We start from the raw sequence: 55,969 nt of genomic DNA, 5'->3' as shown, positions 1-55,969 counted from the left end.
ACGCCACGGAAGCACTGCCCTGCTCCGCGACGCGAACGGCAAAGGCGCCGGCGTCGAAGGCCTCGCGCGCATCCACCGGATTCACGGTCATGATGCTACCGCGCGGCAGGTAACCGAAAGTGTCCACCCGCGCTCGTTTGCCGGGAAGATCCTCGGCCAGCATCTGCTCGATGGCGCGGCCGAGGTCGGTGCCCGAGAGCTTGACGTTCCCATGCTGGTCGCGCTCCAACCTGTCCGGCGGAACGATCGTCTCGACGAGCGACCGACCGTCTTCGCCCGACACGCCCTCGGACATTGCGATCACGCAGCGCCCGTGGCGGGCGAGGCAGGCCTTGACGTCATCGATGAAGCGGGCGCGGCTGAAGGCGCGTTCGGGCACATAAAACAGGTGCGGAGCACTTTCCGGATCCATGCGCCAGGCCACCGAAGACGCCGTCAGGAAACCCGCGTGGCGGCCCATGACGATGCCGACATAGATGCCGGGCAGGGCATGGAAATCGAGGTCCACACTCAGGAATGCGCCAGCCACGAATTCGGCCGCCGAGATGAAGCCCGGCGTGTGATCGTTCTCGACCAGGTCGTTGTCGATGGTCTTCGGAGCGTGAATGCAGGCGATGCGACCACCGGAAGCTGCACTCAGGATGCCCTGTGTTCCGGCGGTGTCGTTTCCGCCAACGTAGATGAAGGCATCGGCGCCGATGTTCTGAAGGCTCTTCAGGACCGCGGCACAGTAGGCCTCATCGGGCTTGTCGCGAGTGCTGCCGAGGGAGGCGCTCGGAGTGGCGGCAATGGCTCGCAGCTCTTCCTCGGTCAGCTCCGAAAGGGGAATGAGATGGCCGTCCCGCACGCCCCGGATGCCATGAAGCGCTCCGAGCACGCGGGCGTTCGGATAGAGTTTTCGCGCTTCGAGGACGGCGCCGACAACGGTCTGGTTGATTACGGCGGTGGGACCACCACCCTGGGCTATCACAAAGGTCTCGGCCATGGCTTTCTCTCTCGTGTGCTAGCGATGATGTATAGCACCGGAGAGCCGTTCGCCAGTCATGCGAAGAAGTGCAATGCTGTTTGCGCGCACGGTTCACCGGACACCGCCCATCCCGAGTGGAAACAGCAAAGTCGCCCTGGGGCGCCTTCGCAAGTTCGGGAAACCTAAGCCGGGTGGCCCGCCATTCAACAGCGCGGAGAACCGTCAGCCCACGAACGCGCGCTCGACCACGAAGTCGGCCGGTTCGGAGTTGGAACCTTCCTTCAGTCCAGCCTTCTCGACCAAAGCCTTGACGTCCTTGATCATCGCCATGGAACCGCAGATCATGACGCGGTCGACCTCACGGTTGAAGGGCTCGGTGCCCAGAACCTTGAACAGGTATCCGTTCTCGATCAGCGTCGTGATGCGGCCCATGTGCTGCGACGGCTCGCGGGTCGTGGAAGCGAAATACTTGAGACGGCCTTCCGTCAGCTCACCGATCAACGGGTCGTTGCGGGTCGCCTCGATCAGCTCCTCGCCGTACTTGAGCTCGGCCACCTCACGGCAGGTATGGGTGAGGATGACTTCCTCGAACTTTTCATAAGTCTCGGGATCGCGCACAAGGCTCGCGAACGGGGCGATGCCGGTGCCGGTGGAGATCATGTAGAGTCGCTTGCCGGGAAGCAGGGCGTCATGCACCAGCGTTCCGGTCGCCTTCTGGCGCATCAGGACGATGTCGCCCGGCTGGATCTTCTGCAGATGCTGCGTCAGCGGACCGTCCGGCACCTTGATGGAGAAGAACTCAAGTTCTTCATCCCAGGCGGGGCTGGCGATTGAATAGGCGCGGAAGATGGGTTTTTCCGCATTCGAAAGCCCGATCATCACAAACTCGCCGGAACGGAAGCGGAAGCTCCTCGGCCGGGTGATGCGGAACGAAAAGAGCCTGTCCGTGTAGTGCTTCACGGAGATGACGCGCTCGGCATAGACGCCCGCGGGGATCGGGAACTCGAGCTTCTGCTCCGTGCTGCTTCCGGGCACTGCGATGTTCATGTGCTGCCTTCCGTTGCTCTTGCCGATGCCTGAAGCCCTGTCCGATGCCCTGGCGCTTCACGCATGAACATGAAGGGGTAACGCATCGCCGTCTCAGGCGTAAGGATTCTCATTCCCAAATGAAGGGACGCAAGGAATATCCTACACCCATATGGGTCGCGAAATAGGATAGATCAAATTCTGGCAGAAAACGCCTGTCCTGAAGACAGACAGGCGGCAGATCGCTCCGCCGCCTGCCCTCTTTTCTCCAGCGAAAGCGCTGATTACTCGCTCGCCTCGTCAGCAGCTGCGGCAGCGGCTTCAGCGGCGGCCTTGGCGGCAGCCATGCGCTCCTGGGCCTTCTTGCCCGGCTCACCCTTCTTGGGGTTGTTGCGGGCCGGACGCTTGGCAAGGCCGGCCTCGTCCAGGAAGCGCAGGACGCGATCGGTCGGCTGGGCGCCCTGGGAGAGCCAGTGCTTGATGCGCTCCTCGTTCAGGACGACGCGCTTGCCGTCCTTGGGGAGCATCGGGTTCCAGGAGCCAAGCTCCTCCAGGAAGCGGCCATCGCGCGGGGCGCGGGCATCGGCCACGACGATGTGGTAGTAGGGACGCTTCTTGGAGCCTGCACGAGCAAGCCGGATTTTCAGAGCCATCGTTTTTTTCCTTTCGTTTCAATGCCGAGACAGGCGTACCTGCCGATTTGAAGCGCGATTTCCCGCGCCGTGTTTCGTGGAGGAACCGTCGAAGGGAACTCCTTCAACGAGCCCGTCCGTGTCATCCTCCGTTGTTCGCCGAGTGCTGGTCCGCAATCGCCTCATGGTGGCGAATGACCTCACGCGTGATGAACGTGAGGAGCTTTTCAGCGAAATCAGGATCGAGGCGGGATTCGTCAGCCAGACGCCGCAGCCGGGCGATCTGCTGCTTTTCCCGTTCCGGATCTGCAGCTGGCATCTTGTAGGCTGCCTTCAGCGCACCCACAGCCTTGGTGCACCGGAAGCGCTCAGCCAGAATGTGGATCAGGGCAGCGTCGAGATTGTCGATCGAGGCCCTGTACTCAAGAAGCTTCGCTCTCGCTTCGTCCATGCCAGTGCTCATGTTCCCCCTCACTTCTTACGGGGCAGACCAGGGAAGCCGGCGCCCGGAAGGCCCGGCAATCCGGACACGCCTCCACCAGGCAGACCGGAAAGTCCCGAAGGCAATCCGCCCGGCAGGCCACCCGGGCCTCCCAACTGCTTCTGCAGCGCTTCAAGCTGCTTGGGATCCAGCTGCGAAAGATCCGGCATGCCGCCGCCTGCCAGTCCCCCCAGCCCCATCTTCTGGGCCATGCCGCCGACGAGCCCGCGGATCATGCCGCCCTTCTTGCCCTTGCCGCCCATGGCCTTCATCACGTCGGCCATGCCGCGATGCATCTTGAGCAGCTTGTTGATCTGGGCCGCATCGGTGCCGGAGCCCCTGGCGATGCGCTGCTTGCGGCTGTGCTTGAGGATGTCCGGATTGGCGCGCTCTTCCGGCGTCATCGACTGGATGATGGCGATCTGGCGCGCGATGATCTTGTCGTTGAGGCCGGCGGCCGCAAGCTGGTCCTTCATCTTGCCCATGCCGGGCATGAGACCCATGATGCCGCCCAGGCCGCCCATGCGCTGCATCTGGCGAAGCTGCTCGGCGAGGTCGTTCAGGTCGAACTTCCCCTCCTGCATCTTCTTCGCCATGGCGGCGGCCTTTTCCTGGTCGAGGGTCGCAGCAGCCTTCTCGACGAGGCTGACAATGTCGCCCATACCCAGGATACGGTCGGCAACGCGGCGGGGATGGAACTCCTCGAGGGCGTCCATCTTCTCGCCGGTACCGATCAGCTTGATCGGCTTGCCGGTGACCGCGCGCATGGAGAGGGCCGCACCGCCGCGGCCGTCACCGTCCATGCGGGTCAGCACGATACCGGTGATGCCGACGCGATCGTCGAAATTACGGGCGAGGTTGACCGCGTCCTGGCCGGTGAGGGAGTCGGCCACCAGAAGGATCTCGTGCGGCGACGAGACCTTCTTGATGTCGGCCATCTCGACCATCAGCGGCTCGTCAATGTGCGTGCGGCCGGCCGTGTCAAGGATGACGACGTCGTAGCCGCCAAGCTTCGCCGCCTGCACGGCACGGCGGGCAATGTCGGTTGGAAGCTGTTCAGGAATGATCGGCAGGGTCGCAATACCGGTCTGCTCGCCGAGCTGCTTCAGCTGTTCCTGGGCGGCCGGGCGGCGCGTGTCGAGCGAAGCCATTAGGACCTTCTTGCCCTGACGATCTGTCAGACGCTTGGCGATCTTGGCGGTGGTGGTGGTCTTACCGGAACCCTGGAGACCAACCATCATGATGACAACGGGGGCTGGAGCATTAAGGCTGATCGTCTCGCCCTCGGAGCCGAGCATCTCGACCAGCTCGTCATGGACAATCTTGACCACCATCTGGCCCGGCTTGACGGACTTCAGAACCGTCGCGCCGACAGCCTTCTCGCGGACCCGGTCAGTGAAGGAGCGGACCACGTCGAGGGCGACGTCGGCTTCGATCAGCGCCCTGCGCACTTCGCGCAATGCCGCGGACACATCGGCCTCCGACAGGGCACCTCGCCCGGTCAGGCCGTTCAGGATGGCGCCAAGGCGTTCCTGCAGGTTCTCGAACATCAACGCTCCTTCATTCTCGTGAGACGGACTTCCGAAGCACGAGAGTTAATGTATTCGCGGCGAATATCAAACAACAGCGCAAAGCCGAAACGCACCCGGGGGCGCATCGCGCTGCCGGGTGTTGACCTCCGGGATCTCGTCCCGGTCGGCTGCTCGGAGTCTGAACTCGTCGCGAAAAAGTCGAGCCTGTAAACAGGAAAAGGTCGGGAGTGTCAAGCCTCCAGCACTCGCGCGGACGGATTCAGTCAGGGCTACAGGGCAGCCCGCAGTTCGCGGACGGAAGACCCCGCGACAATGCCTCCCACGCATGCTGCCATTATATTTCCATTGTCCTACGGCTTAGTCCCGCCGCAAGCTAAGGCGTCGTTAATTCGTCCCCGGCTATGAATTATTGACTCCTGACTCAAATTCGGGCGGACTGCCCTTAACCACGCGTATTACGGAGTGCGGCATGAAGATGGGCGGCAAGGCACGCTTTCTCCTGGCTTTTCTTTTCTCGGGCCTGACATTGGCCGGGGCGGCGCACGCAGCGACATGCGGAAATGACACGAGCGGCTTCGAGCGGTGGAAGGTCGCCTTTGCCCAGGAGGCTCAAGCCCGCGGCGTCGGTCCCCGCGCTCTCAACGCCCTTGCAGGCACGACCTACGCGCACAAGACCATTGCCGCCGACCGGGGCCAGAAAAGTTTCAAGCTGTCGCTGAAGGAGTTCATGCAGAAGCGCGGCTCGGCAGCCATCGTCTCCCAGGGCAAGAAGCACAAGGCGCAGCGCGCGGCGCTGTTCGACAGGATCGAACGCAAGTATGGCGTGCCGGCAGGCCCGCTGATCGCCATCTGGGGCATGGAAACCGGCTTCGGCAGGTTCATGGGCGACCAGAACATCATCTCGGCGGTTGCCACGCTGGCCTATGACTGCCGCCGGTCGGAATTCTTCACCGGCCATCTCTACGCCGCCCTGGAGCTGATCGACCGCGGCATTCTCTCCCCGCAGGACCGGGGTGCCGCCCACGGCGAGATTGGCCAGACGCAGTTCCTACCGGGCAGCGTGCTGAAGTATGGCGTCGACGAAGACGGTGACGGCAAGATCGACCTGATTCATTCCGTGGCAGACGCCCTCGCCTCGACGGCGAATTTCCTGCGCGCCCACGGCTGGCGGCCGGGTGCCGGGTACCAGATGGGCGAGCCGAATTTCGCAGCCATCCAGGGCTGGAACGCCGCCAGCGTCTACCAGCAGGCCATCGCGCTGATGGGACGCGACATCGACGGCGGGCGCTGAACCCATCTCTCACGGTTCCGGGCCGGAAACCATTCCTCCTCCCGGAACCGCGCTTTTCGTTCTCCCCTCGGCGATCAGACTCCTGTCTTTGCGGAGACGCCAAACGCCTTCTGAGGGGCTAACCGGTCTTCAGGGGAGCCGCGTCACCGCGACCTGCCGGAAACCCGGCGGACCCTGATCTCATCCCGCCGCGGGTAACTCTCGGGGCGGCCAACGAATGAACCGGCAACCAGCGCCGGGCGGCTTTCCTTGCCAAATCCGTTGCCTTCCCGCTTTTCCATGGATCGGTAGAAGTCCGAAAGCTGCTTGCCGCGTTCGGGGCGGAAGGTCCTGCCCGTCTCGCGCAGCTCGGCGATCCGGTCGAGCCGGAAGGTACGGAAGTCATCGCGAAGCTCGCACCACGCCACCAGCGTCCAGACCTTGCCCCAGAACCAGAGCCCGAGCGGACGCACCTCGCGGCGGGTGCGGCTGTCTTCCTCGTCACGGTAGTGGAGCTCGAGCACGCGCCGGTCATCCACCGCGCGCTCGATGACGTCGATCATCTGCCGCTCGCCGTCGCTGATCACCCAGTGCGGGGTGTGGATCTGGGTACGGGAGATGCGATCGCGTTCGCTCTCCGGCACCACGGCGCGGATCTTCACCAGCGCCTCCTCCGCCGCGCGCGCCATGGCGGCGCCGCCAAAGGCGCGGACCATGCGCGCTCCGGCGACCAGGGCCACGATCTCGTCCCGGGTGAACATGAGCGGCGGGAGCTCGAAGCCATCCCGCATCAGGTATCCGACGCCGGCCTCGCCATCGATGGGGACACCGGTCTTCTGCAGATCCGCGATGTCCCGGTAAATGGTCCGGTTGGAAACCTCCAGCCGTTCCGACAGCATGCGTGCCGTCACCAGACGTCCACCTCGCAAGTGCTGCACAATCTGAAACAGTCGATCCGCTCGCCTCATTGCACGATTCCCTGCAATCCTTCGCACGAGCCGCCAGAACGAGTGCCCTCCCCCCGTTCCGACTGCATTGTCATCAAGACGCCGATACCTCACCGAATCCGACATCGATCAGACGGAAAGATGAGAATCGCCGGTTTTGGGGCGCCACAATCTGCACAAAGGCTCCTGACAGCGTTGTGTCAGCAGACCTGTACCTCAACAATAAACCCGCACCGGTCCGGTTTCATGGAACAAGAACCGAAATGGACGGCCTTTTCCAACCTGAGGCGCGTCAAACTATTGCAGAAACGCTTCCCGCTCCAGCGGGTTTTCTCTAACGGTTCGATTTTCGACGGCGTCGCGGGTCAACTTGCACGTTCCCCGCAATAAATCAGGCGGGGATCTCTGTTCCCCGCCTGCATGGCATGTCCATCTTGCGTGGCAGGGGCGGAAAAAGCGCCCCCGGTCGCGGCTTCAGTGCTTGCGGAGCGCCTCCTCGATCTCCGACAGGATGGCCGGGTCGTCGATGGTGGACGGCATGGTCCACTCCAGGCCATCGGCAATCTTCTGCATGGTCGAGCGGAGGATCTTGCCGGAACGGGTCTTCGGCAGGCGCTTCACGGGCACCACCTTCTTGAAGGCGGCGACCGGACCGATACGCTCGCGGACCATCTTCACAAGCTCCTGCTCGAGCTCCGAAACGTCGCGCTCGATGCCGGAGCGCAGGACCACGAAGCCGCAGGGGATCTGGCCCTTCAGCTCGTCGGCGATGCCAACGACGGCGCATTCGGCGACGTCGGGATGCTCGGCAACCACTTCCTCCATGCCGCCGGTGGACAGGCGATGGCCAGCGACGTTGATGATGTCATCCGTGCGGGCCATGATGAAGAGAAAACCGTCCTCGTCGATGTAGCCGGCGTCGGCCGTCTTGTAGTAGCCCTTGAACTCGCTGAGGTAGGAGTCCCGGAAACGCTGCTCCGCATTCCAGAGGGTCGGCAGAGCGCCGGGCGGCATGGGCAGCCGGATGACGACATTGCCCAGGGTGCCGGGCGCGGCCTGGTGGCCCTCGTCGTCCAGAATCTGCACGTCATAGCCGGGCATTGGAACTCCGGGCGAGCCATACTTGACCGGCAGCATACCAAGACCAACCGGATTGTGGCTGATGGGGGCGCCCGTCTCCGTCTGCCACCAGTGGTCTATGACCGGAACCTTCAACTGGCGCTCGGCCCACCGGACTGTCTCGGGGTCAGCGCGCTCGCCCGCGAGGAACAGTGTACGCAGGCTGGAAAGGTCGCGCTCGCTGATGAACTTGCCGTCCGGATCCGCGGTGCGGATGGCGCGGAAGGCGGTCGGAGCGGTGAAGAGGGCCGCCACCTTGTGCTGTTCGATCACGCGCCAGAACACGCCGGCATCTGGCGTTCCGACCGGCTTGCCCTCGAAGAGAATGGTGGTGCAGCCGTGCAGAAGCGGGGCATAGACGATGTAGGAATGGCCGACAACCCAGCCCACGTCGGAAGCCGCCCAGAAGACCTCGCCCGGCTTGATGCCGTACTCGTTCTCCATGGTCCACTTGAGCATGACCATGTGGCCGCCGTTGTCGCGCACGACCCCCTTGGGTTTTCCGGTCGTGCCGGAGGTGTAGAGGATGTAGAGCGGGTCGGTCGCGGCGACCGGCACGCAGGGCACCGACGAGCCGCGGGCCTTTTGCATGGCCTCACGCATGTCGATGTCGCGGCCAGGCGTAAGCTCGCAGGGCTGCTGGTCACGCTGGAGAATTATGCAGCTCGAGGGCTTGTGGTCCGACAGTTCGATGGCCTTGTCGAGCAGAGACTTGTAGTCGACAACACGGCCCGGCTCGACACCGCAGGAGGCTGACACGATCACCTTGGCCTTGGCATCGTTGATGCGTACCGCCAGCTCCGGCGCCGCGAAACCGCCGAACACGACGGAGTGTACCGCGCCCAGGCGGGCGCAGGCCAGCATGGCAAAGACCGCCTCCGGCACCATCGGCATGTAGATGACAACGCGGTCACCCTTCTCCACGCCCTGCTGGCGCAGCACAGCGGCCAGCGCCTCAACTTCCGACTTCATCTCGGCGTAGGTGAAGGACTTCTGCCTGCCGGTGATAGGGCTGTCATAGATGAGCGCAAGCTGGTCGGCCCGCCCGCTTTCGACATGGCGGTCAACGGCGTTGTAGCACGTGTTGCATTCGCCACCGACAAACCAGCGACCGTAAACGCCCTGCTCCGGATCAAATACCTTCGTGAACGGAGTGAACCAGTGGAGATCCTGCGCCGCGCGCGCCCAGAAGCCCTCCGGGTCGTTTTTCCAGTCGCGATATGTGTCGTGATAGCGTGATGCCATAAAACAACCTCCCGACAAACCGCCTCTTCAGGGGGCGGCGTTTTTTTACCAGAGGCGGGGCCATTACTGACATTGTACTTCCCGCAAGGACATGAGAGCAAATTAGCCCAAAGAGAATCAAGTCAGAACTGGCAGAGAAACCCGCATGGCGACAAAGTTGCTCTCCTACCTGATCATCGCCCTGATGATCCTGCACATCATCTGCCCGCTGGGTCTGCCTGGTCTTAAGAGACGCAGCGACTTCTGGAAGCTGGCGGTCGTGGCGCTCGCAGCCATTGGCCTTACTGTCATGCTCAGCCACGGCTGAGCTTGCCCGGCTGCATTCCAGAACCTTGTCCATCCTCCATGACGGTTCTGGCCGACGGGGTGCTGCCCCCATTCCTGCAGGCACCACCCCGGTTGTTCCAGCGGTTCCTTGAACCGCTTGTGCAAGCGCATCGAAATGCGCCGATCAGGTTCTCCAACAAAAAGGGGCGCGCGATGACTCGCACGCCCCTCAAAAGTCAGGCGTGCAAGCCGGTTACGCGGCAGCCTTCTCCAGCTCCGGCTTCCACTGGCCGAGGGCGGCCAGGCCGTTCATGCGGGCGCGATGCGCGAAGGCAGCCTGACCGGCGGCGACGTTCTCCGCCTTGCCGCCCCAGGCCTTGAGCGCAGCAGCCTGCAGCGCGCGGCCATAGGAGAAGGTGAGCGGCCACACCGGCTTGTGCAGCTCGTTCATCAGCGACAGGTGCGCGGTCGCCTCCTCGTCGGACTGGCCGCCGGACAGGAAGGCGATGCCGGCGACAGCCGCCGGGACGGTGGCCTTGAGGCAGCGGACGGTCTTCTCGGCCACTTCCTCGCGGGAAGCCTTGCGGGCGTTCTTGCCGTCGATGACCATGTTCGGCTTCAGCACCATGCCCTCGAGACGGACACGCGCTTCATAGAGCTCGTTGAACACGGTCTTGAGCACGAACTCGGTCACCTCGTAGCAACGGTCGATGGAGTGATCGCCCGGCTGGCCGTCCATCAGCACTTCCGGCTCGACGATCGGCACGATGCCGGCTTCCTGGCAGAGGGCCGCATAGCGGGCGAGCGCCTGGGCGTTCTGGCGGACGGCGGTTGTCGTCGGCAGAACGTCCGAAACGGCGATCACGGCGCGCCACTTCGCGAAGCGGGCGCCGAGCTGGTAGTACTCGGCAAGACGCTCGCGCAGGCCGTCGAGACCCTCGGTGATGGTCTCTCCCGGGAAGCCGGCGAGCGGCTTGGCGCCCGTGTCCACCTTGATGCCGGGGACGGCGCCCGCGTCCGCGATCAGCTTGACCAGCGGCGTGCCGTCCTTGGCGTTCTGACGGATGGTCTCGTCATAGAGAATGACGCCCGACACGTAGTCCTTCATGGCGTCGGAGCGGAACAGCATCTCGCGGTAGTCGCGGCGGGTATCCGCCGTGGACTCCACGCCGATGCTGTCGAAGCGCTTCTTGATGGTGCCGCTGCTTTCGTCCGCAGCCAGGATGCCTTTGCCTGCGGCCACCATCCGGGCTGCAATGTCCTCAAGACGTTCGCTCATCTTCTCGCGTCTCCTATCTCTCTCTCTCGTTCCTGCCCAGAGTGCCCCGGGCCGGCAGGGACCGGGGTCCTGGGTCTTGTTTTCTTTTCTCTCGCAGTTCCGGACGGAAACCGGTTTCGACTTGTTGTTCCGGACCTGCTCTAACAGACGTCAAAGACAAACGGAATGAAGGGTTTCCTTCTTAAATCGATATAGCTGGGTTTACTTTGATAGTGCCGCAACGCCGGGCAGGATCTTGCCCTCCATCCACTCGAGGAAAGCACCTCCTGCGGTCGAGACATAGGTGAACTTTTCGGCGACGCCGGCATGGTTGAGTGCCGCCACCGTGTCGCCGCCGCCGGCCACGGACACGAGCTTGCCCGCAGAGGTAAGCTCCGCCGCGTGCTTCGCCGCAGCGACCGTCGCGCGGTCGAACGGGGTGAGCTCGAAGGCGCCGAGCGGGCCGTTCCAGACGAGGGTCCTGGCCTTGTCGAGCCAGGCCTTTACATTCTCCACACTGGCGGGGCCGGCGTCGAGGATCATCGTGTCGGCCGGGACGGACTTCACGTCCACCACCTCATTCTCGGCATCGGCCTTGAACTCCTTCGCCACGACCGCATCGACCGGCAGAACGACCGAGCAACCGGCCTCCGCGGCGGCCTTCAGGATCTCGCGGGCGGTGTCGGCAAGGTCGTGCTCACACAGAGACTTGCCAACCTCGATGCCCTGGGCGGCCAGGAAGGTGTTGGCCATGCCACCGCCGATCACCAGTGCATCCACCTTGCGGACGAGATTCTGCAGAAGGTCGATCTTGGTGGATACCTTGGCGCCGCCGACAATGGCCACGACCGGACGATCCGGGTTGCCGAGGCCCTTCTCGAGCGCCTCGAGCTCGGCCTGCATGGTACGGCCGGCATAGGCGGGAAGGAGATGGGCAAGGCCCTCGGTCGAGGCATGGGCGCGGTGCGCCGCCGAGAAGGCGTCGTTCACATAGACGTCGCCGGTGGCGGCGAGCGCCTTGGTGAACTCGGGATCGTTCTTCTCCTCGCCCGCATGGAAACGGGTGTTCTCCAGAAGCAGCACATCGCCGTTCTTCATGGCAGCGACAGCACCTGCCGCCACATCGCCGATGCAGTCTTCCGCGAAGGCCACCGGACGGCCCAGGACGGTTTCGACGGCGCCGGCCACCGGCTTCAGGGAATCCTCGGGGACAACCTTGCCCTTCGGGCGGCCGAAATGGGCCAGCAGAATGACCTTCGCCCCCTTGTCCGCCAGCTCACGAATGGTCGGCACCACGCGTTCGATACGCGTCGTGTCGGACACTGCACCATCCTTCACGGGGACGTTGAGGTCCACGCGAAGAAGTACGCGCTTGCCTGCGATATCCTTGAGATCGTCCAGAGTCTGAAAACCGGCCATCGCTCACTGCCTCACTGAATTTTGCTGCTGAACGCGAAAACATACAGAGGGAAGCAGAGTTCACAAGGCGGCGAAACGCCCCTGTCCGCATACAAATCGATTTATTTTTCAAATATTTGGGAAGACCTTATCAATAATACCAAAAAAGCGCCCGGCCATGGGCCGGACGCTTTCCGAATTGGTGGTAGTCCTACGACTTTCAGAGGGTCTTGCCGATGGCGACCGCGACGTCAGACATACGGTTGGAGAACCCCCACTCGTTGTCGTACCAGGACATGACGCGGACCAGCTCGCCCTCGATGATCTTGGTCTGATCCAGAGCGAATGTCGAGGAAGCCGGGTTGTGGTTCATGTCGATGGAAACGAGCGGCTCCTTGATGTAGCCGAGAATGCCCTTCAGCGGGCCTTCAGCCGCGGCGATGATCGCGTTGTTGACCTCTTCGGCCGTGACCTTGCGCGCCGGCACGAACTTGAAGTCGACGACAGAGACGTTCGGGGTCGGCACGCGGATGGCAACGCCGTCCAGCTTGCCCTTCAGCTCCGGCAGCACGAGCCCGACGGCACGGGCGGCACCGGTCGAGGTCGGGATCATCGACATCGCGGCAGCGCGGGCGCGATACAGGTCCTTGTGCATCGTGTCCAGCGTCGGCTGGTCACCGGTATAGGAGTGGATCGTGGTCATGAAGCCGCGGACGATGCCGAAGGCCTCGTGCAGGACCTTGGCGACCGGCGCAAGGCAGTTGGTGGTGCAGGACGCGTTGGAGAGGACGATGTGGTCCTTCGTGATCTTGTCATGGTTCACGCCGTAGACCACCGTCAGGTCGGCGTTGTCGGCCGGAGCGGACACGAGAACGCGCTTGGCGCCCCCCTGCAGATGCGCGGAGGCCTTCTCCTTGGAGGTGAAGATGCCCGTGCACTCCATCACGACATCCACACCGAGGTCGCCCCAAGGCAGCTTGGACGGATCACGCTCGGCGAAGACCTTGAAGGCGTTGGAGCCGATGCGGATGGTGTCGCCCTCGACGGCCACCTCGCCCGGGAAACGGCCATGGACGCTGTCGTAGCGCAGCAGATGCGCGTTGGTCTCGACCGGACCAAGATCGTTGATGGCGACGACTTCAATGTCCTTGCGGCCCGACTCATGGATCGCGCGGACCACGTTGCGGCCAATGCGGCCAAATCCGTTGATGGCTACTTTGACGGTCATGAACTACCTCCGGCGAGCTTCAGCCCCGCTGACCGGCGGGGCATCTTGAATCCTGCAATGAAAATCCCCGGGCGCCGGAAGCGTCCGGGGACAGAACTCACTTTGCGGCGAGACGGCCTTCCACGGCGGACACCACAGCTTCGGCCGTGATGCCGAAGTGCTTGTAGAGCTCCGGCGCCGGCGCACTGGCGCCAAAGCCCTTCATGCCGATGAAGATACCGTCGGTACCGATGAAGCTGTCCCAGCCCTGGCGGATGCCGGCCTCGATGGCGACGCGCACGGGCGCATTGCCCAGGATGGCCTTGCGATACTCCTCAGGCTGCTCCTCGAACAGCTCGAAGCAGGGGACGGACACGACACGGGTCGGGATCCCGCGCTCCTCCAGCATGTCCCGGGCCTTGACGGCGATCTCGACCTCGGAACCCGTGGCGAAGATCGTGACCTTCGCCTCGTCGCTTGCCGGGCGCAGCTCGTAAGCGCCACGGGCAGACAGGTTGTCCTCCTCGAACTCGAGACGGACGGGCGCCAGCTTCTGGCGTGTGAGCGCCAGCGTGGAGGGCGTCGTCCGCGATTCGACGGCGATCTGCCAACACTCGGCCGTTTCGACGGCGTCGGCAGGACGGAAGACGTAGTGGTTCGGGATGGCGCGCAGCGAAGCCAGATGCTCCACGGGCTGATGCGTCGGGCCGTCCTCGCCGAGACCGATGGAGTCATGGGTCATGACGAAGATCGAGCGGATGCCCATGAGCGAGGCGAGGCGCATGGACGGACGGGCATAATCCGAGAAGCACAGGAAGGTGCCGCCGTAGGGGATGATGCCACCGTGCAAGGCCATGCCGTTCATCGCCGCAGCCATCGCGTGTTCGCGAATGCCGTAGTGGATGTAGCGGCCCGAGAAATCGTCAGGCGTGACGGGCTTGGTCTGGCTGGTTTTCGTGTTGTTCGAGCCGGTGAGGTCGGCGGAGCCGCCAACCATTTCCGGAACGATGTCGTTGATGACCTCCAGCGCCATCTCCGACGCATTGCGGGTGGCAACGGCGGGCGGGTTCTCTGCCAACTTGCGCTTGTAGTCCACGATGGCGGAGTCGAAAGCCTCCGGCAGGTCGCCCCGCATGCGGCGCTCGAACTCGGCGCGGGTCTCGGCGTCGGCGGCGGCAAGGCGCTTTTCCCAGGCGGTGCGCTCTTTGGCCGAACGAAGGCCGGCAAGACGCCACTCGTCCAGGATGTCAGACGGAACCTCGAACGGCTCGGCCGTCCAGCCTAGGGCCTGGCGGGCCGCCTTGATCTCCTCGGCGCCGAGCGGCGAACCGTGGACCTTGTTGGTGCCGGCCTTGTTCGGTGCGCCGAAACCGATGGTCGTGCGGAAGGCGATGAGCGTCGGGCGGTCGGAGTTGCGGGCAGCCTCGATCGCCGCGGCAATCGCCTCGGGATCGTGGCCGTCGGCGCGCATAGTGTTCCAGCCGGACGCGGCAAAGCGGGCGCACTGGTCCGTGGAGTCAGCCAGCGAGACCGGGCCGTCGATGGAAATGTTGTTGTCGTCGAAGAGAACGATGAGCTTGTTCAGCTTCAGGTGACCGGCAAGGGAGATGGCTTCCTGGCTGATACCCTCCATCAGGCAGCCGTCGCCGGCCAGCACATAGGTGTAATGGTTGACGAGATCTTCGCCGAAGCGGGAACGAAGGAGGCGCTCCGCCATCGCCATGCCCACGCCATTGGCAATGCCCTGGCCGAGCGGTCCCGTGGTCGTCTCGATGCCGGCGGCATGACCGTATTCCGGGTGACCCGCCGTGCGGGCGCCGAGCTGGCGGAAGTTCTTGATCTCGTCGACCGTGATGTCCTCGTACCCGAGCAGATAGAGCAGCGAGTAGAGGAGCATGGAGCCGTGACCAGCCGACAGGATGAAGCGGTCACGATCCGGCCACTTCGGGTTCTGCGGGTCATGCTTCATGAAGCGGGTGAAAAGCACAGTGGCAATGTCCGCCGCTCCCATCGGAAGGCCGGGATGGCCGGAATTGGCCTTCTCCACTGCATCCATTGATAAGAAGCGAATTGCATTCGCCATCCGGTCGTGTTTTTCGCGTGACGTCATATCTGCTCGCTGATCGCTGCCGGGAGTATTCAGGCACTACCCATGCACCAGAGCACATGGGCACAAAACTTGCGGACACATAGCAGGTGCGCGGCGTGAGTCAATAAACGGGGTGTCGCGCCTAACAGCCTCAAACGCCTGCAAAAAGTCGATTTCGGCCTGCTCGCGACACGCACTGTTCCCGGCGACACAGTCTTCAAGCCGGCAGGACGGCAATTGTTCCGATCATCTTTTGGCGATTTTCAGCGTATCTAATCGTTCTAATCAATTACACGGCGATGCGCGGACAGAAGGCCGCATCTACTCAAACAAACAAGATGTGGAGAAGTGGAAGAAAGATTTCAGCCCGCCGCATGGCTCCGATCATTTAACAACCATTCACAAAAATTCATGTTATGAGTGTAAGCGGTGATGCTAGCCCAATGTCCGGCACACAAGAACGACGGCGTGCCGGAATTGACGCCGTCTTCACTCACCGCTTAGTGTTTAGCGCGTAAAGCTTTATGATTCCGGCGTGATTCTCCTGCGGCGGGCTTGGATTGGACGACGATGGCCAGCGATACCACTCTCAGAGAAGCGCTCGAACGCCTGAGCAAGAGCATCGAACGGCTGGAAGCGACGGTCGACAGCAGGCTCGAGAAGGAACACGACTACGCTGAAGCGGACGCCGAAATCCAGCGGCTGAACGCGGACCGCTCGCGCCTCGCGCAGGAAATAGACAAGGCCGAAGCCAGGGCCGAGCGACTGGCTGAAGTGAACCGGGAAGTCTCCCGCCGGCTGGTGACAGCCATGGAGACGATCCGCGCCGTTCTCGACCGTTGAGGGGAGCCAGACAACCATGGCGCAAGTGTCGGTCACCATTGACGGCAAGGTCTATCGCATGGCCTGCAACGAGGGTCAGGAAGAGCACCTGATCGACCTCGCGCAGCGCTTCGACCGATACGTCACTCACCTCAAGGAGTCCTTCGGCGAAATCGGCGACCAGCGCATCACGGTGATGGCCGGCATCATGGTGCTGGACGAACTCGTGGAACTTCAGAAGCGGGTGCGCGGCATGGAGGCGGAAATTGCCAGCCTGCGCAAGACGCGCGACGAGGCCCTGCTGCGTGCCGACAAGATGGACGCCGCCGTCAGCTCCTCCCTGGAGGAACTTGCCACCCGCATCGACGCAGTCGTCGCCAAGCTCTCGACCTGATCCACGTCGACAACGTGAGAGCTGGGAACGAACGGGCTCCGGCCGCAGTCCGGTCGCGCCCGGAGCTTCGTAACAGCCATAGGGGCGGTCCCTCTGCTGCGTGTCCGTCGTGAATCCGGTTTCCTCCGCCTCCCAAATTGCATAAAGAGGGCCGCATCACCGGCTCAATCTGCAACAGCGATCATTCGGCATGGCAGCACTCAAGCAACCCGTACAGCTCGGCACCGTCGGCGCCCCACACGGCATCCGGGGCGAAGTCCGCGTGAAGACCTTCACGGAAGACCCGCTGGCGCTCGGCGACTACGGCCCCCTCACGACAGAAGACGGCCTGACGCTTACGGTGCGCACCATCCGGCCCGCCAAGTCCGTCGTCATCGTGCAGTTCGAGGAAATCACGGACCGCACGGCCGCCGAACGGCTCAACGGCAAGGGCCTGTTCGTCGAACGGTCGGCGCTGCCGGACGACCTCGAAGAAGAGGAGTTCTACCACGCCGATCTCATCGGCCTGCGGGCCGTCGACGAGACGGGCGAAGAGATCGGGCGCATCACTGCGGTGCACAATTTCGGCGCCGGCGACATGCTCGAGATCCGGCCACGCGGCGGCAAGTCCGTGATGGTTCCCTTCACGAAGCCGGCCGTGCCGACGGTGAGCATCACCAACGGTATGGTTACGGTAAACCGCGAGATGGCCGGATTGCTGGACAAGGACGAGGATGCTCCTGCTGGCCAGGACCAGGACATTTTGCAGGGCGAGGCAGAATGAGCTTCCGCGCGACAATCCTCACGCTCTACCCGGACATGTTTCCGGGACCGCTCGGGCACTCGCTTTCGGGCCGCGCTCTCAACGAAGGAACCTGGGCGCTGGAGACGGTGCAGATCCGCGACTTCGCACTCGACAAGCACCGCAGCGTGGACGACACGCCGGCCGGCGGCGGAGCCGGCATGGTGATGCGGCCGGACGTACTTGCGCGCGCCCTCGACAGCACCGCGCCCGCGGACGACCCTAGACCCAGGCTGCTGATGAGCCCTCGCGGCAGGCCGCTCACGCAAGCCCGGGTGCGGGAGCTTGCCGAAGGACCGGGGGCGATCATCCTGTGCGGACGCTTCGAGGGCGTCGACCAGCGGGTGATCGACACGCGCGGGCTCGAGGAAGTCTCAATCGGGGATTACATCCTCTCCGGTGGCGAGATCGCGGCAATGGTGCTACTGGATGCGGTGGTGCGTCTCCTGCCGGGCGTGATGGGAAACGAGCATTCCGGCACGGAAGAGAGTTTCGAGAACGGCCTGCTCGAGCATCCGCATTACACGCGGCCCGCCGTGTTCGAGGGCATTCCCATTCCCGAGGTGCTTGTTTCCGGCAATCACAAGAAGATCGCCGAGTGGCGGCGCGAGAAATCCGAGGCGCTCACGCGGGACCGGCGTCCGGATCTCTGGGAAGCCTATGTCCGGTCGCGGGGCTAGGCCATGCCGCGAGCGACAGGCATCTAGGCGCCCGGGCTGACAGCGCGCGCACAGCCGAATTTATTTGCGCATCATCCGAAGAGATGATGGGATTCGTAAGCTGGCTAATCGCTTCATTGCGGCACGGAAACCGGATTGCAGCGACAGTCATACCCAGGGAGGTTCAGGAATGAACGCTGCAGTTTTCCGGCGCAAGGCGCTTCTCGCACTCGCGCTGCTCGATCCCGCAGGTCCGGGCTTTTTTCTGACGGGGACCATGCTTGCCGCTCCGGCGCAAGCCGAGCCGGTCGATTGGGCAACGCCCTTCGCAGGCGAATGGACGCTGTCGGGCGTGTCGGAGGGTGATCCCTACTGCCTCATCACGCTGGGGGATGAAGGTACGATCGGAGGCGCCGCGCTGGAGATTTCCGCCACCTGCCTGCGCCAGTTTCCGCTGCAGGAGGCGTTCGCCTGGACCGTTCGCGACGATAACGCACTCGTCCTGGCTGACGCCGGGCGGCAGGCCGTTCTCACGCTTGCGCCGCAGACGGCGGAAAGCTACTCGGGCGAATTTGAGGACGGGCGGATGATCTCGTTCGATCGCGGCGGGTTCCCGGAGCCGGAGCTTGACGAACTGATGGACGGCACTTTCGCCCTTAGCGGGTACAACAACGCCGAGGCTTGCGGTTTCTACATCGAGGCGGGCGGAGCGGACTCCGGGCCGCTGGATCAGGTGGGTAACTGCGCCGATCCATGGAAGGGCAAGGACTGGAGCAGCTGGCGGCGGGAGGACGGCAAGCTGGAGCTTCTGGACAGCACGGGGGAAACCATTCTGAGCCTCACCCGCGCCGACGCGTTCACCTTCACCGTCGACGGGCATGACGGACTGTTCTTCGGCACAGGGTCCATCGAGGTCAGCGAATAGGTTCTGCCCGCGTCGGTCATTCCGGCCAGAGCGCCGGCGGCATCCCCTGCCATCGCGTTCAGCCTCGGGCAGAAGGCGGAAGGCCCGCGTATGGAGCCAGATGGCTTGATCCAGTTCGTTGACCAGCGGGCCGACTGCGGCTACGTGATGCCAGACTTCCGCCCTGGCACGAAATGCCGGCAAACACTCCTCTCACTCCGGCAGGACCATGAAGCTTTTCCTTAAACTTGAAAACGCGGCGCTGCTGATCCTGGCGCTCGTTGCCTATCATCAGCTGTCCGGGAACTGGTGGCTGTTTGCCGTGCTGATCCTGGCGCCGGATCTTGCAATGCTCGGCTACCTTGCCGGGCCGCGCCCGGGTGCATGGTGCTACAACGCCGCCCATACATGGATCACCGCGGTGGCGGTATTGCTGGCCGGCTGGTGGCTGGAGAGCGAGCTTGCCGTGTCGGTCGGACTGATTCTCGCCGCACACATCGCAGCCGACCGCGTCATGGGCTACGGGCTCAAGCACGAAACTAGCTTTGCCGACACGCATCTCGGCCGCATCGGGCGCAATTCCTGACGTTTCGGAGCGGAAGATCGGTTGATTCCGTCGGGCGAGTGGTGTATGTGGCTCGCCCAAGGCTGCCATGGGTTCATGGCTCCTCATTAAACCACGAACGTGAATTCGCCCCTGTGGCTCCTAACGGACACACTCCCGAGGCGGTCCCGAACTGCCGGTGAGATGGGCGCTCTGACGTTCCCAAGAACGAAAGAGGATTGTACGATGGACCTTATCCGTCAGCTGGAGGCCGAGCAGGCCGCCAAGATCGCCGCCAAGCGCACCCTTCCCGAATTCTCGCCGGGTGACACCGTCCGCGTTCTCGTTCGCGTCGTCGAAGGTTCGCGTACCCGCGTTCAGGCGTTCGAGGGCGTCTGCATCGCCCGTTCCGGCGGTGGACTGAACGAGAGCTTCACGGTCCGCAAGATCTCCTACGGCGAGGGCGTCGAGCGCGTTTTCCCGGTCTACTCCCCGCTGATCGAAGGTGTCGAGGTTGTCCGCCGCGGTAAGGTCCGCCGCGCCAAGCTCTACTACCTGCGCGACCGTCGCGGCAAATCCGCGCGCATCGTCGAGAACACCAATGCGCGTTCGCGTAAGCTGAACGAGGCCGTGCGCCTCGCTGCAGCCGAAGAGAAGGCCCGCGTCGAAGCCGAAAAGATCGCCGCCGCCCAGGCGCTCGCCGCCGAGAAGGCTGCTGCCGAGGCCAACGGCGAATAAGAACAAACAAAGGGATGTTTCTCGGAAAGGGAGCTTCGGCTCCCTTTTTCTTTGCGCCTTGTCGTGCGCAATAATATTTCGGGACGACTCGCCCGATCGAAACGTTCGTTCGGATTGCAGCGCTGAGAAAACGCTGTTAATACACATCCCATGCTGAACCCAGTGAAACCGGCACCGAAGGATTTTGTCCTGCAGGACGTGAAGCGCCTGCCGGGCCGGTTTTTTGCACGCCTCGCAGGCACGCTGCTGAGCCGACTTACCTGAGCGGTCTCCATTCCGCATTCGGGCCCCAGCTTTCGGCTTTTTTCCAGGATTCTACCCATGAGCAAACCGCGCACGCTGTACGACAAAGTCTTCGACGATCATCTGGTTGACGAGCAGCCGGATGGAACCTGCCTGCTCTACATCGACCGCCACCTTGTGCACGAGGTGACCAGCCCGCAGGCATTCGAGGGGCTTCGCGCGGCCGGCCGCCGGGTGCGCCATCCCGAGAAGACGCTGGCGGTCGTGGACCACAACGTGCCGACCTCGCCTGACCGCAAGTTCGGCATCAAGAACGAAGAGAGCCGCATCCAGGTGGAGGCGCTGGCCGCCAACGCTGCCGAGTTTGGCATCGAGTATTACAACGAAGCCGATACCCGTCAGGGCATCGTTCACATCGTCGGCCCCGAGCAGGGCTTCACGCTGCCGGGCATGACGATCGTGTGCGGCGACAGCCACACCTCGACACATGGCGCGTTCGGCGCGCTGGCGCACGGCATCGGCACCTCGGAGGTGGAGCACGTGCTGGCCACCCAGACGCTGATCCAGCGCCGCGCCAAGAACATGCTGGTGCAGGTGGACGGCAAGCTGCCGGAAGGCGTGACCGCCAAGGACATCATCCTGGCCATCATCGGCGAGATCGGCACGGCCGGCGGCACCGGCCACGTAATCGAGTATGCGGGCGAAGCCATCCGCTCGCTGTCGATGGAAGGCCGCATGACGATCTGCAACATGTCGATCGAAGGCGGCGCCCGCGCGGGCATGATCGCGCCGGACGAGACCACCTTCGCGTACATCAAGGACCGTCCGCGCGCGCCGAAGGGCAAGGCCTGGGACATGGCCCGCGCCTACTGGGAGACGCTGCACAGCGACGAGGGCGCGCACTTCGACCGCATCGTGAAGCTGGACGCCGGCAACCTGCCGCCGCTGGTCACCTGGGGCTCGTCGCCCGAGGACGTGGTCTCGATCACCGGCGTCGTGCCGGATCCCGACATGATCGAGGACGAGACGAAGCGCCTGTCGAAGAAGCGCGCGCTTGAGTACATGGGCCTGACGCCCGGAACGAAGATCACGGACATCGAGATCGACCGCGTGTTCATCGGCTCCTGCACCAACGGCCGCATCGAAGACCTGCGCGCAGCTGCCAAGGTCATCCAGGGCAAGAAGGTGCACGACCGCGTCAACGCGATGGTCGTGCCGGGCTCGGGCGTCGTGAAGGCGCAGGCCGAGGCAGAGGGCCTGGACAAGATCTTCATCGAGGCCGGTTTCGAGTGGCGGGAGCCGGGCTGCTCCATGTGCCTGGCCATGAACGACGACCGTCTGAAGCCGGGCGAGCGCTGCGCCTCCACCTCGAACCGCAACTTCGAAGGCCGACAGGGCTTCAAGGGCCGCACGCACCTCGTGTCGCCCGCAATGGCCGCTGCCGCCGCGATCGCCGGCCATTTCGTGGACGTGCGCGAGTTCCGCTGATCACTCCTGCCGGACGGGAGCCCAACTCCCGTTCACACTGTGTGACTTGAGGGCAGTTCCGGGCAGCCGGAACTGCCCTTCTTCATTGTGGCAGGGCTCCCCTAACGCCAGCGCGACGGAAAGCGTACGCGAGACGGAACCCGTCCTGCGGCACATTCGCTGGAGTGTGGGGAGAATAGACGCGCACCCTTGATCCCGTCCGGCTGAACGGCTGTAGTAACGCAGTGGTCTCACGGGCCGCTTCGCCGGCAGTCACCACCCAGGCTTCAAAGGGGCAAGTTCGTCAGACACATGTTCAGGTTCATTCATTCGAGCGACCTTCATCTGGGCAAGCGGTTCGGCAACATGCCCGAGGATCTGCGCGGGCGGCTGCGGGAGGCCCGGCACATGGCGCTGTGCAGGCTGGCGGAAGCAGCGCGGGCGCATGAAGCCGGGGTGATCCTGCTCGCGGGGGACACGTTCGACACGGAGACGCCCTCGCCCGAGATCCGTCGCCAGACATTGGCGGAAATGGCCTCGCACGCGCCGCTGCAATGGATCATCCTGCCGGGCAACCACGATTCGCTGCAGGCCACCGAGCTCTGGAACGCGCTAAGGGCGGAGGCGCCGGACAACGTGATCCTGGCAACTGAGGCGGCACCGATCGCCCTCTCCTCGGACGCAACCCTGCTGCCGTCACCCTGCACGACGCGGCGGCCGGGCCGTGACCTCACCGAATGGGTGGACCAGGCCGCCACGCCTGAGCGCAGCATCCGCATCTGTCTTGCCCACGGCGGCATTCTCGACTTCTCCGAGGATGGCGACGCCTCCGGCATCATCGCGCCTGACCGGGCGCGGCGCGCGGGACTCGACTATCTGGCGCTCGGCGACTGGCACGGGACAATGTCCGTTGACCCCCGCACCTGGTACAGCGGAACGCCGGAACCGGACCAGTTCAAGCACAATGCGCCGGGGCGGGCGCTGGCGGTGACAATACCTGCCGCGGGCGCGGAACCCGTCGTGACGCCGGTCGAAACCGGAACCTTCTCGTGGAGCATCTGCGACCTGCACCTGCTCGCCGAGGACGATCCGGTGGCCCTGCTGCAAAGTCTGCTGCCGGAAGGCGTGCAGCGGCGGCAGACGTTGATGAAGCTGTTCGCCCGGGGCCGCTGCCATCCGGAAGAACGGGCGGCGCTGGCGGCGGCCATCGAACATGCCGCGCCCGAGTTCGCCTTTCTCGAACTGGAGGACGAGGCGCTGGAAACGGAGTGCGAGGCCACCGACCTCGACCTGATCGACCGTAACGGAGCGCTGCGCATCGCAGCGGACGCGCTGCTTGCCGAAAGCGAGAACGAGACACTGTCCGCGGACGACCGCAGGGTCGCCAAGGACGCGCTGCTTCGCCTGTTCGCCTATGCCCAGAAGATAAGCTCATGAAGATCTCGGCCATCAGACTGCACAATGTCCGGAAGTTTGCCGGCAAGGGCGTGGCCCTCGAGAACATCCGCGAGGGCGTGAACGTCTTCTGCGCGGCCAACGAGCACGGCAAGTCAACGAGCTTCGAGGCGTTGCGGGCGCTGTTCTTCCAGCCGCACACGAGCGCCTCGAAAGACATCAAGAGCCTGCAGCCCTACAGCGGCGGCAGCCCGCTGGTGCAGGCGGACATCGACACCGGCAAGGGCCGCTACCGGCTCACGAAGCGATTTCTGAGCGGCCGCACGGCCAGGGTGATCGACCTCGACCGAGGACGGCTGGTGGCGCAAGCGGATGAGGCCGAGAATTTCATCGCCGATCTCGTGAAGAGTGGAAATGCAGCACCTGCCGGGCTGCTCTGGGTGCGCCAGGGCGTGACAGGGCTCGAGCCGCGCGACAAGAAGTCGGAAGATGACGAGAAGCGCATCCGCGAGACGCTGCTCACCTCTGTGCAGGGCGAGGTCGAGGCGATCACCGGCGGGCGACGCATGGCGGCCATCATTGCCGAGTGCTCGAAGGAGCTAGACGAGCTGATATCTGAGGCTCAGAAGCGTCCGAGAGGCCCGTATGACGAGGCGCTAAAGGAACGCGACCGCCTCGCGGCGTTGGAGGCGGATCTGCGCGCCAAGGTAATCCAGCTGCGGCAGGAGCTCGACCAGCGGGTCCAGGTGCAGAAGCGGCTCACGGTGCTGGACGATCCCGAGGAAGAGGCCGCGCGCCGCTCGGCGGTGGAGAAAGCCACGACGGCATTCCAGGCCGCGCGGGCTCATGAGCAGACGCTGAAGGCGGCCGAGTCCGACGCCAAGCTGACGCAGGCGCAGCTTGAAGCGGCCGAAGGCGCGTTCACGGCCTTTCGCGAGGCGAAGAAGCGGGCGGGCGAACTCGCAGCAGCTCTCGCGGCGGTCGAAAAGGAACGGCAGGCCGCGCAGGACCGGCGTAACCAGGCAGCGGAGGCGATGAACCAGGCGCTCGCCGAAGCGCAGGCAACAGAGGCGGAAGAGCGTGAAGCGCGCGAGCTGCTGGAGCGGCTCGATGCTGCGCTGAAGGCGCGTGAAGCCGCGCGGGAGCTGGCCGCGCTCAAGGAGCGCCTGCAGCAGGCGGAAGCCATCCGGGCGCAGCATGAGGCGCTTGCAGCCGAGCTGGATACCATCACCCTGCCGGAAGGGCTGGTCGACGAGCTTCGGACCCTCGAAGTGGAACTCGCCGGCCTGCGGGCGGCCAAGGAGGCGAGCCTGCCCACCGTTCGGATGCAGTACCGCGACGGGGCGATCATTTCCGTCGCCGTCGGCGGCAAGCGGCTCGAACACGGAGAGGAACGCAGTTTCGAGGACACTCTCGAGGTGGACATCGAGGGCGCGGGCACGCTGGTGCTTCGCTCCAACCGTTCGGCGGATGCAGACACCAAGCTCAACCGCAAGGAAGAGGAGCGGCGGAAACTGCTGCAGTCGGCGAATGTGGCCGATCTGGCCGAGGCGCAAGCCCGGGAGGCCCGCTCGCAGTCGATCCGCTCCGACCTCCGCCAGCTCGAACTGCAGCTCAAGCATCTTGCGCCGGAGGGACTCGCGAAGCTGCGCGCGGAGATCGCGCAGCGGGAGGCGCTGGGCGCCAGCGTGCCGGAGGTCGAGGGCGATCCTGACGCCGCGCGCGCACGGGCCACGGAAGCGGCGAAGAAGCTTGCTGAGGCCTATGCCCGCTATCGGCAGCTGCAGCCGCAGCAGGACGGCGCCAGCCAGACGGTGGTGGAGATCGAAAGGCGCCGCACGGCAATCCTGACAGAACTTGCGCAGGTGGAGAGCCTGCTTGGCCCCGTGGAGCAGCGCGAAGAGCGGGAACGGGCGCTGGAGGCCAGCTTTGTCGAGCGCAGGGAGGCTTTTGAAAGGGCATCGGCCAATGTGGAGCGCCTGCGGCTCAGCGCGCCGGATTTCGCTTCTGCCGAAGCCGCTCTGAAGCGCGCCCAGTCGGCGCTGGAGGCCGCAAACGGCGAACGCACGACGCTCAGGGAAAAACTCGCGGCACTCAACTCGCGCATCAGCAGCCTCGCCGACGAGGCAGTGGAGGAAGCCTGGCGGGAGACGCAGGAGGCGCTTGCCCTCGCCAATGCGCGCGCCGAGCGGTTCGAGCGGGAGATCAAGGTGCTGGTACGGTTGCGCAACGCGCTCATGCAATCGCGCTCCACCGCACGCGACCTCTATCTGCAGCCGGTGATCCGGGAGCTGAAGCCGTTGCTCGGCCTGTTGCTCCAGGACTTTTCAATCGAATTCGACGAGAACACGCTGCTGCCGCAGGCGCTGCGCCGGAACGGCCAGGAAGAACAGGTGGAGGCGCTGAGCGGCGGCATGAAGGAGCAGCTTTCGATCCTCACCCGGCTTGCCTTCGCGCGGATGCTGGCGGCCAACGGCAGACCCGTGCCAGTCATCCTCGACGACGCGCTGGTCTATTCCGACGACGACCGGATCGAGAAGATGTTCGACGCGCTCCACCGGCATGCCCCGGAACAGCAGATCATCGTGTTCTCCTGCCGGCAGCGGGCCTTCTCGCAGCTTGGGGGCAACGTGCTCACGATGACCGACTGGCAGCCGGAGGTGTGAGCCGCGTCCGGCAAGCCGGCGCCATCATTTCACGTCGGCGGGAGCCTGTTCCTGCCCGGCCTCGGAGAGGTCCTCCGCCAGCTCGCCCGGCACGTTGAGGATGGGCTGGGCGGCAGCGGCCACCAGATAGGAATTGATGAGGCGGAGGTCGCGGATCACGTCCAGGTGCAGGGACGTGGTGGCCGAAGTGTCCATGTCGCCCTGCTGGAGACGGCGGAAGTGCGACTGCATGGCGGCAAACTCCGCCCTGCGGAACTCGGCCTTTTCCTTCACCAGCATCAGGGCCGTACGCTCATCCTGCGTGACCAGCAGAGAACCTGCCATCTGCAGGTTCGCCAGAAGCCGGTCGAACAGGTCTTCGAGCTCCTTCTGGCCTTCCTTGGAGAAGTTGAGCCCGCGGCGAAGCCGCTTGTTCAGGTGGGGGATCAGGCCGCGATCCACGATGTCGCCCGCATGCTCGAGGTTGGTCGAGAAGAGCAGGATCTCGTTGAGCCGCTTCTTGTCGGCTAGGCTCAGCTCCTCCGGGTCGATGGAGGTGAGATAGGACTTGATCGCCGCGTTGAGGCTGTCGATCACGTTGTCCTTGCGGCGCAGGTCGGACAGGGCCTTGCGATCGGTGCCGGCGATGCCAACCTTGGCGCCCTCGATCATCTCGCCCAGAACGTCGACCAGCCGAAGGGCCTCGCGCGTTGCGGCGCCGAGGGCGACGACCGGCGTCTCGCGCGCCGCCGGGTCGAGATAGCGCGGGCGGGTCGGGTCGCTCTCGTCAATCCGCTGTGGCAGCAGACGCTCCAGCAGCCGCGCAAAGGGGCCGAGCACCGGCAGGAAGACGATCGCCAGCACCAGATTGAACGCCGTATGGAAGTCGGCGACCGCCCTCGCCTCCTCGATGCCATAGTCGGAGAAGAGGCGGGCAATCTCGGCCAGAAATGGGGTAACCGCCAAAACGCCCACCAGGCGCGTGAGCAGGTTTCCGACGGGCAGGCGCTTGCCGGCAAGGTCGTCGCCCACGTCGCTCTCCAGCACCGGATTGAGGGCCGTGCCAAGATTGGCTCCCACCACCATGGCGAAGGCCTGCTGCGGATCGACCATACCCTTCGTGGCAAGCGACATGATCAACAGCACGACCGCAACGCTGGAATGAGCCGCCCAGGTGAGGACGCCCGCGAGAAGAATGTTGAACAGGGTGGCGTCCGCGAGGCCCGAGAGCAGCCAGGAAAAGCCCGGCGAGTTCTCATAGCGCTCCAGCAGCTCGAGCAGCTGATGCAGGGCCATGATCATGAAGCCGAGACCGATCATGACGCGCCCGAGGTCGTGAATCCGCTGGCTGGATATCTGCCGGAACATCAACACGCCGATGAGGATCAGCACCGGGGCCACGGCCGCGATGTTGAAGGAGAGGACCTGGACAATGAGCGTGCTGCCGACATTGGCGCCGAGCATCACCGCAAGCGCGGGGGTGAGTTCCACCAGCCCGCCCGCCGTGAAGGCGGCCGCCATCAGGCCCGTCGCCGTGCTGCTCTGGAGGATGGCGGTCACGAAGAGACCCGCACCAAAGGCCTTCAGACGGTTCTTCAGCGCGTGACCGAGAAAAGACCGCAGGTCGGGCCCGAACGCGCGCTGGATTCCGGTCTGGACCATGCGCGTTCCCCAGAGAAGCAAAGCAATATGTCCGGCAAGGGTGACGAGCCCGATTACAAGCTCCATTCATCTCTCCAGAACAAGATCAACGAAAGAACAAGACCAACGACGGCGGTTACGCAAAAACGGCGCCGGGCGAACATATGTCTCAATCTGGGGCCGTCCGGGCGGCAAAACAAGGCACGACGGCGGATGGCTCCGCCGCCGTTCAACCCATCAGGAAAAGCCTAGCCGAAAAGTGGCCGCCGCACGAGCAAAACCAATGCGCGCAGGCCGGCTGGGACGCAATCCCGCTTGCGGCGCCGGCGTGCGGAGCGGTTCAAATTGACGCGAGGCTGCCCCAGCCGATCAGATGGGAGGCAAGCGAAGCCATTGCGCCATGGCCTCGGCAATAAGGCTGATCGACAGGGCGGCGAGCAAAATGCCCATCACGCGGCGCAAGACGCTTGCGCCATGTCGGCCCATCACCCGGGAGACCATGTCGCCCGCCAAGAAGAAGCCCATCATCATCAGAAGGATCACCCCGAGCAGCGCCACGGTTTCAACCTGCTCGACGAAGCTCAGGCGATTGTTGTCGGTGAGAATCACCATCGCCAGCATGGCGCCCGGTCCTGCAATGATCGGAACGGCAACCGGATAGACGGCCAGGCTCTCGGGCGTTTCGGCGTGGACATCCGGAGACCCCTTGGTGGTCTGGCCAAGCACCATCAGGAGCGCGAACAGGAACATGATGATGCCGCCGGCGATCTGGAAGGAGATGAGCGATATGTTCATGGCCTCCAGGATGAACTGGCCGACAACCGCAAAGATCACCAGCACGGCAAAGGCCAGCGGAATTGCAATGAGCGCAACCCTGCGCCGCCCTGCCTTGTCGAGCTGATCCGTCACTGAGAGAAAAAGCGTCGTGTGGCTGATCGGATCCAGTACAGCCAATAGCGTCATGAACTGCGTGAGCAGCAGTGTTTGATCGACCAGCATGTTCCCCTCGCTTGTCCCGTCCAGGAAGACGGCCCTCTTTCATTATAAAGAATTACTGTCTCATCATGAGGGTGAGAAGGGGAAATAGGGCGCTTGACTTACATATAAGCCGGAAATTTCAATCATATCCGATCGCTCGCTGGATAATTTGCAATTGGTCCACCAGCAGGGATCGAGGCTAGACGCGCCGCTGATTCCAGCGCTGCACCAGCGAGCTGATATAGACGGTGAAAATGGGGAAGACCGTCATGCCGACCGCCGCCAACGCGGCGGCGGCCACCTTGCCCATGGCGGTCACCGGCACGATGTTCGATCCTACCGTCGTCACCGTCATGGAGGCCCACCATAGGACCGCGTAATAATCCTTCACGAGGGGGTTCACACCGCCCTCGAAGACGTAGAAGACCAGGGTGATGAAGTAGACCAGAGAGAAGAAGCTCACCAGATAGGCGATGAAGAGGCCGGTGATCCGGTTGCTGACAACCATTTTCACCAGCATGACCAGCGCCGCGCCGCCCCGCATGATGGGCAGGAACCGGAGCAGATAGCGCGCCTCGCCGGAGAGCTGCAGCGACAGGAGATCGACCAGGCTGAGGTAGGGGATCGAGAGCAGGATCAGCGCCAGGTTGCGGAAAACGTAGCGCCGCCGCTCGGGCACCACCACCATGAACAGCACGATGTCGGCAAGGAAGTAGATGCACACCCAAAGCTGGACGCGGGCATACACGGACCCTTCCGCATAGACCTGGCCCGAGAACGTTTCCAGCGAGATGGTGACGAACAGCACCAGGGCCATGAAAACCCCAAAGGCATTGAGCACCCTGGCGGCACGCGCGCGCCAGGTGGGGTGCGTGCCTGCCCGGACGGTGGCTTCGCTTGAAGCCTCCGAAGCAGCGACGATCTGGTCCGCGGTCCTGTTCATGCGGATTTCATACACAAAATTGCAGCCGCTGCCGATGGAAAGCGAAAGATTCGTGAGTCACAGGCTGAAGCCACTGCCGCGATACGGGAAGAGACCGCAGGAATCGCCGCAAGAGCCAAGTGTGGAAGGGTCGGGGTCCAGCTGGCGGAGAGGGGGGGATTCGAACCCCCGATAGAGTTGCCCCTATGCCGCATTTCGAGTGCGGTGCATTCAACCGCTCTGCCACCTCTCCGAAAGCCGGGCGAAGCAGCCACGGCTCAGCCGCGCCTAAATAGCGATATCGGCCGCGCAGCACAAGAGCCAAAAATCGCCATTTCACCGCTCTCGTATTGACCGGGAAGTCCGCATGGGTTAAGGAGCTGGCCCATTCAGCGTGGAGAAGTCTGCGCTGGCGCTCGTGTCCTCACGGCTGCGAGAACCAAACCCTACGACTGACAAAAAGACGGCTGACGGAAACCCGCCAAAGCCGGACCGAACACTGAAAGGCAAGAAAGATGTTCGCAGTCATCAAGACCGGTGGCAAGCAGTACCGCGTTGCTCCGGAAGATGTTCTGAAAGTTGAAAAGATCGCAGGCGAGCCGGGCGAGATCGTCCAGATCGCTGAAGTGCTGGCTGTCGGCGAAGGCGCAGACGTCAAGATCGGCACCCCCGTTGTTGAAGGCGCCAGCGTTGCGGTGGAGATCGTCGAGCAGGGCCGCGGTCCGAAGGTCATCGCCTTCAAGAAGCGCCGCCGTCAGAATTCGCGCCGCAAGCGCGGACACCGTCAGGAGCTGACGACCATCCGCATCGCTGAGATCCTTGTTGATGGCGCCAAGCCTGCCAAGAAGGCAGCAAAGAAGGCCGCCGCCAAGGAAGCCGCCGCGGAGTAACCGGAACCCAACGGTTCCATAGTTTGCAGATGAACGCCCCGCGTTCATAACCGGAAGTCAGGCGTTCTCAAGGAACGCAAAGGAGTAAGACCATGGCACACAAAAAAGCCGGCGGTTCTTCGCGTAACGGTCGCGATTCAGAGTCGAAGCGCCTTGGCGTGAAGAAGTTTGGTGGCGAGCGCGTTCTCGCCGGCAACATCATCGTTCGTCAGCGCGGTACCAAGTGGCACCCGGGCGCCAATGTCGGCATGGGCAAGGACCATACCCTGTTCGCGCTCGTAGAGGGCTCGGTATCGTTCACGAAGAAGGCCAACGGCCGAACCTACGTTGCCGTGACCCCGGCACAGGAAGCAGCGGAGTAGCCGGTTCCGCTCAAAAGACACCGGCGGCCCATCCAGGGAAGCCAGTGTCCGGACCGATAGCCGGAAAAGGATCCAGGGGAGATGGGCCGCCATCTCCCCTTTCCTTTTTCGGAGGATGCACCGATGGTGCTCGAGAGCGAAGAAAGAGACGTCACGACCTCCATCGAATGTCCCGTCCTGGTAACGGAGCGGCTGGTGCTGCGTCCCCCTCATCCAGACGACATTCCCGAACTCGCACAGCTCGCCAACAACCGCCGCGTGGCGGAAATGCTGGCCCGCATGCCGCACCCCTATACCGAGGCCGATGCGGCAGAGTTCGTAGAGGCGGCCCGCTCCCGAAAGCTCGGCGGATGCCACTACGCCATCGCACTCTCCGACAATGGCGCCTTCATCGGCTGCGCCGGTCTCGACGACCGGAGCCACGGTCTGGAGATCGGCTACTGGATCGGGGAGCCTTACTGGGGCAATGGCTACGCCACCGAGGTGGCACAGGCGCTGGTGGATCTCGCCTTCCGGGTCACATCGGTCGAGCGGCTGTTTGTGTCCTGCCGCGTCACCAACAACGCTTCGCGGCGGGTGATCCACAAGTGCGGCTTCCAGTATGCCGGGCCCGGCATGATGGACACGCTAGTCGCCGGACGGGTTCCCGTCGAACGCTACCAGCTCGACCGCAAGGCCTGGGTGAGCCTCAGGAGCTGGGGCGCCCGGCGGTAGACAGACCTGGGATTCGCAATACGGCTGCGGACGGTTCCGGGAAACCGGGACTGCCTTTCCATTCCCGCAACAGCGTTCTGTTGAACGCACCCCTCGCGCTTGGCGCGATGATGCGCTACATGAGGCTCCACCAGAAAGAGCTGCCAGAAAGATGAAATTTCTCGATCAAGCAAAAATCTATGTTCGCGCGGGCGACGGAGGAGCCGGATCGGTTTCCTTCAGGCGCGAGAAATTCCTCGAGTTTGGCGGCCCGGACGGTGGCGACGGCGGGCGCGGCGGCGACGTGTGGGTCGTTGCCGTGGAAGGCCTCAACACGCTGATCGACTATCGCTATCAGCAGCATTTCAAGGCAAACACGGGCGGCCACGGCATGGGCCGCAACCGCACGGGTGCCGACGGCGCCGACGTGGTGCTGAAGGTACCCGTCGGCACGCAGATCTTCGAGGAAGACAACGAGACGCTGATCTGCGACCTCGACAAGGTCGGCCAGCGGTTCCGCCTCGCCAAGGGCGGCAATGGCGGCTTCGGCAACCAGCATTTCAAGTCGTCGACGAATCAGGCGCCGCGCCGGGCCAATCCGGGCCTGCCGGGCGAGGAGCGGACCGTGTGGCTGCGCCTCAAGCTGATCGCCGACGCGGGCCTCGTCGGCCTTCCCAATGCCGGCAAGTCCACCTTCCTGGCAACGGTCACGGCAGCGAAGCCCAAGATCGCGGACTATCCATTCACGACACTGCATCCGAACCTCGGTGTTGCGCGGATCGACGCGCGCGAGTTCGTGATCGCCGACATTCCCGGTCTCATCGAGGGCGCGCACATGGGCATCGGCATCGGCGACCGGTTCCTGGGCCATGTGGAGCGCACACGCGTGCTGCTGCACCTCGTCTCGGCACGTGAGGAAAACGTGGCGGAAGCCTATCGCGTCATCCGCGGGGAGCTCGAGGCCTACGGCCACGGGCTTGCCGAGAAGACCGAGATCCTGGCGCTCAGCCAGATCGACGTGCTGACCGACGAAGAGCTCGAGGAGAAGGCAGCCGCGCTTGAAGAGGCGGCCGGCAAGAAACCCCTCCTGCTTTCGTCGGCCACCCACCGGGGCGTGGACGAAGCGCTGCGCGCGCTCATGCGCGTCGTCGAGGAAGCCCGCGAAGCTGAAGCAAATCCCGGCGCCGTGGACGAGCGCTGGCAAAACAGGCCGCTGACATGAAGGAGCTTTCCCTTACTTCTTACCGTCGCGTTACCGTTAAGATCGGTTCGGCCCTGCTGGTCGACCGGTCCACCGGCCTGAAGCGGGAATGGCTCGCGGCGCTCGTCGACGACATCGCGCGGCTGGCTGCGGCCGGCGTGGAGATTCTGGTGGTTTCCTCGGGCGCGATTGCGCTCGGGCGCACCATCCTCGGGCTCGGCAGGCGCACGCTGAAGCTCGAAGAGAGCCAGGCCGCCGCGGCCGTCGGCCAGATCGCCCTGGCGACCGCCTGGTCGGAGGAATTCAACCGGCACGGGCTCACCTCGGGACAGGTATTGGTGACGTTGGGCGATACCGAGGAGCGCCGCCGCTACCTCAACGCCCGCGCCACCATGGCGACGCTGCTCAAGCTCAAGGCGATCCCGATCATCAACGAGAACGACACGGTCGCCACAAGCGAGATCCGCTACGGCGACAACGACCGGCTGGCGGCACGCATCGCCACGATGATGGGCGGCGACCTGCTAATCCTGCTCTCCGACGTGGACGGGCTCTACACCGCGCCGCCGGAGAAGGATCCGTCCGCACAGTTCTTCCCCGTGGTGGACGCGATCACGCCGGAGATCATGGCGCTGGCAGGCGGAGCCGCCTCGGAGCTGTCGCGCGGCGGCATGCGGACGAAGCTCGAGGCGGGGCGCATCGCGACCGCTGCGGGTGCGGCCATGATCATCGCTTCGGGCAAGAGCCTGAGCCCGCTGTCGGCCATCGAGAACGGCGCGCGCTTCACCTATTTCCGGGCGAGCCCGGAGCCGGTTTCGGCCTACAAGACCTGGATCGCCGGGCATCTGGAACCCGCCGGGCGGCTCACGATCGACGAGGGTGCGCTCAAGGCGTTGCTCGCCGGCAAGAGCCTGTTGCCCGCCGGCGTGAAGGCGGTCACGGGCTCGTTTGCGCGCGGCGACACGGTGGCGATCGACGGGCCGGACGGCACGGAAGTGGCGCGCGGACTCGCGGCTTACGACGCGGCGGACGCGATCCGCATCGCGGGACTGAAAACTCATGAAATCCCGAACATCCTCGGGTATCAGGAGCGGTCAGCGATGGTGCACCGCGACGACCTCGTGCTGTCGCCCGGGATCAAGGCGACAAATTATGGTACGGCGGAGGAGGAAAGCCATGCTGAAGACGCATGAGCCCACGGCAGACGTGGCGGCCATCATGGCCGAGATCGGGCGCAATGCCCGGGTCGCGGCACGACCGCTGGCCAACGCCTCCACCGAGCAGAAGAACAGGGCGCTTGCCGCCATGGCGGCGGCTATCGAGCGGCGCGTCACCGAGATTCTTGCCGAGAACGCCAAGGATATGGAGCACGGACAGACCGCGGGCCTTTCCGCTGCCGTGCTCGACCGCCTGAGGCTCGATGAAAAGCGCGTGGAGGCGATGGCCCAGGGCATCCGCGAGATCGCCAGGCTGCCCGATCCGGTCGGCTCGGTGATCGCCGAGTGGGACCGGCCCAACGGCCTGCATATCGAGCGGGTGAGAACGCCGCTTGGCGTGATCGGGGTGATCTACGAGAGCCGCCCGAACGTAACGGCGGACGCGGGCGCGCTGTGCCTGAAGGCCGGCAACGCGGTGATCCTGCGCGGCGGTTCGGATTCCGCCCATTCTTCCGCGGCGATCCATGCCTGCCTGGTCGACGGCCTGCGGGAAGCCGGCCTGCCGGAACACGCGATCCAGCGCGTCCCCACGACGGACCGCGCGGCGGTCGGCGAGATGCTGAAGGGCCTCGACGGCAATATCGACGTGATTGTGCCGCGGGGCGGCAAGAGCCTCGTGGCGCGGGTGCAGTCGGAGGCGCGGGTGCCAGTGTTCGCCCATCTGGAAGGCATCTGCCACGTCTATGTGGACCGCTCGGCCGACCTTGAAATGGCGGTCAATGTGGTTCGCAACGCGAAGCTCAGGCGCACGGGCATCTGCGGCGCAGCCGAGACGCTTCTGGTGGACCGGGCGGTGGCGGACTCGCACCTGCTACCAATCCTGACGCGGCTTGCCGACGAAGGCTGCGAGATCCGCGGCGACGCGGAGGTCTGCCAGCGCTTCGAGCGGGCGGTTCCCGCCACCGACGAGGACTGGGCGACCGAGTATCTCGATGCCATCATCTCGGTGAAGCTGGTGGACGGCGTGGGAGAAGCGATCGACCACATCGAGACCTGGTCGTCGCACCACACCGAGGCCATTATCGCGGAAGACCCGGCGGCGGTGGAGCGGTTCTTCAACGAGATCGATTCCGCCATCCTGCTGCACAACGCCTCGACGCAGTTCGCGGACGGCGGCGAATTCGGCATGGGTGCGGAGATCGGGATTGCCACCGGCAAGATGCACGCGCGCGGGCCCGTTGGCGTGGAGCAGCTCACCTCGTTCAAGTATCGCGTGCGTGGCAACGGACAACTGCGCCCCTGACCATGACGGCGAGCAACGGGCAGAGCGAAGCGGATTATCTGCGCATGCCAGAGGTGGAGCCCGGCATGGCGGTGGGCCTGTTCGGCGGCTCGTTCAATCCGCCGCACGAGGGACACGTGCTCATCGCCAAGCACGCGATCGAAAAGCTCAAGCTCGACCAGCTCTGGTGGATGGTAACGCCCGGCAATCCCCTCAAAGACCTGAGCGAGTTGCCACCCCTTGAGGAGCGGGTGCGGCTCTGCCGGGAAATCGTGGATGACGCGCGGATCCGCGTCACGGGCTTCGAGGCGGCCCACAGGTTGCAATACTCTGCCGACACGATCGAGCTCGTGCTGGCCGCGCATCCGGACGTGCATTTCGTCTGGGTAATGGGAGCGGACAGCCTCGCCACGTTCCACAAGTGGGTGCGTTGGGAGAAGATCGTGGAGACCATCCCCATCGCCGTCTACGACCGGCCCGGATCATCGCAGGCCATCACCGAGTCCGTCATGGCGAAGACATATTCGGACGCCAGGGTGGACGAGAGCCGGGCGGGTGAGCTTGCCCGCATGAAGCCGCCGGCCTGGGTCTACATCCACGGCCCGCTGTCACCGCTTTCCTCTACCGAGTTGCGCAAGGCGGCGCAGCAGACGGGCAAGCAACACAAGGCCTGATCGATGCAGACCAATCCTTGAAACTTGAAGGCAGGTCTGCCTATTTTATACATTACGTTGGGCAATCGCCCAGCGTTGGTTGTTCTTCTGGAAAGGAAAAGCTCTGAGAACAGCACTTGAGAAGAAGGCCCAGACGACGCCTTCACCGGCAGGGACAGGTCGTGAGCACGTGTCCCGGGCCCTTGAAACTGCCCTGACGAGCCTGGACGACTCGAAGGCAGAAGATGTCATCACCATCGATCTCCGTGGCAAATCCCCTCTCGCCGATTACATGATTGTCGCCTCCGGGCGGTCGCACCGGCATGTCGCGGCAATCGCCGACCATCTGCTCCGCGCCCTGAAAGATGCGGGCCTCGGCAATGCGCGGGTGGAGGGCCTGTCCGGCGCTGACTGGGTTCTGATCGATACGGGTGACATCATCGTTCATATCTTCCGCCCGGAAGTCCGCGAGTTCTACAACATCGAGAAGATGTGGATGGCTCCGGACGCGGAGGACGGGACGGTCCACTGATAGCGTCTCAGCCTTGAGGCGCGCGGCCGTGAACGTGGCCGGCATTACCGCGCCGGCATGAGAATCTGCGTGTGTCACAACAGAGATTGCGAAGCCCGGCAGCCCAATGGGGATGCGGACGGGCCTTTCCCGCAATGTTGCCGGTGCACGCTCGAGGCTGCCAACCGTTCCGGACATTCGTGATTGTTCGAGAACCCTGTTTCCTGGCGGTTCAGGGTGAAAATGGATCCCGGAACCGCTTACGCAAGTCGGGAGTCTGAGCCATCCGTATCCATATTCACGCCGTCGGCCGGATGAAGTCGGGGCCGGAAAAGGCCCTGGCGGACCATTATCTCGACCGCCTGGCAAAGGCCGGGCCGGCGGTGGGCCTTGAATTTGACGGTGTCACCGAGATTTCCGAAGGCCGCTCCCGCAATGCGGACGAGCGCAAGCGGGAGGAAGCAGCGCGGCTCCTCGCACCCGGTCGCGAGGGCGTCCTCGTGCTGCTCGACGAGCGCGGCAAGAACTTCACCTCACGCCAGCTCGCCGAGAAGTTCGGCCAATGGCGGGACGCGGGCGAACGAAAACTGGTGGTGGCGATCGGCGGACCGGACGGCCACCCGGAGGAGCTGCGCTCGCAGGCCGACCTTTGCCTTTCCTTCGGCGCACAGACCTGGCCGCACCAACTGGTGCGCATCATGCTGGCCGAGCAGCTTTACCGTATTGCGACGATCCTCGCCGGACATCCCTACCATCGGGATTGAAGCCTTCCGGAGTTGCGTACGAGCCCCGCTTGAGGGGAACGGCAGCCGCGTTCCGCGTGGCTGACCAGTTCCGCCCGGCCCGGCAGACCCATTCCGTCCATCCCGAATGCACGGAACAGCAGAATTCCGCTGACGCGCGAACGGAAAGCTGTGTTACCATGCCGCGCGGGCAAGCATCGTGGTTGATGTTTCCTTAACGGAATGCGCGCTATAACTCCTGCATCAGGACATAGCGATGCCGAGATGAGACTGCCAGGGTTCCAGTACCGCCGACAGATGGCTGCCGCCGGCGCAGCCGCGGTTCTGTTCGCCCTCGCGCCGGGCAGCCTCGCCCAAAGCCTCAACACGCTGGAGCTCCGCCAACAGGAAAGCGTCGAGGAATACCGCCGGCTTTCGCGCGAGATTGCCCTTTCGACGCAGCGGCAGCAGCAACTCGAAGCCGAGATCGCGGCGATCAAAAACGACGCAGCTGCCATAACCTCTGCTCTGATCCAGGCGGCCAAGACCGAACGCAAGCTAAGCGAAGACATTTCCCGCATCGAGGAACGCCTGACCGATCTCCTCGACCAGGAAACGGCCCTGCGGCGCTCCCTCATGGATCGCCGGGGAATCCTGGCGGAAGTGCTAGGGGCGCTGCAGCGGATGGGCCTCAACCCGCCGCCTGCCATTCTGGTGCGGCCGGAAGATGCGCTGGCATCGGTGCGCAGCGCGATCCTTCTTGGCGCCGTGGTGCCGGAACTGCGCAAGGAAACCGACGCCCTCGTCGCCGATCTGCAGGACCTCAGCAAGGTGATGGAATCCATCCGCACCGAGCAGGATCGGCTGCTCGCCCGGCGCACCGAACAGGCCGAGGAACACCAGCGCCTGAGCCTTCTGCTCAAGGAAAAGGAGCGGCTGCAGGCCGAGGCCGAGTCCAATTTCGAGGCCGAGCGGAAACAGGCTGAAGACCTGGCATCCCGGGCCAAGAATCTGCAGGAGCTCATCGCCTCGCTCGAAGAGAAGATCCATTCGCTGCGGAAGTCGCGGGAAGCTTCGCGTCCCGGCATACCGCTCACCGAGACGCTGGCCTTCTCGAAAAAGAAGGGCCTGCTGCCCCTGCCCGTCGCCGGAACCTTCAGATCACGATATGGTGATGATGATGGCTACGGATCGCCACTGAAGGGTGACATTCTAAGAACACAATCTGGCGCGATTGTTACCGCACCAGTGGATGCGACTGTTCTCTATGCGGGGCCCTTCCGATCCTACGGACAGCTATTGATACTGGACCCGGGCGACGGGTATCATATCGTGATGACGGGGATGGCTCGGCTGAATGTATCCCTTGGACAGTCGGTGCTGGCGGGAGAACCGGTGGGTGTCATGGGAGAGACGCGGCTGGCAAGCATAGCGGCCACTTCTTTTGACGGCACAACGCCGGAACTATATGTAGAGTTCAGGAAAGACGGTAAACCGGTCGACCCGAAGCCCTGGTGGACGCGGGACATAGCTGGAAGGACGGAACATGATTCGTAAATTGACGCTGCTGTTTGCCGGCGCATTGATGGGAGCGTCCGCCGTTACCCTGGTCCACGGCACAAATGGTATCGTCGCGAATGCGGCCGGGACCGACACTTACCGGCAGCTTGCCATCTTCGGCGACATTTTCGAGCGGGTGCGCGCGCAGTACGTGACGCCGCCCGACGAGAAGAAGCTGATCGAAAGCGCCATCAACGGCATGCTCTCCTCGCTCGACCCGCATTCGTCCTATCTCAACGCCGAAGCGGCGAAGGACATGCGGGTCCAGACCAAGGGCGAGTTCGGCGGCCTCGGCATCGAGGTCACCATGGAGAACGAGCTGGTGAAGGTGGTGGCGCCGATCGACGACACGCCCGCCGCCCGCGCCGGCGTTCTGGCTGGCGACCTCATCGAGAAGATCGACGGCGAGGAAGTACGCGGCATGACCCTCAACGACGCGGTCGATCGCATGCGCGGCGCCGTGAACACGCCGATCGAGCTGACAATCCTGCGCCAGGGACAGCCCGAACCGATCAAGATCACCATCGTCCGCGACATCATCAAGGTGAAGGCGGTCAAGTACCGCGTCGAAGGCGATGATGTCGGCTACCTCAAGGTGACGTCGTTCACTGAAAAGACCACGGACGATCTGCACGAGGCGATCAAGGCGATCCAGAAGCAGGTTCCGGAGGACAAGCTGAAAGGCTACATCCTCGACCTGCGGCTAAATCCGGGCGGCCTGCTCGATCAGGCGGTGAACGTCTCGGATGCGTTCCTCGATCGCGGCGAGATCGTGTCGACCCGCGGCCGGGAACCGCGTGATATCGCGCGCTTCAGCGCCCATCCGGGCGACATCACCAACGGCAAGCCGATCATCGTGCTGATCAACGGCGGTTCGGCCAGCGCCTCGGAAATTGTCGCCGGCGCCCTGCAGGACCATCGCCGGGCCACGATCCTCGGCACGCAGTCGTTCGGCAAGGGTTCGGTCCAGACGATCATTCCGCTCGGCGAGAACGACGCCCTGCGGCTCACCACGGCGCTCTACTACACGCCGTCGGGTGAATCGATCCAGGGCAAGGGCATCACGCCGGACGTCAAGGTCGAGCAGCCGCTGCCGCCCGAACTGCAGAACCAGGTGGTGCGCCGTGGCGAGTCCGACCTGAAGGGTCACATCAAGGGTGAAGAGGAGAGCGAGGAAGGCTCGGGCTCGATCGCCTACGTTCCGCAGGATCCCGCGGAGGACATGCAGCTCAAGTACGCGCTCGAGCTGATGCGTGGAGAGCGGACGGACCCGGCATTCCCGCCCAATCCAGATAAAGCGGTGATGAACCGCCAGTAAAACCAGATCCTTCGGCCCCGTCCCTGACGGGGCCTTTTGAATCCGGTCATGCGCGCGGGGGCATATTGCACAGGGGACATGGAGCCGTTCAGGACAGAACTCGACGATCCGATCCAGCCGATCGAACGTAAGCGGGGGACAGGAAAGCGCATTCTGAAGTTCGCGCTCGCCGCGGTCGCCGGCGGCGCGGCGATTGCCGCGGTGGCGGGAGCTTTCCTGCTGCAGACACAGGTACTCGAGGAAAAGGTCAACGACGCGGTCGCCCAGGCAACGGCGCCGCTGGCGGAAGAGATCAAGAAGGTCGAAAAGGCGGCGCCTTCCAAGCGTACTCCCGCAAGCCCCGCGATCATCCGCGCCAAACCGGAACAGAACTCCGCTGCCGATCAGGTGGCAATCATCCGTCATCCGGACGAGCTGATGCAGAGGAGTCCGCTGATCGCCCACCTGCCGGACGAGGCGCTGCTCGAAGACTCGCCTTACGGCCAGCTGCCGGTGCGTGACGCGGAGACCGGCCGCCGTCCCTTCGACGTCTATGCGCGTCCGTGGTCAGGCGCACGCGGAGCCCGCATCGCCATCATCATAGGCGGGCTGGGTATTTCCCAGACCGGCACCCAACGCGCGATCGAGGTACTGCCGGCAGAAATCACCCTCGCCTTCGCGCCGCTGGGCAACAGTCTGGACCGCTGGGTGCAGACGGCCCGGCGCGAGGGACATGAGGTGATGCTGCAGGTGCCGATGGAGCCGTTCGATTATCCCAACATCAATCCGGGCGGTAACGTGCTGCTGGTCGAGGATGCGCCGGCAAAGCAGATCGAGAACCTTCACAAGAACCTCGCGCGGATCAACAGCTACACCGGTATCGTCAATCACATGGGCGCGCGTTACACGTCCGACGCAGACGCGATGGACCGGGTGATGGAGGAGCTCGGCGACCGCGGCCTCGGTTATCTGGACGACGGAACGTCCGCCCGTAGCGTGGCACAGGAGACGGCCCTCGTTCACCAGGTGCCGTTCGCGGCGGCCGACGCCACGATCGACCTTGTGCCGGAAAAAGGCGCCATTCTCGAGAAGCTCGACAATCTGGAGCGCACTGCGCGGGCCCAGGGGATAGCCATCGGCATCGGTTCGTCGCTCGACATGACCGTGGACGCGGTTGCCGAATGGGCGAACCAGGCGCGCAAGCGCGGCATCGAACTCGTTCCCTTCTCCGCCGTAGCCTTCGATCCCGAACGACAGGACTAAGCATGACCCAGCCCGTGAACCCCGAACTGCTTCCCTATCGACCCTGCGTGGGCATCATGGTGCTCAATCCCAAGGGGCGCGTCTGGATGGGACGGCGCGTTCTGGAACCCAACGACGAAATGCAGGGCGCGACCAAGCTGTGGCAGATGCCGCAGGGGGGCATCGACGAAGGCGAAGATCCGATGACGGCCGCGCTGCGCGAACTCTATGAGGAAACGGGTATGCGTACCGTAAAGCTACTGGCCGAGGCGCCGGAGTGGATCAACTATGATCTCCCAGCCCATCTGGTCGGTATCGCGCTGCACGGAAAGTATCGCGGTCAGAAGCAGAAGTGGTTCGCCTACCGGTTCCTGGGCGACGAGAGCGAGATTCAGATCAATCCGCCGCCCGGCGGACATACACCGGAATTCGACGCATGGGACTGGAAGGATATAGACGAGCTTCCGGAACTGATCGTGCCGTTCAAACGGGAAGTCTATCGCAAGGTGGTCGATGCCTTCCGGCATCTTGCGAAATGATGGGGATAGTGCCGCTCATCTTTGCCTTTGCTGCAGAAATCAGTGTTCCATAGACTGGCATTCAGCATATTAATGCCATGTTAACCATACTTATCTTATCCATTCCGCCATATCGAACCATCAGGGGGCACCATGTCCATATCGCGTAGAGGTTTTGTCTTTGGTCTGCCGCTTTTCGCAGCTGGATGCGCCTCTACGGTGACGGAGTATTCCGCTGACCTCCTGAACTATGGCCCCCAGCCGGACGAAGACTTTCCGCTGGGTCCGATACCGCTGGATCGCATTCCTCCGGAACTGCGGCGGCGCGAAGTGCCCTTCGACGGCAAGTATGAGGCCGGCACGATCGTGGTGAACACGCCCGAGCGCAGGCTCTATTACGTGCTGGGCGACGGCCGGGCGATCCGTTACGGCATCGGCGTTGGCAAGGAGGGCCTGCAGCTGCGCGGCAACGCCGTGGTGGGCCGCAAGGCCAAGTGGCCGAACTGGACGCCCACGGCGAACATGATCCGCCGCGATCCGCGGAACCTGCGCTACGCAGGCGGCGTCCCCGGCGGCCCCAACAATCCGCTGGGCGCGCGGGCGCTCTATCTTTACCGCAACGGCAAGGACACGATGTTCCGCATTCACGGAACCAACCAGCCGCATACGATCGGCCAGGCGGTTTCGAGCGGCTGCATCCGCATGATGAACCACGACGTGATCGACCTCTACGAGCGTGCGAAGGTCGGCACGAAAGTGGTGGTCATCCAGGCCTGACGGCCGTATTCCGGCGGGCCGCCGCTGGCTGCACGCGGCGCGATCATTTCGCGGCAAAGCAAAATCATCCGCTTTCCGAAGGCTCCAGGCTTGATATAGTCTGGGGCCTATCGTTTTGAACCAGTCCCCTGCCCTCCTCGCCGGCGCCCGACATGCGTTCCACCGAAACCTCTGTGGCGGACGACCGCTACGCAGCCTTTCGCCACAAGTCCTTCACGCTCTACTGGACGGCCCGCGTTCTCGCGCTCGCCGCCACGCAGATCGTATCAGTCGCTGTCGGCTGGCAGATCTATGATCTGACACGCAATCCGTTCGACCTCGGGCTTGTGGGTATCATCCAGTTCGCTCCGGCGCTGCTGCTGGTGCTGGTGACGGGCGCCGTGGCCGACCGGTTCGGCCGGCGGCTGGTGATGGGACTCTCGATCCTGCTGGAAGGGCTCTGCGCGGCGACCCTGCTGGCACTCACCATGCGGGGTCTCTCCTCCACCCTGCCCATCTTCGTGCTGCTTGCCGTGTTCGGTGTGGGGCGCGCGTTCCTCGGACCGGCGAGCGCATCGCTGGTGGCCAATCTGGTTCCCGCCGAGGACTTCCCCAACGCTGTTGCCTGGGCCTCGACAGGCCACCAGGCCGCCCTGATCTGCGGCCCCGTGGCGGGCGGACTGCTCTACGGAATTTCTGCGGAAGCGGCCTATCTTACCGCGGCAGGCTTCTTCTGCATGGCTGCGCTTTCCTGCTTCGCCATCCCGCGGCCACCGCAGCGCAGTTCAACGGAGAGGCACTCGCTCGAAATGCTGCTCGGCGGGTTCCGCTACATCTGGCGGGAGAAGATTGTGCTCGGCGCGATTTCGCTCGACCTGTTCGCGGTGCTGCTGGGCGGCGCGGTGGCACTGCTGCCGGTGTTCGCGCGCGACATCCTCGAGCTCGGACCCTGGGCCCTGGGTCTGTTGCGCTCCGCCCCCGGGATCGGCGCGATCGCCGTGTCGGTCTGGCTCGCCGGCAATCCGCTGCGCACCAATGCCGGGCTGGTGATGCTCATCTGCGTGGGCCTGTTCGGCGCCTTCACGGTAGTGCTGGGCGCCTCGACCGTGGCGTGGCTGTCGATTCTCGCCCTGATGGGATTGGGTGCAGCCGACATGATCAGTGTCTATGTCCGCCAGACCCTGATCCAGTTGTGGACGCCGGACGAGCTGCGCGGCCGCGTCTCGGCGGTGAACCAGGTTTTCATCGGCGCCTCGAACGAGCTCGGCGAATTCCGCGCCGGCACGATGGCCGCACTGATCGGCGCCGCCCCGGCGGTCATCCTCGGCGGCATCGGCGCCATGGGCATCGCTGCCCTGTGGGCGTGGCTGTTTCCGGAACTGCGGAAGGTGCAGAATTTGAGGAGAAAGAGTTAAGGTTGTGCCGGAGGAACGATGGTGGAGCTGAGGGGAATCGAACCCCTGACCTCATCATTGCGAACGATGCGCTCTCCCAACTGAGCTACAGCCCCATCGAAGCAGCGCGTATTTAGGTCGGCAGAGGGATTCCTGTCAAGCGAAAGCTGTGCATCTTTCACCAAGGCTTGCCGTGGTCATGCACAGCCGATACATGTCGGAAAAACTTGCGGAGAACCGAATGCTTGCGCTTATCCGGACCATCCTGCTCGCGCTCGACATCTATTGGTGGATCATCATCGCCTCGGCCATCTTCTCGTGGCTCTATGCGTTCAACGTTGTCAATCCGCGCAACCAGGTCGTCTCGATGATCGGCACCTTCCTCTACAAGGCGACCGAACCGGTGCTGAGACCCATCCGGAACCTGCTGCCGGACCTGGGCGGGATCGACGTCTCCCCCATCATCGTGCTGCTCATCATCTTCTTCCTGCAGCAGTTCATCATCACAACGCTCGCGCCGATGCTGCTCATGTGAGGAGGCCGGCAGATGAGACAGCCGGCAACAGCCGGAGGCCGCGTTGACTGAGGCCCGTATCCCAGGCTATTGCCGGGTGAGCCGCGACGGCGTGGAAATCTTCGTGCGGCTGACGCCAAAGTCGTCCAGGAATGCCATCGAGGGGGCGGAAGAGGCCGGCGACGGCAAGGTGCACATCAAGGCGCGCGTGCGCGCCGTGCCGGAAGATGGCAAGGCCAACGCCGCCCTCGAAAAGCTCATCGCCGAATGGCTGAAGGTGCCGAAGGCGGATGTGGAGGTCGTTTCCGGCGCCACGTCGCGGCTCAAAGGTGTCGCCATCCGCGGCGACAGCAAGGCTTTGCTGTCGAAAATCGTATTGGCCGGGGAAACGTTCACCGGGAAATAGCAGACGCACGTCTGAGAGCCCGGCCGGCGCGGGACGACCCGGACCCGCCCGGAGATCGGCCGCGGAGAGGACGGCATCCGGCGCGGTACGGGACCTGCGGGCAGACAAAAGAAAACCGCCAGACGCAGCGGCCTTCCGGATGCGTCTGGCGGCAGATGTCTTTCGCGGTTCAGCGGCCCTGATCAGGCAGCCTTGGCCTTGGCGCGGTCGATGGCCTCGACGATCAGGCGACGAGCCTCGGCAGCGTCCTTCCAGCCGCTGACCTTCACCCACTTTCCGGGCTCCAGGTCCTTGTAGTGCTCGAAGAAGTGCTTGATCTGCTCGAGCGTGATCTCCGGAAGGTCGGTGTAGTTGAAGATCTTCTCGTAGCGGCGGGTCAGATGCGGGGACGGTACGGCGATGATCTTCTCATCCTGGCCGCCATCGTCCTCCATCACCAGCACGCCGATCGGGCGGACGTTGAGCACGCTGCCCGGGATCAGCGGACGCGTGTTGCAGACCAGAACGTCGATCGGGTCGCCGTCCTCCGACAGGGTGTGCGGCACGAAGCCGTAGTTACCCGGATAGGTCATCGGCGTGTAGAGGAAACGGTCAACGAAGAGCGCTCCGGACGCCTTGTCCATTTCATACTTGATTGGATGGCCGCCAACGGGGACCTCGATGATCACGTTGACGTCTTCAGGCGGATTGTCACCAGTCGGAATTGCTTCGATGCGCATTTATGTATCCAATGTGCGGATTGGAGGTTGATGGCGGGTGACTATAGGTTTTCCGCACTGCATTCAATGCGTCTTATTCGCATTATTCATCATGCGGATATTCTGGATGCAAAGACGCATCACTGCCCGCCAGCAGTATTTCCCCTGCAGGACGACAGTCCTGCACGCCGCAAGCCGGAAACTGCGTTCTTTCTGCCCCGGCTAGTCCCAGACGTAGGCGACCTTGCGGAGCGCCTTGCCATCGAAAACCTCGATGGATTCGGCAACGTTCCGTCCACCCAGGCTCTCATAGAAGGCACGGGCGGGTTCATTCTCCTCCAGAACCCAGACAACAAGCCCCTCGAAGCCATGGGCCGAAAGCATGTCCCAGGCAGTCTGAAACAGGCGGCGGCCAAAGCCGATGCCCTGAAATTCGGGGCTCAGGTAGAGTTCGTAGATCTCACCATCCTGGGGGAGCTCCCTGGCCCGGTTGCGACCGAGCGTGGCATATCCGGCGATGTGGCCACCGACCTCGAGCAACAACACGGTCGTGGAACGGCGGATCGCATCGGCCCACCAGCGCGGGCCGCGGCGGCCGATCATCGAGATCAGCGCGCGATGGGGGATAATGCCGGTGTATGCTGCCCGCCATGAACGGTCATGCACCAGCGCGATCGCATCGGCGTCTTCCGGTCCGGCCCTGCGGATATCTGTCGAGAGCGTTGTCATAGCATGTTAACCATAGCCTTGGCGGGAGATTGCAGCAAGTACCAACGTCCCCGGGATGTGACAGAAGCGATTGCACAAGGACGAGAGCCAGGCCTATTCTGGGTGACAAGAGCATACGGGCGAGCAGACGCGAAGGCAGATGGCAGATCCCGACAAACCGGCCGGACAGCCGGACGAAGAGGAAGCGGAGCGCATCCTGCGTCAGGTCGAGCGGGACTCCCAGTCGATCGTGTTCGGAGGCATGCCTGCTTCCGCGCCAGCGGACGCCGGCAGGGAGGCATCCCGCGATCCGGTGGAAGAGTGGGGACGGCGCATCGGCCGGGGACTTGCCGTCATTGCTGCCATAGCCGCCGTTTTCTGGCTTGTCGCGACGCTCGCTTGACCTTAAACGAACGCGCTCGGAAAGCTGCCCCGCAGCATCAACGGAAAGGTTCCGGCTTCGCATGACCCATCTTCCCGAGCATCTGCTGAACGGTTACCGCAACTTCATGTCCGGCCGTTACAGCGCCGAAAGCAGCCGATACCGCACGCTGGCGAAGGAAGGCCAGGCGCCCAGCACGATGGTGATCGCCTGCTGCGACTCGCGCGCGGCGCCGGAGACGATCTTCGACGCAGGTCCCGGCGAGCTGTTCGTCGTGCGCAACGTGGCAAACCTCATCCCGCCCTATACGCCGGATGGCAGCCACCATGGCACTTCCGCGGCGCTGGAGTTCGCCGTGCAGGTGCTGAAGGTGAAGCACATTGTGGTGATGGGACACGGCCGCTGCGGCGGCATCGGCGCGGCGCTCAATCCTTCCGCGCAGCCGCTTTCTCCGGGCGACTTTATCGGGAAGTGGATCTCGCTCCTGGCACCCGCGGCCGAGGCGATCGCCAGCAACCAGCTGATGACGCCGACAGAACGGCAGACAACGCTGGAGCGCATTTCCATCCGCTACCAGCTGGCGAACCTGCGCACGTTTCCCTGCGTGACGATCCTTGAAGAAAAGGGCCGGCTGACGCTTCACGGCGCCTGGTTCGACATCGGCACCGGCGAACTCTGGGTGATGGATCCCAAGACGGGAGACTTCGAGCGCCCGGCGCTGGATTGACCACCAGCAAGCCTGCCGGGCTCAGGCGTCCGGCCGGCGAATGCCGAGATCAGCGACAGCATCACGCTTCGACGGGCTCAGCGTGAGGGGGCGGCGTGGAGTCACGGCCGGACCTGCACCTTCGGTTCGGGCAGGCGCCGCCAGACCAACCAGATCAGGCCAGCCAGAAGGCCCATGGCGGGAACAACCAGGCTCATGCCGACCACGGGATCGCCGATCAGCGCGCAGATAAGGCCGCCCACAAGGCCCGAGGTCATCTGCATGAAGCCGGTGAGAGCAGCCGCAGCACCTGCCATGTGCGGAAACGGCGCCATTGAGGCGGTCATCATGTAGGGCATGACAAAGGCGATGCCCAGAACGAAGGTCGCCGACGGGATCATGACGCTCAGGAAGGTGGGCGGCATGATGTTCAGCATCGCGAAGAGGGCAAGGCTGCCCAGTGCAACGATGGCGAGACCGAGGGGGACCAGCCGCGACGAGCGGACGCGCCTCATCAGGAAATAGACGACAATGGTGCCCGTGAAGAAGCTGCCCGACTGGACCAGCATGCCGAGGCCGAACTGAGTCGGCGTCAGGCCGACACGATCCATCAGAACGAAGGGAAGAACCGTTGTCTGGGTGTACATCGTGCCGGAGGTCAAACCCATGATGAGCGCCGTACCCACGAAATAGGGCGTGCGGAACAGCTTGGAATAGGACCGGAAAAGGCCGCGCGGGCTTGCCCTGGAAGGATCGCGGTCAGGAGCGGTCTCCACCATGGCGAACTTCGTGACGATGATGACGACGAAGCCGAAGCCCAGCATCAGCAGGAAGATGGAGTGCCAGCCGGCGAGCTCCAGCATCAGGCCGCCAATGGTGGGCGACACCGCCGGGCCGACCGACAAAATGAGGCCGATCAGGTTCATGATGCGGGCGGACTGCTCGTGCGTGAAGAGATCGCGCACGATCGCCCGGGACACAGCAACACCCACGGCCGCGCCGATACCCTGGAGAAAGCGGGAGAAGATCAGAAGCTCGACCGAAGGCGTGAAGACCGCAATTAAGCTGGCAATCACATAGATGCCCATGAAGATCATGACAATCGGCCGGCGCCCAAAAGCGTCGGACAACGGGCCGCAGATCAGCTGCGCCAGAGCGAAGCCGGCGAAGTAGAAGGACAGCGTCATCTTCACCGCCGCTTCGGTGGTACCGAAGGCGCGGACGATTTCCGTCATTGCCGGCGTGTAGAGCGCCATCGAGATGGGGCCAATCGCGACCAGAAGAGCGCCAATGACGCTGACACGGCGCTCGCTCATGAGCGGGGCTGAAACGACCGCCCCCTGATGCAAATTCATGTGTTGCCTTCCAGACTGCCGGCTACTCGCCGGAAAAATGTTGCCGGATCGCCTTCAATTGTGCGTGAAGGCGAAGCCATTCCTCTTCGCTCAAATCGCCGCGCGCCAGCTGCCGGACTTCATGGCCAATCCGGACAATCTCATCCAGGACGAGCTCGGCCTCGGGCGTCAGTTCCGCAAGCTTGGCGCGGCGGTCTGACGGATCCGGCGAGCGCTGCACGAGACCCTGGCGCTCCAGCCGGTCGAGGTAGCAACTGAGCGTCATGGCCTCGAGGCCAATACGTTCGGCGAGCACGTTCTGACGCGCTTTCCCGTAGCGGGCGATGTAAACCAGCACCCTCGCCTCGCCTGGAGTCACGCCGATCCCCGCCGCTTCAATGCGCCGATCAATGTCCGCCCGGATCAGACGGGCCAAATCGGCCACAAGAAATCCAAAGCCGGCGGGATCAACCTGGCGGGGCATGAGGGTCCTGCAAATTGGATAGTAAGTAATGCTTACTATTTCCATGTAGGAAGACTTGCGTATTGTCAAGCCTTGCAGGCGCCCTTGTCGCACGCCTAGATGAGGGGAAGGATTTCACTTTTCCGTTCCAGGTGCTTCTTCCATGTCAGATTCGATCATCGACCTTTCCGCCAATCCTCTCACGGCCTGGAATGGGCCACTGGGACTGCCCGACTTCACCCGGATCGAGGACAAGGATTTCGAGCCCGTGTTCCGCGCGGCGCTCGACGCCCATGAGAGGGAGATAGAGCAAATCGCCTCGAACAGCGCGGCTCCCACGATCGAGAACACGCTGGCTGCGCTGGAGCTTTCAGGCGAGGCCCTGTCGCGTGCATCCGCCATCTTCTGGTGCCTGGCCGGAGCGCACACCAATCCCGAGATCCAGAGGCTGGAGCGGGAAATCTCGCCGCTGGTCGCACGGCACTTCACCCGCATGTACATGAACGACGCCCTGTTCCGCCGTATCGACGCGCTGTACGGGCGGCGGGATTCGCTCAACCTCGACAAGGAGACGCGGCGGGTTCTGGAAAAGACGTGGAAGCGCTTCGTTCGGGGCGGCGCGAAGCTCGATGGGGAAGCTAAGGCGCGGCTCGGCGCCATCAACGAGGAACTGGCGCGTCTCGGCGCGCAGTTCGGCCAAAACGTGCTCAAGGACGAAAGCTCCTGGGCCCTGTTCCTGGACGAGAAGGATCTCGACGGCATTCCGGATTCGCTCAAGAGCGCCATGGCTTCCGCCGCGGCGGAACGGGGCCAGCCGGGACGCTATGCCGTGACCTTGTCGCGCTCCATCGCCGAGCCGTTCCTCTCGACATCCACACGGCGCGACCTGCGCGAGACGGTGCTCAAAGCCTTCATCTCCCGCGGCGCCAATGACGGCGAGGCCAACAACCGCGAGATCGTGCGCCGAACGCTGGAGCTGCGGGCCGAGAAGGCAAAGCTGCTCGGTTACGAGACCTTCGCCGCCTACAAGCTCGACGACACGATGGCGAAGACGCCGGAGAACGTCATGAACCTGCTGCTGCCGGTTTGGGAGAAGGCCAAGGAGAAGGCTGCCGCGACCGAGAAGGAACTGCAGCGTATCGCCGCCGGCGAAGGGCAGAACCAGCCGATCGCCGCTTGGGATTGGCGCCACTTTGCCGAGAAGTTGCGTTCGGAAAAGTTCGCCTTTGACGAGAGTGCGCTGAAGCCGTATCTGGCGCTCGACAGCGTAATCGCGGCTGCCTTTGACGTGGCGAAGAAGCTGTTCGGGCTTACGTTCGAGGAGCAGAAAGGCATTCCCGCCTGGCACGAGGACGTGCGCGTCTTCATCGTCCGCAACGCGGATGGCTCGCGGCGCGGCCTGTTCCTGGCGGATTATTTCAACCGGCCGTCCAAGCGGTCGGGCGCCTGGATGAGCGCTCTGCAGTCCGGTTACAAGCTGGGCGAGGGCGAGGAGCCGATTATCTACAACGTCTGCAATTTCGCGAAGCCACCGGCGGGTCAACCCGCCCTGCTCTCGGTCGATGACGCGCGCACCCTTTTCCACGAGTTCGGCCATGCGCTTCACGGCCTGCTCAGCGACGTGACTTGGCCGTCCATTGCGGGAACGTCGGTGTCGCGCGATTTCGTGGAACTGCCGTCGCAGCTCTACGAGCACTGGTTCACGGTGCCGGAGGTGCTGCAGTCCCACATGCGGCATGTGGAGACGGGCGAGACGATTCCGCTGGACCTCGTGGAGAAGATGCGCGCGGCGCGCAACTTCGACGCCGGCTTCGCCACCGTCGAGTTCACGGCCTCGGCGCTGGTGGACATGGCGTTCCATTCGCGCGACAGCGCGCCGGAAGATCCATTCGAGTTCGAGAAGAATACGCTCGAAAAGCTGGGCATACCGTCGGCAATCCCGACGCGCCACGCCACACCCCACTTCCTGCACGTCTTCTCGGGCGACGGCTACTCGGCCGGCTACTATTCCTACATGTGGTCGGAGGTGCTGGACGCGGATGCGTTCCGGGCCTTCGAGGAGACAGGCGACCCGTTCAACCCCGAGGTAGCGGAGAAGCTGCGCCGCTACATCTATTCGGCTGGCGGTTCGGACGATCCGGAAGCGCTCTACAGGGCCTTCCGCGGGCAGATGCCGAGCCCCGAGGCGATGATGGAGAAGCGCGGCCTCGTGTAGGCCGCCCGCTTCGTCTTCGGTTCGGACGTTCGGTCGGGCTGCGCGCCTGGCAAGCAACGCAGTATTGCGGTGGATGGATGCCCCCTCTTCCAGCTTCCACGGACTTGGTGCGCTCCCCCAAGTCCAGGAGGTTGGGTTCTCCCGCAAATGGGGGGATAAAGGCGGCATTGTCGTTGTCGCAACTCACCCCCCGTTCGCGATTTGCAGGAACGCTGGCGCCAAGTCTTGTCTCCTCCAAGATGCGGAGGAGGAATGCGATTTCGGTATCTTGACTGAGCGAAACAGGCCCGGTGCCTGAAAGCGCAGGTTGGGAGGTCGGACGGAACGTCAGGGTTGGCGGCAACGCACCACATTACAAGCCTTGACGCCCGGAAAATCAGCCATTTGCCCGACAAGGCCTTGAAACTGCCGCTTTCTACGCCGATATGCCGCCGGCGCCCGTTGCGCTGAAGCTCTTTCGCAAACGCGAAAAAACCTGTATGAGCGCGCCATAGATAACCGATCGTGCGCTGGCGTTGCGCGCGGACACCCCCAAAGAGAACCCATGAAACTCCGCAATATTGCGATCATTGCCCATGTCGACCATGGGAAAACCACTCTCGTAGACGCAATGCTCCGCCAGTCCGGTTCGGTGCGCGAGAACCAGCGCGTGGACGAGCGCGTAATGGACTCCGGCGATATCGAGCGCGAGCGCGGCATCACGATCCTGGCCAAGGCTACCTCGGTTGTCTGGAAGGACACGCGCATCAACATCGTCGACACGCCCGGCCACGCCGACTTCGGCGGCGAGGTCGAGCGCATCCTCAACATGGTGGATGGCGTGGTGCTGCTGGTGGACTCGGCCGAAGGCCCGATGCCGCAGACCAAGTTCGTGGTCGGCAAGGCGCTGAAGGTCGGCCTCCGCCCGATCGTCGCGATCAACAAGATCGACCGCCCCGACGCCCGCGCCGACGAGGTCGTGAACGAGGTGTTCGACCTTTTCGCCGCGCTCGACGCGACCGACGAGCAGCTGGACTTCCCGATCCTCTATGGATCAGGCCGCGATGGCTGGATGAGCCACGATCCGAGCGGGCCCAAGGAACTGGGGCTGGCGCCGCTGTTCGACCTGATCCTCGAACATGTGCCGGAGCCGAAGATCGAGGAAGGTCCGTTCCGCATGATCGGCACGATCCTTGAGGCCAACAACTTCCTAGGCCGCATCGTGACCGGCCGCGTGCTGTCCGGTTCCGCCAAGCCGAACCAGACGATCAAGGTTCTCTCGCAGGATGGCACCGTTCTGGAAACGGGTCGCATTTCCAAGATCCTCGCCTTCCGCGGGCTTGAGCGCCAGCCGATCGATGAGGCCGTTGCAGGCGACATTGTCGCCATCGCGGGCCTGTCCAAGGGATCGGTGGCCGACAGCTTTGTCGATCCTTCCGTCAACACGCCGCTCAAGGCACAGCCCATTGACCCGCCGACCGTGACCATGAGCTTCCTCGTCAACGACTCGCCGCTCGCAGGCACTGAGGGCGACAAGGTGACGAGCCGCGTCATCCGAGACCGCCTGCTCAAGGAGGCCGAGGGCAACGTGGCGCTGTCGGTCGAGGAATCCGCCGACAAGGATTCGTTCTTCGTGTCGGGCCGCGGCGAGCTGCAGCTTGCCGTGCTGATCGAAACCATGCGCCGCGAGGGCTTCGAGCTGGCCGTCTCGCGTCCGCGCGTGGTGATGAAGAAGGATGAGGACGGCACGCTTCTCGAGCCGATCGAGGAAGTCGTCATCGACGTGGACGAGGAGCACGCGGGCGTCGTCGTGCAGAAGATGTCAGAGCGCAAGGCCGAGATGGTCGAGCTGCGTCCGTCCGGCGGCAACCGCCAGCGCCTGGTGTTCCTGGCGCCGACGCGCGGCCTGATCGGCTACCAGTCCGAGCTGCTGACGGATACCCGCGGCACGGCAATCATGAACCGCCTGTTCCACAGCTACCAGCCGTACAAGGGCGAGATCGCCGGCCGCGTCAACGGTGTGCTGATCTCCAATGACGCCGGCGAAGCGGTTGCCTACGCGCTGTGGAACCTCGAGGAGCGCGGCCCGATGGTCATCGAGCCGGGCGCGAAGGTCTACCAGGGCATGATCGTGGGCATCCACAACCGCGACAACGACCTCGAGGTCAACGTCCTCAAGGGCAAGAAGCTCACCAACATTCGCGCCGCCGGCAAGGACGAGGCCGTGAAGCTCACCCCGCCGATTCGCATGACGCTGGAGCGCGCACTCTCCTGGATCCAGGACGACGAGCTGGTGGAGGTGACGCCGAAGTCCATCCGCCTGCGCAAGCTCTACCTCGACCCGAACGAGCGCAAGCGTTTTGAGAAGCAGAAGGCTACGGCAGCCTGACCGCCGGATCATCGCTGAGATGACTGAAAGCGCGGCCGTCAAACGCCGCGCTTTTTTTTGCGGCTCAGAGCGCGAGCAGCCACTCATGCCGGGCCATCGACGCATCGGGACAGCCGGGCAAGGGCACGGTGAGCGGTAGACGCGGGAAGCCGGGGGCTGATCCCTCCTGCTTCGACACGCTCATGGTTTGACCGACCCACAATGGGAATGGGTCGTGCCTGGCGGCGCGAGGTATCAGGAGGTAGAGGATACCAGCGCCTTGTCGATTTCAGGCAGGATCTGCTCGAGAATGGACTTCTGCGTCAGCGGACCGACGTGTTTGTAGCGGATGACGCCATCGGGACCGACAACGAAAGTCTCCGGTACGCCATAGACGCCCCAGTCGATGACCGCGCGGCCGCTCTCGTCCACGCCGATCACGTCAAAGGGGTTGCCGAGCTCGTTGAGGAAACGCAGGGCGTTCTCCGGCTTGTCCTTGTAGTTGATGCCGGCAAGCTGAATGCGGCTGTCCCGCGCAAGCTCCATCAGCTGCGGATGCTCCTGGCGGCAAGGCACGCACCAGGAGCCCCAGACGTTCACGAGCGTGACCCTGCCCTTGTACATCTCCGGATCGAAGCCGGGCAGGTTCGTTCCTTCCAGCGGCTCGAGCGTCACCAGCGGAGCGGGCTTGCCGATCAGCGCCGAGGGCACCACGGAAATGTCGCGGCCCGACATGAGCTGCACGAGAAAGACCGCGCAAAGGACGAGGAAGATCGCCAGCGGCAGGAGAAGCAGAAGTCCGCGACGGTTCACGAAGAGCCTCCCGTCATCAGGACGCCTCGCGCGAGCCGGCGCGGCGGCGAACGCCGCGCTTCTCGAGGTCCTCAAGGGCCCGCTTCTGGCTGCGCTGGTCGACGAGGATCCAGACCATCAGGCCAACGAGCGCGAGGGCAGATACGAGATAAGCTGCAGTGACATAGGCGGCGTGGGTCACGATGCGGCTCCTTCCGCCTTGCGTGCCGAGAGCTTGCGCATGGTGGTGACCCGCCGGCGCCAGATTTCCGTGCGCATGGCCATGATGTGAAGCGTGCTGAACAGAAGCGTGAAGCCCAGGGCGCACACGAGCAGCGGCCAGAGCATGCTCGGATGGATGGTCGGGCCATCAAGGCGCAGAACCGAGGCGGGCTGGTGCAGAGTGTTCCACCACTCGACCGAAAACTTGATGATCGGAATGTTGATGAAACCCACCAGCGTGAGGATCGCGGCGGCGCGGGCCGCGCGGCTCTGATCATCGAGAGCGCGGGTGAGCGCGATGATGCCGAGATACATCAGAAACAGGACAAAGACCGAGGTCAGCCGGGCATCCCAAACCCACCAGGTGCCCCACATGGGCTTGCCCCAGATGGAGCCGGTGAGGAGCGCCAGGGCGGTGAAGGTGGCCCCGATGGGCGCGGCCGACTTCAGCGACACGTCGGCGAGCGGGTGCTTCCAGATCAGCGTGCCGAGGGCGGAAATCGACATCAGCGTGTAGCAGAACATGGACAGCCACGCGAAGGGCACGTGGATGTACATGATGCGCACCGTGATGCCCTGCTGATAGTCTTCCGGCGCAGTAAAGGCCATGTAGAAGCCCAAGGCCAGCAGCAGAACCGCCAGGCCGCCCAACCATGGCAGCAGTGCGTCCGACAGCGAGAGGAATCGCGTCGGATTGGCGAGTGCCATCACTCCCGAAGGTTTTTTCGTCGTGTCGCTCATGCGCTGTAAATAGTCTGCCCCGGCATTTGCTGCAAATACTTTGAATCGCCGCAGGTCCGCGGGCTTTCGATCAAATTGCCGTGTCAATCACCATCATTCGGCATTACGGAGCGCCAGCGCCGCAGCGAAGGGCCCGATGACGGCGAAGAAGATCGTGATCGCGCAGAGGATGAGGAACGGCGCCACGAACGGGTCCGGATCAGCGATCGCGCCGCGGGCTGCCGCCACGCCAAACACCAGAACCGGAACCGTGAGCGGCAGAATGAGGACAGAGACCAGCAGGCCGCCACGCGGCAGCGCCACGGTCAGCGCCGAGCCAACCGCGCCGATGAAGGTGATGGCGGGCGTGCCGACCAGCAGCGTGAGGGCCACCGCCATGAGGCCGACGGGCGGGACGTTCATGAACAAGCCGAGCAGCGGCGAGATAACGACCAGCGGCAGGACGCTCGTGGTCCAGTGGGCCAGGCACTTGATGAAGACGATGAGCGCCAGCATGTGGCGGCTGTCGGACATCAGCAGCAGGTCGAGCGAGCCATCCTCCGCGTCCGTCTGGAACATGCGGTCGAGGCCGAGGAGGCTCGCCAGAAGCGCACCGATCCAGAGGATGGCAGGGCCGATCCGAGCCAACAGGT

The 55,969-nt window shown here is 63.8% G+C and carries 55 protein-coding genes and 2 tRNA genes (2 of these 57 cut by a window edge); 33 read left to right on the top strand and 24 right to left on the bottom strand.

The annotated features are described in order from the left end of the window. From ABD906_RS06725 to ffh, 5 genes are all read right to left on the bottom strand, one after another. Positions 1-985, bottom strand: partial view of a diphosphate--fructose-6-phosphate 1-phosphotransferase gene (locus ABD906_RS06725; RefSeq protein ID WP_345098728.1) — the 5' portion only. Its footprint begins 182 nt before the window's first position; only the first 985 of its 1,167 coding nucleotides appear in the window; its start codon is at positions 983-985; its stop codon lies off the left edge, out of view. A 204-nt stretch (positions 986-1,189) separates the two neighbouring features. Continuing rightward, complete coding sequence (locus ABD906_RS06720) at positions 1,190-2,014, bottom strand: ferredoxin--NADP reductase (protein ID WP_345098727.1); 825 nt, start codon at positions 2,012-2,014, stop codon at positions 1,190-1,192. A 263-nt stretch (positions 2,015-2,277) separates the two neighbouring features. After that, complete coding sequence (rpsP, locus tag ABD906_RS06715; RefSeq protein WP_345098726.1) at positions 2,278-2,646, bottom strand: 30S ribosomal protein S16; 369 nt, start codon at positions 2,644-2,646, stop codon at positions 2,278-2,280. Positions 2,647-2,767: 121 nt separating this feature from the next. Continuing rightward, positions 2,768-3,076, bottom strand: coding sequence for a chorismate mutase (locus ABD906_RS06710; protein WP_345098725.1), 309 nt, complete (start codon positions 3,074-3,076; stop codon positions 2,768-2,770). Between the two features lie 20 nt (positions 3,077-3,096). After that, complete coding sequence (ffh, locus tag ABD906_RS06705) at positions 3,097-4,656, bottom strand: signal recognition particle protein (protein ID WP_345098724.1); 1,560 nt, start codon at positions 4,654-4,656, stop codon at positions 3,097-3,099. Between the two features lie 451 nt (positions 4,657-5,107). On the opposite strand from ffh, the gene ABD906_RS06700 reads away from it, so the two are divergent. After that, positions 5,108-5,929 carry a lytic murein transglycosylase gene (locus ABD906_RS06700; RefSeq protein ID WP_345098723.1) on the top strand — a complete coding sequence of 274 codons (822 nt, stop codon included), beginning with the start codon at positions 5,108-5,110 and terminating at the stop codon, positions 5,927-5,929. A 143-nt stretch (positions 5,930-6,072) separates the two neighbouring features. On the opposite strand, the gene ABD906_RS06695 is transcribed toward ABD906_RS06700, so the two are convergent. Both ABD906_RS06695 and ABD906_RS06690 read right to left on the bottom strand, forming a co-directional pair. Next, positions 6,073-6,876 carry a helix-turn-helix transcriptional regulator gene (locus tag ABD906_RS06695; RefSeq protein WP_345098722.1) on the bottom strand — a complete coding sequence of 268 codons (804 nt, stop codon included), beginning with the start codon at positions 6,874-6,876 and terminating at the stop codon, positions 6,073-6,075. Between the two features lie 453 nt (positions 6,877-7,329). Continuing rightward, positions 7,330-9,219 (bottom strand): propionyl-CoA synthetase, encoded by a 1,890-nt coding sequence (locus ABD906_RS06690; protein WP_345098721.1) that lies wholly within the window; start codon positions 9,217-9,219, stop codon positions 7,330-7,332. A gap of 145 nt (positions 9,220-9,364) precedes the next feature. Here ABD906_RS06690 and ABD906_RS06685 point away from each other — a divergent pair, with 145 nt between their 5' ends. Next, positions 9,365-9,526, top strand: a complete 162-nt coding sequence (locus ABD906_RS06685) for a hypothetical protein (RefSeq protein WP_345098720.1) — start codon at positions 9,365-9,367, stop codon at positions 9,524-9,526. 213 nt (positions 9,527-9,739) lie between these two features. Here ABD906_RS06685 and ABD906_RS06680 read toward each other — a convergent pair whose 3' ends face one another. From ABD906_RS06680 to tkt, 4 genes are all read right to left on the bottom strand, one after another. After that, positions 9,740-10,765, bottom strand: a complete 1,026-nt coding sequence (locus tag ABD906_RS06680) for a class I fructose-bisphosphate aldolase (RefSeq protein WP_345098719.1) — start codon at positions 10,763-10,765, stop codon at positions 9,740-9,742. Between the two features lie 201 nt (positions 10,766-10,966). After that, positions 10,967-12,163: a phosphoglycerate kinase gene (locus ABD906_RS06675; RefSeq protein WP_345098718.1), complete on the bottom strand. Its 1,197-nt coding sequence runs from the start codon at positions 12,161-12,163 to the stop codon at positions 10,967-10,969. A 199-nt stretch (positions 12,164-12,362) separates the two neighbouring features. Next, the gene (gene gap, locus ABD906_RS06670) at positions 12,363-13,370 is read right to left on the bottom strand and encodes a type I glyceraldehyde-3-phosphate dehydrogenase (RefSeq protein WP_345098717.1); all 1,008 of its coding nucleotides are present in this window, start codon (positions 13,368-13,370) and stop codon (positions 12,363-12,365) included. A gap of 97 nt (positions 13,371-13,467) precedes the next feature. Next, on the bottom strand, positions 13,468-15,459 hold the full coding sequence (gene tkt, locus ABD906_RS06665; RefSeq protein ID WP_345098716.1) for a transketolase: 1,992 nt from the start codon (positions 15,457-15,459) through the stop codon (positions 13,468-13,470). A 549-nt stretch (positions 15,460-16,008) separates the two neighbouring features. Here tkt and ABD906_RS06660 point away from each other — a divergent pair. The 10 genes from ABD906_RS06660 (at position 16,009) to ABD906_RS06615 (ending at position 26,051) form a co-directional block, all read left to right on the top strand. Then, the gene (locus ABD906_RS06660) at positions 16,009-16,281 is read left to right on the top strand and encodes a DUF4164 domain-containing protein (RefSeq protein ID WP_345098715.1); all 273 of its coding nucleotides are present in this window, start codon (positions 16,009-16,011) and stop codon (positions 16,279-16,281) included. Positions 16,282-16,297: 16 nt separating this feature from the next. Next, positions 16,298-16,654 (top strand): cell division protein ZapA, encoded by a 357-nt coding sequence (locus ABD906_RS06655; RefSeq protein WP_345098714.1) that lies wholly within the window; start codon positions 16,298-16,300, stop codon positions 16,652-16,654. Positions 16,655-16,844: 190 nt separating this feature from the next. Continuing rightward, a complete protein-coding gene (gene rimM, locus ABD906_RS06650) occupies positions 16,845-17,417 on the top strand; it encodes a ribosome maturation factor RimM (RefSeq protein ID WP_345098713.1) in 573 nt (190 codons plus the stop codon). Further along, complete coding sequence (gene trmD / locus ABD906_RS06645; RefSeq protein ID WP_345098712.1) at positions 17,414-18,115, top strand: tRNA (guanosine(37)-N1)-methyltransferase TrmD; 702 nt, start codon at positions 17,414-17,416, stop codon at positions 18,113-18,115. The genes rimM and trmD overlap by 4 nt, the downstream gene beginning before the upstream one ends. 169 nt (positions 18,116-18,284) lie before the next feature. After that, positions 18,285-19,019 (top strand): AprI/Inh family metalloprotease inhibitor, encoded by a 735-nt coding sequence (locus ABD906_RS06640; RefSeq protein ID WP_345098711.1) that lies wholly within the window; start codon positions 18,285-18,287, stop codon positions 19,017-19,019. Between the two features lie 208 nt (positions 19,020-19,227). Continuing rightward, positions 19,228-19,584: a DUF4260 domain-containing protein gene (locus tag ABD906_RS06635; RefSeq protein ID WP_345098710.1), complete on the top strand. Its 357-nt coding sequence runs from the start codon at positions 19,228-19,230 to the stop codon at positions 19,582-19,584. A 204-nt stretch (positions 19,585-19,788) separates the two neighbouring features. Further along, positions 19,789-20,280, top strand: a complete 492-nt coding sequence (rplS, locus tag ABD906_RS06630; RefSeq protein WP_345098709.1) for a 50S ribosomal protein L19 — start codon at positions 19,789-19,791, stop codon at positions 20,278-20,280. 321 nt (positions 20,281-20,601) lie between these two features. Then, positions 20,602-22,011 (top strand): 3-isopropylmalate dehydratase large subunit, encoded by a 1,410-nt coding sequence (gene leuC / locus ABD906_RS06625; protein WP_345098708.1) that lies wholly within the window; start codon positions 20,602-20,604, stop codon positions 22,009-22,011. A 291-nt stretch (positions 22,012-22,302) separates the two neighbouring features. Then, positions 22,303-23,427, top strand: coding sequence for a metallophosphoesterase family protein (locus tag ABD906_RS06620; protein ID WP_345098707.1), 1,125 nt, complete (start codon positions 22,303-22,305; stop codon positions 23,425-23,427). Further along, positions 23,424-26,051 (top strand): AAA family ATPase, encoded by a 2,628-nt coding sequence (locus tag ABD906_RS06615; RefSeq protein ID WP_345098706.1) that lies wholly within the window; start codon positions 23,424-23,426, stop codon positions 26,049-26,051. The genes ABD906_RS06620 and ABD906_RS06615 overlap by 4 nt, the downstream gene beginning before the upstream one ends. Positions 26,052-26,075: 24 nt before the next feature. Here the strand turns inward: ABD906_RS06615 and ABD906_RS06610 are convergent, their stop codons facing one another. The 4 genes from ABD906_RS06610 to ABD906_RS06595 all read right to left on the bottom strand — a co-directional run bounded on the left by ABD906_RS06610 (position 26,076) and on the right by ABD906_RS06595 (position 29,824). Further along, entirely contained in the window at positions 26,076-27,758 is a 1,683-nt protein-coding gene (locus tag ABD906_RS06610; protein WP_345098705.1) for a Na/Pi cotransporter family protein, read from the bottom strand. 282 nt (positions 27,759-28,040) lie between these two features. After that, complete coding sequence (locus tag ABD906_RS06605) at positions 28,041-28,670, bottom strand: MarC family protein (protein WP_345098704.1); 630 nt, start codon at positions 28,668-28,670, stop codon at positions 28,041-28,043. Between the two features lie 178 nt (positions 28,671-28,848). Then, positions 28,849-29,592: an ion channel gene (locus tag ABD906_RS06600; RefSeq protein ID WP_345098703.1), complete on the bottom strand. Its 744-nt coding sequence runs from the start codon at positions 29,590-29,592 to the stop codon at positions 28,849-28,851. A gap of 142 nt (positions 29,593-29,734) precedes the next feature. After that, a tRNA-Ser gene (locus tag ABD906_RS06595) sits at positions 29,735-29,824 on the bottom strand. A gap of 262 nt (positions 29,825-30,086) precedes the next feature. On the opposite strand from ABD906_RS06595, the gene rplU reads away from it, so the two are divergent. The 15 genes from rplU (at position 30,087) to ABD906_RS06520 (ending at position 43,830) form a co-directional block, all read left to right on the top strand. Continuing rightward, positions 30,087-30,461, top strand: a complete 375-nt coding sequence (rplU, locus tag ABD906_RS06590) for a 50S ribosomal protein L21 (RefSeq protein ID WP_345098702.1) — start codon at positions 30,087-30,089, stop codon at positions 30,459-30,461. 92 nt (positions 30,462-30,553) lie between these two features. Continuing rightward, complete coding sequence (gene rpmA, locus ABD906_RS06585) at positions 30,554-30,823, top strand: 50S ribosomal protein L27 (protein WP_345098701.1); 270 nt, start codon at positions 30,554-30,556, stop codon at positions 30,821-30,823. A gap of 123 nt (positions 30,824-30,946) precedes the next feature. Beyond that, on the top strand, positions 30,947-31,537 hold the full coding sequence (locus ABD906_RS06580) for a GNAT family N-acetyltransferase (RefSeq protein ID WP_345098700.1): 591 nt from the start codon (positions 30,947-30,949) through the stop codon (positions 31,535-31,537). Between the two features lie 151 nt (positions 31,538-31,688). Next, positions 31,689-32,738 (top strand): GTPase ObgE, encoded by a 1,050-nt coding sequence (gene obgE / locus ABD906_RS06575; protein WP_345098699.1) that lies wholly within the window; start codon positions 31,689-31,691, stop codon positions 32,736-32,738. After that, positions 32,735-33,910 (top strand): glutamate 5-kinase, encoded by a 1,176-nt coding sequence (gene proB / locus ABD906_RS06570; RefSeq protein ID WP_345098698.1) that lies wholly within the window; start codon positions 32,735-32,737, stop codon positions 33,908-33,910. The genes obgE and proB overlap by 4 nt, the downstream gene beginning before the upstream one ends. Then, positions 33,894-35,177, top strand: coding sequence for a glutamate-5-semialdehyde dehydrogenase (locus ABD906_RS06565; RefSeq protein WP_345098697.1), 1,284 nt, complete (start codon positions 33,894-33,896; stop codon positions 35,175-35,177). Before proB ends, ABD906_RS06565 begins: the two co-directional genes overlap by 17 nt. 2 nt (positions 35,178-35,179) lie before the next feature. After that, on the top strand, positions 35,180-35,830 hold the full coding sequence (locus ABD906_RS06560) for a nicotinate-nucleotide adenylyltransferase (protein ID WP_345098696.1): 651 nt from the start codon (positions 35,180-35,182) through the stop codon (positions 35,828-35,830). Between the two features lie 79 nt (positions 35,831-35,909). Next, the gene (gene rsfS, locus ABD906_RS06555; RefSeq protein WP_378188229.1) at positions 35,910-36,341 is read left to right on the top strand and encodes a ribosome silencing factor; all 432 of its coding nucleotides are present in this window, start codon (positions 35,910-35,912) and stop codon (positions 36,339-36,341) included. Between the two features lie 263 nt (positions 36,342-36,604). Further along, the gene (gene rlmH / locus ABD906_RS06550; protein WP_345098772.1) at positions 36,605-37,084 is read left to right on the top strand and encodes a 23S rRNA (pseudouridine(1915)-N(3))-methyltransferase RlmH; all 480 of its coding nucleotides are present in this window, start codon (positions 36,605-36,607) and stop codon (positions 37,082-37,084) included. A gap of 243 nt (positions 37,085-37,327) precedes the next feature. After that, the gene (locus ABD906_RS06545) at positions 37,328-38,599 is read left to right on the top strand and encodes a murein hydrolase activator EnvC family protein (protein ID WP_345098694.1); all 1,272 of its coding nucleotides are present in this window, start codon (positions 37,328-37,330) and stop codon (positions 38,597-38,599) included. Continuing rightward, on the top strand, positions 38,589-39,920 hold the full coding sequence (locus ABD906_RS06540; RefSeq protein ID WP_345098693.1) for a S41 family peptidase: 1,332 nt from the start codon (positions 38,589-38,591) through the stop codon (positions 39,918-39,920). The genes ABD906_RS06545 and ABD906_RS06540 overlap by 11 nt, the downstream gene beginning before the upstream one ends. 78 nt (positions 39,921-39,998) lie before the next feature. Then, positions 39,999-41,162 (top strand): divergent polysaccharide deacetylase family protein, encoded by a 1,164-nt coding sequence (locus ABD906_RS06535; RefSeq protein ID WP_345098692.1) that lies wholly within the window; start codon positions 39,999-40,001, stop codon positions 41,160-41,162. A 2-nt stretch (positions 41,163-41,164) separates the two neighbouring features. Beyond that, the gene (locus ABD906_RS06530) at positions 41,165-41,680 is read left to right on the top strand and encodes an RNA pyrophosphohydrolase (RefSeq protein WP_345098691.1); all 516 of its coding nucleotides are present in this window, start codon (positions 41,165-41,167) and stop codon (positions 41,678-41,680) included. Positions 41,681-41,812: 132 nt separating this feature from the next. Further along, positions 41,813-42,436: a L,D-transpeptidase gene (locus tag ABD906_RS06525; RefSeq protein ID WP_345098690.1), complete on the top strand. Its 624-nt coding sequence runs from the start codon at positions 41,813-41,815 to the stop codon at positions 42,434-42,436. Positions 42,437-42,588: 152 nt separating this feature from the next. Continuing rightward, positions 42,589-43,830, top strand: coding sequence for an MFS transporter (locus tag ABD906_RS06520; RefSeq protein ID WP_345098689.1), 1,242 nt, complete (start codon positions 42,589-42,591; stop codon positions 43,828-43,830). 19 nt (positions 43,831-43,849) lie between these two features. Here the strand turns inward: ABD906_RS06520 and ABD906_RS06515 are convergent. Then, positions 43,850-43,925: transfer RNA gene (locus ABD906_RS06515), tRNA-Ala, on the bottom strand. Positions 43,926-44,050: 125 nt separating this feature from the next. Between ABD906_RS06515 and ABD906_RS06510 the strand changes: the two genes are divergently transcribed. Both ABD906_RS06510 and ABD906_RS06505 read left to right on the top strand, forming a co-directional pair. Then, on the top strand, positions 44,051-44,344 hold the full coding sequence (locus ABD906_RS06510; RefSeq protein WP_345098688.1) for a YggT family protein: 294 nt from the start codon (positions 44,051-44,053) through the stop codon (positions 44,342-44,344). 58 nt (positions 44,345-44,402) lie between these two features. Further along, on the top strand, positions 44,403-44,729 hold the full coding sequence (locus ABD906_RS06505) for a DUF167 family protein (RefSeq protein ID WP_417282017.1): 327 nt from the start codon (positions 44,403-44,405) through the stop codon (positions 44,727-44,729). A 182-nt stretch (positions 44,730-44,911) separates the two neighbouring features. Here the strand turns inward: ABD906_RS06505 and ppa are convergent, their stop codons facing one another. Beyond that, positions 44,912-45,448 carry an inorganic diphosphatase gene (gene ppa / locus ABD906_RS06500; protein ID WP_345098686.1) on the bottom strand — a complete coding sequence of 179 codons (537 nt, stop codon included), beginning with the start codon at positions 45,446-45,448 and terminating at the stop codon, positions 44,912-44,914. Between the two features lie 201 nt (positions 45,449-45,649). Beyond that, on the bottom strand, positions 45,650-46,156 hold the full coding sequence (locus ABD906_RS06495) for a GNAT family N-acetyltransferase (RefSeq protein WP_345098685.1): 507 nt from the start codon (positions 46,154-46,156) through the stop codon (positions 45,650-45,652). A 139-nt stretch (positions 46,157-46,295) separates the two neighbouring features. Between ABD906_RS06495 and ABD906_RS06490 the strand changes: the two genes are divergently transcribed. Then, the gene (locus ABD906_RS06490) at positions 46,296-46,538 is read left to right on the top strand and encodes a hypothetical protein (RefSeq protein ID WP_345098684.1); all 243 of its coding nucleotides are present in this window, start codon (positions 46,296-46,298) and stop codon (positions 46,536-46,538) included. A 61-nt stretch (positions 46,539-46,599) separates the two neighbouring features. Beyond that, on the top strand, positions 46,600-47,244 hold the full coding sequence (locus ABD906_RS06485) for a carbonic anhydrase (RefSeq protein ID WP_345098683.1): 645 nt from the start codon (positions 46,600-46,602) through the stop codon (positions 47,242-47,244). Between the two features lie 101 nt (positions 47,245-47,345). On the opposite strand, the gene ABD906_RS06480 is transcribed toward ABD906_RS06485, so the two are convergent. Both ABD906_RS06480 and ABD906_RS06475 read right to left on the bottom strand, forming a co-directional pair. Then, the gene (locus tag ABD906_RS06480; RefSeq protein WP_345098682.1) at positions 47,346-48,578 is read right to left on the bottom strand and encodes a multidrug effflux MFS transporter; all 1,233 of its coding nucleotides are present in this window, start codon (positions 48,576-48,578) and stop codon (positions 47,346-47,348) included. A 22-nt stretch (positions 48,579-48,600) separates the two neighbouring features. Continuing rightward, a complete protein-coding gene (locus tag ABD906_RS06475) occupies positions 48,601-49,041 on the bottom strand; it encodes a MarR family winged helix-turn-helix transcriptional regulator (RefSeq protein ID WP_345098681.1) in 441 nt (146 codons plus the stop codon). Between the two features lie 142 nt (positions 49,042-49,183). Between ABD906_RS06475 and ABD906_RS06470 the strand changes: the two genes are divergently transcribed. Further along, positions 49,184-51,235 (top strand): M3 family metallopeptidase, encoded by a 2,052-nt coding sequence (locus ABD906_RS06470; RefSeq protein WP_345098680.1) that lies wholly within the window; start codon positions 49,184-49,186, stop codon positions 51,233-51,235. Positions 51,236-51,779: 544 nt separating this feature from the next. Then, positions 51,780-53,603, top strand: a complete 1,824-nt coding sequence (typA, locus tag ABD906_RS06465) for a translational GTPase TypA (protein ID WP_345098679.1) — start codon at positions 51,780-51,782, stop codon at positions 53,601-53,603. A 234-nt stretch (positions 53,604-53,837) separates the two neighbouring features. Here typA and ABD906_RS06460 read toward each other — a convergent pair whose 3' ends face one another. The 4 genes from ABD906_RS06460 to ccmB all read right to left on the bottom strand — a co-directional run. Then, the gene (locus tag ABD906_RS06460; protein WP_345098678.1) at positions 53,838-54,395 is read right to left on the bottom strand and encodes a DsbE family thiol:disulfide interchange protein; all 558 of its coding nucleotides are present in this window, start codon (positions 54,393-54,395) and stop codon (positions 53,838-53,840) included. A 16-nt stretch (positions 54,396-54,411) separates the two neighbouring features. Then, on the bottom strand, positions 54,412-54,576 hold the full coding sequence (gene ccmD, locus ABD906_RS06455) for a heme exporter protein CcmD (protein WP_378188238.1): 165 nt from the start codon (positions 54,574-54,576) through the stop codon (positions 54,412-54,414). Beyond that, entirely contained in the window at positions 54,573-55,337 is a 765-nt protein-coding gene (locus tag ABD906_RS06450; RefSeq protein WP_345098677.1) for a heme ABC transporter permease, read from the bottom strand. Before ABD906_RS06450 ends, ccmD begins: the two co-directional genes overlap by 4 nt. Before the next feature lie 93 nt (positions 55,338-55,430). Next, positions 55,431-55,969, bottom strand: partial view of a heme exporter protein CcmB gene (gene ccmB, locus ABD906_RS06445; protein WP_345098676.1) — the 3' portion only. 124 nt of this gene lie beyond the right edge of the window; 539 of the gene's 663 nt are visible here — the last part of the coding sequence; the start codon falls outside the window, past its right edge; the stop codon is at positions 55,431-55,433.

The organism is Chelativorans composti (genome assembly GCF_039541695.1).
In the GTDB taxonomy this organism is placed as follows: Bacteria; Pseudomonadota; Alphaproteobacteria; order Rhizobiales; family Rhizobiaceae; genus Chelativorans; species Chelativorans composti.
This window is presented reverse-complemented; position numbering and strand designations above follow the sequence as displayed.

Bases quoted from the DNA above. Each gene is read 5' to 3' on its own strand.
- ABD906_RS06720 (WP_345098727.1), bottom strand. From the start codon at position 2,014: ATGAACATCGCAGTGCCCGGAAGCAGCACGGAGCAGAAGCTCGAGTTC.
- rpsP (WP_345098726.1), bottom strand. From the start codon at position 2,646: ATGGCTCTGAAAATCCGGCTTGCTCGTGCAGGCTCCAAGAAGCGTCCC.
- ABD906_RS06710 (WP_345098725.1), bottom strand. From the start codon at position 3,076: ATGGACGAAGCGAGAGCGAAGCTTCTTGAGTACAGGGCCTCGATCGAC.
- ffh (WP_345098724.1), bottom strand. From the start codon at position 4,656: ATGTTCGAGAACCTGCAGGAACGCCTTGGCGCCATCCTGAACGGCCTG.
- ABD906_RS06700 (WP_345098723.1), top strand. From the start codon at position 5,108: ATGAAGATGGGCGGCAAGGCACGCTTTCTCCTGGCTTTTCTTTTCTCG.
- ABD906_RS06695 (WP_345098722.1), bottom strand. From the start codon at position 6,876: ATGAGGCGAGCGGATCGACTGTTTCAGATTGTGCAGCACTTGCGAGGT.
- ABD906_RS06690 (WP_345098721.1), bottom strand. From the start codon at position 9,219: ATGGCATCACGCTATCACGACACATATCGCGACTGGAAAAACGACCCG.
- ABD906_RS06685 (WP_345098720.1), top strand. From the start codon at position 9,365: ATGGCGACAAAGTTGCTCTCCTACCTGATCATCGCCCTGATGATCCTG.
- ABD906_RS06680 (WP_345098719.1), bottom strand. From the start codon at position 10,765: ATGAGCGAACGTCTTGAGGACATTGCAGCCCGGATGGTGGCCGCAGGC.
- ABD906_RS06675 (WP_345098718.1), bottom strand. From the start codon at position 12,163: ATGGCCGGTTTTCAGACTCTGGACGATCTCAAGGATATCGCAGGCAAG.
- gap (WP_345098717.1), bottom strand. From the start codon at position 13,370: ATGACCGTCAAAGTAGCCATCAACGGATTTGGCCGCATTGGCCGCAAC.
- tkt (WP_345098716.1), bottom strand. From the start codon at position 15,459: ATGACGTCACGCGAAAAACACGACCGGATGGCGAATGCAATTCGCTTC.
- ABD906_RS06660 (WP_345098715.1), top strand. From the start codon at position 16,009: ATGGCCAGCGATACCACTCTCAGAGAAGCGCTCGAACGCCTGAGCAAG.
- ABD906_RS06655 (WP_345098714.1), top strand. From the start codon at position 16,298: ATGGCGCAAGTGTCGGTCACCATTGACGGCAAGGTCTATCGCATGGCC.
- rimM (WP_345098713.1), top strand. From the start codon at position 16,845: ATGGCAGCACTCAAGCAACCCGTACAGCTCGGCACCGTCGGCGCCCCA.
- trmD (WP_345098712.1), top strand. From the start codon at position 17,414: ATGAGCTTCCGCGCGACAATCCTCACGCTCTACCCGGACATGTTTCCG.
- ABD906_RS06640 (WP_345098711.1), top strand. From the start codon at position 18,285: ATGAACGCTGCAGTTTTCCGGCGCAAGGCGCTTCTCGCACTCGCGCTG.
- ABD906_RS06635 (WP_345098710.1), top strand. From the start codon at position 19,228: ATGAAGCTTTTCCTTAAACTTGAAAACGCGGCGCTGCTGATCCTGGCG.
- rplS (WP_345098709.1), top strand. From the start codon at position 19,789: ATGGACCTTATCCGTCAGCTGGAGGCCGAGCAGGCCGCCAAGATCGCC.
- leuC (WP_345098708.1), top strand. From the start codon at position 20,602: ATGAGCAAACCGCGCACGCTGTACGACAAAGTCTTCGACGATCATCTG.
- ABD906_RS06620 (WP_345098707.1), top strand. From the start codon at position 22,303: ATGTTCAGGTTCATTCATTCGAGCGACCTTCATCTGGGCAAGCGGTTC.
- ABD906_RS06615 (WP_345098706.1), top strand. From the start codon at position 23,424: ATGAAGATCTCGGCCATCAGACTGCACAATGTCCGGAAGTTTGCCGGC.
- ABD906_RS06610 (WP_345098705.1), bottom strand. From the start codon at position 27,758: ATGGAGCTTGTAATCGGGCTCGTCACCCTTGCCGGACATATTGCTTTG.
- ABD906_RS06605 (WP_345098704.1), bottom strand. From the start codon at position 28,670: ATGCTGGTCGATCAAACACTGCTGCTCACGCAGTTCATGACGCTATTG.
- ABD906_RS06600 (WP_345098703.1), bottom strand. From the start codon at position 29,592: ATGAACAGGACCGCGGACCAGATCGTCGCTGCTTCGGAGGCTTCAAGC.
- rplU (WP_345098702.1), top strand. From the start codon at position 30,087: ATGTTCGCAGTCATCAAGACCGGTGGCAAGCAGTACCGCGTTGCTCCG.
- rpmA (WP_345098701.1), top strand. From the start codon at position 30,554: ATGGCACACAAAAAAGCCGGCGGTTCTTCGCGTAACGGTCGCGATTCA.
- ABD906_RS06580 (WP_345098700.1), top strand. From the start codon at position 30,947: ATGGTGCTCGAGAGCGAAGAAAGAGACGTCACGACCTCCATCGAATGT.
- obgE (WP_345098699.1), top strand. From the start codon at position 31,689: ATGAAATTTCTCGATCAAGCAAAAATCTATGTTCGCGCGGGCGACGGA.
- proB (WP_345098698.1), top strand. From the start codon at position 32,735: ATGAAGGAGCTTTCCCTTACTTCTTACCGTCGCGTTACCGTTAAGATC.
- ABD906_RS06565 (WP_345098697.1), top strand. From the start codon at position 33,894: ATGCTGAAGACGCATGAGCCCACGGCAGACGTGGCGGCCATCATGGCC.
- ABD906_RS06560 (WP_345098696.1), top strand. From the start codon at position 35,180: ATGACGGCGAGCAACGGGCAGAGCGAAGCGGATTATCTGCGCATGCCA.
- ABD906_RS06545 (WP_345098694.1), top strand. From the start codon at position 37,328: ATGAGACTGCCAGGGTTCCAGTACCGCCGACAGATGGCTGCCGCCGGC.
- ABD906_RS06540 (WP_345098693.1), top strand. From the start codon at position 38,589: ATGATTCGTAAATTGACGCTGCTGTTTGCCGGCGCATTGATGGGAGCG.
- ABD906_RS06535 (WP_345098692.1), top strand. From the start codon at position 39,999: ATGGAGCCGTTCAGGACAGAACTCGACGATCCGATCCAGCCGATCGAA.
- ABD906_RS06530 (WP_345098691.1), top strand. From the start codon at position 41,165: ATGACCCAGCCCGTGAACCCCGAACTGCTTCCCTATCGACCCTGCGTG.
- ABD906_RS06525 (WP_345098690.1), top strand. From the start codon at position 41,813: ATGTCCATATCGCGTAGAGGTTTTGTCTTTGGTCTGCCGCTTTTCGCA.
- ABD906_RS06520 (WP_345098689.1), top strand. From the start codon at position 42,589: ATGCGTTCCACCGAAACCTCTGTGGCGGACGACCGCTACGCAGCCTTT.
- ABD906_RS06510 (WP_345098688.1), top strand. From the start codon at position 44,051: ATGCTTGCGCTTATCCGGACCATCCTGCTCGCGCTCGACATCTATTGG.
- ppa (WP_345098686.1), bottom strand. From the start codon at position 45,448: ATGCGCATCGAAGCAATTCCGACTGGTGACAATCCGCCTGAAGACGTC.
- ABD906_RS06495 (WP_345098685.1), bottom strand. From the start codon at position 46,156: ATGACAACGCTCTCGACAGATATCCGCAGGGCCGGACCGGAAGACGCC.
- ABD906_RS06490 (WP_345098684.1), top strand. From the start codon at position 46,296: ATGGCAGATCCCGACAAACCGGCCGGACAGCCGGACGAAGAGGAAGCG.
- ABD906_RS06485 (WP_345098683.1), top strand. From the start codon at position 46,600: ATGACCCATCTTCCCGAGCATCTGCTGAACGGTTACCGCAACTTCATG.
- ABD906_RS06480 (WP_345098682.1), bottom strand. From the start codon at position 48,578: ATGAATTTGCATCAGGGGGCGGTCGTTTCAGCCCCGCTCATGAGCGAG.
- ABD906_RS06475 (WP_345098681.1), bottom strand. From the start codon at position 49,041: ATGCCCCGCCAGGTTGATCCCGCCGGCTTTGGATTTCTTGTGGCCGAT.
- ABD906_RS06470 (WP_345098680.1), top strand. From the start codon at position 49,184: ATGTCAGATTCGATCATCGACCTTTCCGCCAATCCTCTCACGGCCTGG.
- typA (WP_345098679.1), top strand. From the start codon at position 51,780: ATGAAACTCCGCAATATTGCGATCATTGCCCATGTCGACCATGGGAAA.
- ABD906_RS06450 (WP_345098677.1), bottom strand. From the start codon at position 55,337: ATGAGCGACACGACGAAAAAACCTTCGGGAGTGATGGCACTCGCCAAT.